42 protein-coding genes (1 of these 42 cut by a window edge) are annotated in these 57,671 nt (G+C 62.6%); 21 read left to right on the forward strand and 21 right to left on the reverse strand.

The window, feature by feature from the left end; genetic code table 11:
- Positions 1-82 precede the first annotated feature (82 nt).
- From ACYQ6J_RS17375 to ACYQ6J_RS17420, 10 genes are all read left to right on the forward strand, one after another.
- Positions 83-1,801 (forward strand): GspE/PulE family protein, encoded by a 1,719-nt coding sequence (locus ACYQ6J_RS17375; protein WP_460185462.1) that lies wholly within the window; start codon positions 83-85, stop codon positions 1,799-1,801.
- A 224-nt stretch (positions 1,802-2,025) separates the two neighbouring features.
- Positions 2,026-3,162, forward strand: coding sequence for a PilT/PilU family type 4a pilus ATPase (locus tag ACYQ6J_RS17380; RefSeq protein ID WP_460185463.1), 1,137 nt, complete (start codon positions 2,026-2,028; stop codon positions 3,160-3,162).
- A gap of 197 nt (positions 3,163-3,359) precedes the next feature.
- Positions 3,360-5,075 (forward strand): GspE/PulE family protein, encoded by a 1,716-nt coding sequence (locus ACYQ6J_RS17385; protein ID WP_460185464.1) that lies wholly within the window; start codon positions 3,360-3,362, stop codon positions 5,073-5,075.
- A 148-nt stretch (positions 5,076-5,223) separates the two neighbouring features.
- Positions 5,224-6,558: a type II secretion system F family protein gene (locus ACYQ6J_RS17390; RefSeq protein ID WP_460185465.1), complete on the forward strand. Its 1,335-nt coding sequence runs from the start codon at positions 5,224-5,226 to the stop codon at positions 6,556-6,558.
- A gap of 310 nt (positions 6,559-6,868) precedes the next feature.
- A complete protein-coding gene (locus ACYQ6J_RS17395) occupies positions 6,869-7,906 on the forward strand; it encodes a type II secretion system protein (protein WP_460185466.1) in 1,038 nt (345 codons plus the stop codon).
- Entirely contained in the window at positions 7,903-8,844 is a 942-nt protein-coding gene (locus ACYQ6J_RS17400; RefSeq protein ID WP_460185467.1) for a type II secretion system protein, read from the forward strand. Before ACYQ6J_RS17395 ends, ACYQ6J_RS17400 begins: the two co-directional genes overlap by 4 nt.
- Positions 8,841-10,037 (forward strand): pilus assembly FimT family protein, encoded by a 1,197-nt coding sequence (locus ACYQ6J_RS17405; RefSeq protein ID WP_460185468.1) that lies wholly within the window; start codon positions 8,841-8,843, stop codon positions 10,035-10,037. Before ACYQ6J_RS17400 ends, ACYQ6J_RS17405 begins: the two co-directional genes overlap by 4 nt.
- A gap of 1 nt (position 10,038) precedes the next feature.
- The gene (locus ACYQ6J_RS17410; RefSeq protein WP_460185469.1) at positions 10,039-11,265 is read left to right on the forward strand and encodes a type IV pilus modification PilV family protein; all 1,227 of its coding nucleotides are present in this window, start codon (positions 10,039-10,041) and stop codon (positions 11,263-11,265) included.
- A gap of 79 nt (positions 11,266-11,344) precedes the next feature.
- The gene (locus ACYQ6J_RS17415; protein ID WP_460185470.1) at positions 11,345-16,669 is read left to right on the forward strand and encodes a hypothetical protein; all 5,325 of its coding nucleotides are present in this window, start codon (positions 11,345-11,347) and stop codon (positions 16,667-16,669) included.
- Between the two features lie 215 nt (positions 16,670-16,884).
- Positions 16,885-18,825, forward strand: a complete 1,941-nt coding sequence (locus ACYQ6J_RS17420) for a metallophosphoesterase family protein (RefSeq protein ID WP_460185471.1) — start codon at positions 16,885-16,887, stop codon at positions 18,823-18,825.
- Positions 18,826-18,958: 133 nt separating this feature from the next.
- Here the strand turns inward: ACYQ6J_RS17420 and ACYQ6J_RS17425 are convergent, their stop codons facing one another.
- The 5 genes from ACYQ6J_RS17425 to rpmG form a co-directional block, all read right to left on the reverse strand.
- Positions 18,959-20,380, reverse strand: a complete 1,422-nt coding sequence (locus ACYQ6J_RS17425) for a sulfatase family protein (RefSeq protein WP_460185472.1) — start codon at positions 20,378-20,380, stop codon at positions 18,959-18,961.
- 44 nt (positions 20,381-20,424) lie between these two features.
- Positions 20,425-20,595: a hypothetical protein gene (locus tag ACYQ6J_RS17430; RefSeq protein ID WP_460185473.1), complete on the reverse strand. Its 171-nt coding sequence runs from the start codon at positions 20,593-20,595 to the stop codon at positions 20,425-20,427.
- Positions 20,596-20,691: 96 nt separating this feature from the next.
- Positions 20,692-22,152, reverse strand: a complete 1,461-nt coding sequence (locus ACYQ6J_RS17435) for a sulfatase (RefSeq protein WP_460185474.1) — start codon at positions 22,150-22,152, stop codon at positions 20,692-20,694.
- Positions 22,153-22,295: 143 nt separating this feature from the next.
- Positions 22,296-24,038 carry a single-stranded-DNA-specific exonuclease RecJ gene (recJ, locus tag ACYQ6J_RS17440; protein ID WP_460185475.1) on the reverse strand — a complete coding sequence of 581 codons (1,743 nt, stop codon included), beginning with the start codon at positions 24,036-24,038 and terminating at the stop codon, positions 22,296-22,298.
- Positions 24,039-24,096: 58 nt separating this feature from the next.
- Positions 24,097-24,267 (reverse strand): 50S ribosomal protein L33, encoded by a 171-nt coding sequence (rpmG, locus tag ACYQ6J_RS17445; protein ID WP_460185476.1) that lies wholly within the window; start codon positions 24,265-24,267, stop codon positions 24,097-24,099.
- A 418-nt stretch (positions 24,268-24,685) separates the two neighbouring features.
- Between rpmG and ACYQ6J_RS17450 the strand changes: the two genes are divergently transcribed.
- On the forward strand, positions 24,686-25,540 hold the full coding sequence (locus tag ACYQ6J_RS17450) for an alpha/beta hydrolase family protein (protein WP_460185477.1): 855 nt from the start codon (positions 24,686-24,688) through the stop codon (positions 25,538-25,540).
- Positions 25,541-25,571: 31 nt separating this feature from the next.
- On the forward strand, positions 25,572-26,378 hold the full coding sequence (locus ACYQ6J_RS17455; protein ID WP_460185478.1) for a CPBP family intramembrane glutamic endopeptidase: 807 nt from the start codon (positions 25,572-25,574) through the stop codon (positions 26,376-26,378).
- Here ACYQ6J_RS17455 and ACYQ6J_RS17460 read toward each other — a convergent pair.
- The 5 genes from ACYQ6J_RS17460 to ACYQ6J_RS17480 all read right to left on the reverse strand — a co-directional run bounded on the left by ACYQ6J_RS17460 (position 26,333) and on the right by ACYQ6J_RS17480 (position 34,048).
- On the reverse strand, positions 26,333-27,961 hold the full coding sequence (locus tag ACYQ6J_RS17460; RefSeq protein ID WP_460185479.1) for a GGDEF domain-containing protein: 1,629 nt from the start codon (positions 27,959-27,961) through the stop codon (positions 26,333-26,335). The genes ACYQ6J_RS17455 and ACYQ6J_RS17460 overlap by 46 nt on opposite strands.
- A gap of 204 nt (positions 27,962-28,165) precedes the next feature.
- Positions 28,166-31,246 carry a glycosyltransferase gene (locus tag ACYQ6J_RS17465; protein ID WP_460185480.1) on the reverse strand — a complete coding sequence of 1,027 codons (3,081 nt, stop codon included), beginning with the start codon at positions 31,244-31,246 and terminating at the stop codon, positions 28,166-28,168.
- Positions 31,247-31,265: 19 nt separating this feature from the next.
- On the reverse strand, positions 31,266-32,273 hold the full coding sequence (locus ACYQ6J_RS17470; RefSeq protein WP_460185481.1) for a polysaccharide deacetylase family protein: 1,008 nt from the start codon (positions 32,271-32,273) through the stop codon (positions 31,266-31,268).
- 57 nt (positions 32,274-32,330) lie between these two features.
- Positions 32,331-33,677, reverse strand: coding sequence for a GNAT family N-acetyltransferase (locus ACYQ6J_RS17475; RefSeq protein ID WP_460185482.1), 1,347 nt, complete (start codon positions 33,675-33,677; stop codon positions 32,331-32,333).
- Between the two features lie 98 nt (positions 33,678-33,775).
- Positions 33,776-34,048 (reverse strand): hypothetical protein, encoded by a 273-nt coding sequence (locus ACYQ6J_RS17480; RefSeq protein WP_460185483.1) that lies wholly within the window; start codon positions 34,046-34,048, stop codon positions 33,776-33,778.
- A gap of 100 nt (positions 34,049-34,148) precedes the next feature.
- Between ACYQ6J_RS17480 and ACYQ6J_RS17485 the strand changes: the two genes are divergently transcribed.
- Together ACYQ6J_RS17485 and ACYQ6J_RS17490 are read left to right on the forward strand one after the other, a co-directional pair.
- On the forward strand, positions 34,149-35,786 hold the full coding sequence (locus ACYQ6J_RS17485) for a GumC family protein (RefSeq protein ID WP_460185484.1): 1,638 nt from the start codon (positions 34,149-34,151) through the stop codon (positions 35,784-35,786).
- Between the two features lie 11 nt (positions 35,787-35,797).
- Positions 35,798-37,369, forward strand: coding sequence for an O-antigen ligase family protein (locus ACYQ6J_RS17490; protein WP_460185485.1), 1,572 nt, complete (start codon positions 35,798-35,800; stop codon positions 37,367-37,369).
- Here ACYQ6J_RS17490 and ACYQ6J_RS17495 read toward each other — a convergent pair.
- The 4 genes from ACYQ6J_RS17495 to ACYQ6J_RS17510 form a co-directional block, all read right to left on the reverse strand.
- The gene (locus ACYQ6J_RS17495; protein ID WP_460185486.1) at positions 37,281-37,907 is read right to left on the reverse strand and encodes a hypothetical protein; all 627 of its coding nucleotides are present in this window, start codon (positions 37,905-37,907) and stop codon (positions 37,281-37,283) included. The genes ACYQ6J_RS17490 and ACYQ6J_RS17495 overlap by 89 nt on opposite strands.
- An 83-nt stretch (positions 37,908-37,990) precedes the next feature.
- Entirely contained in the window at positions 37,991-40,051 is a 2,061-nt protein-coding gene (gene amrB / locus ACYQ6J_RS17500; protein WP_460185487.1) for an AmmeMemoRadiSam system protein B, read from the reverse strand.
- A gap of 144 nt (positions 40,052-40,195) precedes the next feature.
- Positions 40,196-41,323 (reverse strand): AmmeMemoRadiSam system radical SAM enzyme, encoded by a 1,128-nt coding sequence (amrS, locus tag ACYQ6J_RS17505; protein ID WP_460185488.1) that lies wholly within the window; start codon positions 41,321-41,323, stop codon positions 40,196-40,198.
- Positions 41,324-41,527: 204 nt separating this feature from the next.
- Positions 41,528-42,823 carry an MgtC/SapB family protein gene (locus ACYQ6J_RS17510; RefSeq protein ID WP_460185489.1) on the reverse strand — a complete coding sequence of 432 codons (1,296 nt, stop codon included), beginning with the start codon at positions 42,821-42,823 and terminating at the stop codon, positions 41,528-41,530.
- Positions 42,824-43,087: 264 nt separating this feature from the next.
- Here ACYQ6J_RS17510 and ACYQ6J_RS17515 point away from each other — a divergent pair, with 264 nt between their 5' ends.
- A complete protein-coding gene (locus ACYQ6J_RS17515; RefSeq protein ID WP_460185490.1) occupies positions 43,088-44,215 on the forward strand; it encodes a glycosyltransferase family 2 protein in 1,128 nt (375 codons plus the stop codon).
- 185 nt (positions 44,216-44,400) lie between these two features.
- On the opposite strand, the gene ACYQ6J_RS17520 is transcribed toward ACYQ6J_RS17515, so the two are convergent.
- The 3 genes from ACYQ6J_RS17520 to nrfH all read right to left on the reverse strand — a co-directional run bounded on the left by ACYQ6J_RS17520 (position 44,401) and on the right by nrfH (position 48,132).
- Positions 44,401-45,798, reverse strand: a complete 1,398-nt coding sequence (locus tag ACYQ6J_RS17520; RefSeq protein ID WP_460185491.1) for a DUF1598 domain-containing protein — start codon at positions 45,796-45,798, stop codon at positions 44,401-44,403.
- A gap of 354 nt (positions 45,799-46,152) precedes the next feature.
- Positions 46,153-47,652 carry an ammonia-forming cytochrome c nitrite reductase subunit c552 gene (locus tag ACYQ6J_RS17525; protein ID WP_460185492.1) on the reverse strand — a complete coding sequence of 500 codons (1,500 nt, stop codon included), beginning with the start codon at positions 47,650-47,652 and terminating at the stop codon, positions 46,153-46,155.
- A gap of 12 nt (positions 47,653-47,664) precedes the next feature.
- Positions 47,665-48,132 (reverse strand): cytochrome c nitrite reductase small subunit, encoded by a 468-nt coding sequence (gene nrfH, locus ACYQ6J_RS17530; RefSeq protein ID WP_460185493.1) that lies wholly within the window; start codon positions 48,130-48,132, stop codon positions 47,665-47,667.
- Between the two features lie 408 nt (positions 48,133-48,540).
- Here nrfH and ACYQ6J_RS17535 point away from each other — a divergent pair, with 408 nt between their 5' ends.
- Positions 48,541-50,031, forward strand: a complete 1,491-nt coding sequence (locus ACYQ6J_RS17535) for a sulfatase (protein WP_460185494.1) — start codon at positions 48,541-48,543, stop codon at positions 50,029-50,031.
- 92 nt (positions 50,032-50,123) lie between these two features.
- On the opposite strand, the gene ACYQ6J_RS17540 is transcribed toward ACYQ6J_RS17535, so the two are convergent.
- Together ACYQ6J_RS17540 and queC are read right to left on the reverse strand one after the other, a co-directional pair.
- Positions 50,124-50,879, reverse strand: a complete 756-nt coding sequence (locus ACYQ6J_RS17540) for a 7-carboxy-7-deazaguanine synthase QueE (RefSeq protein WP_460185495.1) — start codon at positions 50,877-50,879, stop codon at positions 50,124-50,126.
- A 109-nt stretch (positions 50,880-50,988) separates the two neighbouring features.
- Positions 50,989-51,726, reverse strand: a complete 738-nt coding sequence (gene queC / locus ACYQ6J_RS17545) for a 7-cyano-7-deazaguanine synthase QueC (protein ID WP_460185496.1) — start codon at positions 51,724-51,726, stop codon at positions 50,989-50,991.
- A 94-nt stretch (positions 51,727-51,820) separates the two neighbouring features.
- On the opposite strand from queC, the gene queF reads away from it, so the two are divergent.
- The 5 genes from queF (at position 51,821) to trpC (ending at position 56,399) form a co-directional block, all read left to right on the forward strand.
- The gene (queF, locus tag ACYQ6J_RS17550) at positions 51,821-52,198 is read left to right on the forward strand and encodes a preQ(1) synthase (protein ID WP_460185497.1); all 378 of its coding nucleotides are present in this window, start codon (positions 51,821-51,823) and stop codon (positions 52,196-52,198) included.
- A 209-nt stretch (positions 52,199-52,407) separates the two neighbouring features.
- Complete coding sequence (locus ACYQ6J_RS17555) at positions 52,408-53,871, forward strand: RtcB family protein (RefSeq protein ID WP_460185498.1); 1,464 nt, start codon at positions 52,408-52,410, stop codon at positions 53,869-53,871.
- Positions 53,872-54,258: 387 nt separating this feature from the next.
- Positions 54,259-54,741 (forward strand): YbhB/YbcL family Raf kinase inhibitor-like protein, encoded by a 483-nt coding sequence (locus ACYQ6J_RS17560; protein ID WP_460185499.1) that lies wholly within the window; start codon positions 54,259-54,261, stop codon positions 54,739-54,741.
- 13 nt (positions 54,742-54,754) lie between these two features.
- The gene (locus ACYQ6J_RS17565) at positions 54,755-55,546 is read left to right on the forward strand and encodes a DUF434 domain-containing protein (protein ID WP_460185500.1); all 792 of its coding nucleotides are present in this window, start codon (positions 54,755-54,757) and stop codon (positions 55,544-55,546) included.
- A gap of 43 nt (positions 55,547-55,589) precedes the next feature.
- The gene (trpC, locus tag ACYQ6J_RS17570; protein ID WP_460185501.1) at positions 55,590-56,399 is read left to right on the forward strand and encodes an indole-3-glycerol phosphate synthase TrpC; all 810 of its coding nucleotides are present in this window, start codon (positions 55,590-55,592) and stop codon (positions 56,397-56,399) included.
- 70 nt (positions 56,400-56,469) lie between these two features.
- Here the strand turns inward: trpC and ACYQ6J_RS17575 are convergent, their stop codons facing one another.
- Both ACYQ6J_RS17575 and ACYQ6J_RS17580 read right to left on the reverse strand, forming a co-directional pair.
- Positions 56,470-57,615, reverse strand: a complete 1,146-nt coding sequence (locus tag ACYQ6J_RS17575; RefSeq protein WP_460185502.1) for a glycosyltransferase family 2 protein — start codon at positions 57,613-57,615, stop codon at positions 56,470-56,472.
- On the reverse strand, positions 57,612-57,671 hold the final stretch of the coding sequence (locus tag ACYQ6J_RS17580; RefSeq protein ID WP_460185503.1) for a lysophospholipid acyltransferase family protein. The gene runs 723 nt beyond the window's last position; the window shows 60 of its 783 coding nt (coding positions 724-783); its start codon lies off the right edge, out of view; the stop codon is at positions 57,612-57,614. Before ACYQ6J_RS17580 ends, ACYQ6J_RS17575 begins: the two co-directional genes overlap by 4 nt.

Genomic DNA, 57,671 nt, shown 5'->3' on the forward strand with positions numbered 1-57,671 from the left:
GCGGGATTACGGTAAAAAAGGGTTGTTGTAGCTGAAGCTATTTTGCCGGATACTCTTCTCCTCAATCGCGGAGGATCGTGATATGGCGGCCAAGCGTCGGGCCCAGTATGCAAGTTTGCTCGTCGATAAGGGCGTGATCAGTCAAGATCAGTTGGCCGAGGCGGAGGAATTGGCAAGCCAGGCCAACATCAAGCTCCCGGAAGCCATCATTCGTTTGGGCTACGCCTCGGGCGAAGAGGTCATGAGCGTGTTGGCCGAACAACACGGCCTGCAATTCGTGGACCTCTCCCGCGTGGTCATCCCGCCGAACGTCGTGGAGTTGGTGCCGGAATCGGTGGCGCGCGAAAACGTCGTCTTGCCGGTCGCTGAGGAGGACGGTCAGCTTCGGGTGGCAGTCAGCGACCCGGATGACTTCCCCACGTTCGAAAAACTGCGGTTCATTTTGAACAAGCGGATCGAGATCTGCTTGGCCACGCGCGAATCGATCATGGAGGCCATCAACCGCTACTACGGTCAGACGAGCGGTGAAAGCAAGGACTCGATGATCAGTGAAGTGACCGATACGGCGATCGATTTTACCCAGGTGGAGGGGGATGCCGGAAGCCTTCAGGATGTGGACGAGTCCAGCGCCCCCGTGGTGCGTTTGGTGCACCTGATCATCAGCGAAGCGGTGCAACTTCGGGCGTCGGATATCCACATCGAGCCTTTCGAAGATCGGGTAAGGATTCGTTATCGGATAGACGGCTACCTCGTGGAGCGGGATAACGCCCCCCGGCGTCTGTTGGGGGCGATCCTCTCCCGTATCAAGATTCTTGCCCGAATGGATATCGCGGAACGTCGCCGCCCCCAGGATGGGCGAATCAAATTGACTCTGGGAGAGAAGCAGTTGGACCTCCGCGTCAGTGTGCTCCCCAGCAATTGGGGGCAAGCGGTGGTGATGCGGATTTTGGACAAGGACAACATCAAGGTCGGTTTGCGTCAGTTGGGTTTCTCGGAAGAGGATTACGTCAAGTTCCGGCAGCTTATCAAACGGCCGAACGGAATCATCTTGGTGACGGGTCCGACGGGTTCCGGCAAGACGACCACGCTCTACGCCGCCCTGAACGAGTTGAATACCCCCGATCGCAAGATCATTACGGCGGAAGACCCGGTGGAATACTACTTGCCGGGGATCAACCAAGTCGAGATTCGCCATGAGATTGGATTGGATTTCGCCCGGGTGATTCGCGCGATGTTGCGGCAGGCGCCAAACGTGATTCTTGTTGGGGAGATGCGGGACCTGGAGACCGCCCAGATGGGAATCCAGGCTTCTTTGACGGGACACCTTGTCTTTAGTACACTACATACGAACGATGCGCCCAGTTCCATTACGCGCCTGATCGACATGGGGGTTCCCTCCTACTTGGTGGCAAGCTCCGTCGTGGCGATCATGGCGCAGCGCTTGGTCCGCGTGGTTTGCACCCAGTGTCGCACCCCCTATCAGCCCAGCGACGCCGTCATGGAATTGGCCGGTGTTACCCCCGAGATGGCGGCGAACGCCACCTTCTTCCGCGGCAAGGGTTGTAGTCACTGCAACGGGTCCGGCTATCGCGGTCGGATGGGCCTTTTCGAACTGATGTTGATGTCAAGCAAAGTTCGGGAAATGACGTTCAAAAACCGGACGTCCACGGAAATTCGTCGCGTGGCCATCCAGGAAGGGATGCGGACGCTTTACATGGACGGGCTGAACAAGGTGTTGCGGGGAAGAACGACCCTCGAGGAACTCCTGGCCGTCGCGCGACCGGAAGAAGAGTTGCAATAGCTGGAAGGGCGCAGCGTGTGGTTGAGGGACTCCAGTCGACCGCGGGAACCGCATTGCGCATTTCGTGGCGGCGCCGGCCCGTGGCGAAGGCTTTTACTTGTCGTAAACGACGGGAGCGGAATAATCTTGCGGTTGCGGGGTGAGGCGGAGCGCCGGCCCGATACGGGTCGGGAAGAACGACGGTTGCGGCGCTGCGCAGGGGCGTCTAGGACGGTGATCGAGGCATGGCTCAACAACTTCTCATCGATAAGCTTCTCAACACGGTAGTTGCACGCAAGGCCAGCGACCTTCACATCGCGGTGGGGCAACCTCCGGTTTTGCGATTGGACGGTCGCATGGTTCGTTTGGAGACCAAGGTCCTCGAACCGGAGGATACGGTCTCGCTGATGAAGAGCATCACGCCTGAGCGGTGCCAGCGAGAATTGCAGGAGGTCGGCGGTTCCGACTTCGGTTTCGCGTTCGGCGACAAGGCCCGTTTCCGCGTCTCCATCTTCAAGCAGAAGGGATGCGTGGGGATGGTGCTGCGGCAGATTCCCAACAAGCTGATGAACTTCGAGGAGTTGGGTACGCCGCCGGTCTTGAAGGAAATCATTATGCGGCCGAGAGGCTTGATTCTGGTAACCGGCCCGACCGGTTCCGGAAAGTCCACGACCTTGGCCGCCGCCATCGACTATCTCAATGAGAACGTCGATCACCACATCATCACGATCGAGGACCCGATCGAGTTCTATCACACGCACAAACGCTGCACGGTGAACCAGCGCGAAGTGGGCGTGGACGTGCCGAGTTTCGCGGAGGCGATTCGGCGGGCCTTGCGTCAGGACCCCGACATCATCCTCGTCGGCGAAATGCGGGACTTGGAGACGATCGAGGCGGCCATTACGGCGGCCGAAACCGGGCACATCGTCTTCGGAACGTTGCACACCACCGGCGCTCAGGGGACGGTCAACCGTATCATCGACGTCTTCCCCACGAACCAACAGGAGCAGATTCGTACGCAGCTTTCGACCTCCATCATTGGGATCTTGTCGCAGCAACTTTTGCCCAAGATCGGCGGGGGCCGGGTGGCCGCCTACGAAATGCTGGTCGTCACACCGGCCATCGCCAACCTGATCCGTGAAAACAAGACGTTCCGCATCAATTCAGCCATTCAGACAGGGTACAAATTGGGCATGCAACTCCTCGACGATCATCTCTTCCGCCTGTGGCAGGAGGGGAAGATCGATAAGAAGGACGCGATATTGCGGGCCAACGGTCCGGACGAGTTGACGTCGCGGATCGCGCGGGCCGAACGGGGAATGTTGGAAGACGAAGAGGAAGCGAGAAAACGTTTGGAAAGGGAGGCCGCTCAGCAACGTTAAAGTTGCGGATCGGGCGAGGGTGAGGACGCGAATTCGATTGGGCATCATCGCAGAGCATCCGTCGCGTTCTTATTGGGCTCTTGTTCCGCAGACGGCGCGGGCGAGGGACCCTTTTCCCGCCGATGTAGCGAAAAACCGGACGGAGTCCGCCTCGGTTGCTCCGGGCTCCGTCTCTTGTTGGTGAAGGCGACTCGCGGATGGCCATTCGGCGTATCGGACAGATTCTGGTGGACTTGGGCTTCATCTCCGAGCAGCAACTCGAGTTGTTGCTGGAGGAACAGCAGCAACATAAAGGGGAGTTGCTGGGGCAAATCGCCATCCGCATGGGCCTGATCAACGACGATCAATTGGCCCAGGCCTTGGCCGAGCAATTCAACTTGCAAGTCATCCAACTCAACGATGTGGTGGTCCCGCCGGAGGTCCTCAACCGCATCACCGAGCCGATGGCTCAGCTCTACAAGATCATCCCGGTCTCGTTCCAGGATAATACCCTCACGATCGCCATGTGCGAGCCTCAGAAGCTCTCCGTGATCGATGAATTGCGGAGCTTCTTGGGCTACGACATTCGGCCCGTGGTGACGACGGAACGGCAGATCAATCGGGCTTTGGAACGCTACTATTCCGGGTCGGAGAGCGTGGAGAAGATCATCGAGGACCTGGAGCGGGACGAGGAATTGAGCAAGGCAGCCGAGTCGTTGGCCGGCGACGGCGTTGTGGACTTGGCGAGCGTGGAAGCCCTGGCCGAGAGCGCCCCCGTCCGCAAGTTGTTGAACATGGTCCTGCTGATGGCCATCAAGGATCACGCCAGCGACTTGCACTTCGAACCTTTCGAGAACGAATTTCGCATCCGCATCCGCGCGGACGGCGTGCTGTACGAGTTGGTCCCGCCGCCGCGGCACTTGGCCTTCGCCATCACGACCCGGATCAAGGTCATGTCCAACCTCGACATCGCCGAGCGGCGTTTGCCGCAGGACGGGCGGATTCGTCTATCCGTGGGCGGACACCCGGTGGACCTGCGGGTGAGCGTGTTGCCGACCATGTTCGGCGAAAGTTGCGTGTTGCGGGTGCTGGACCGGTCCGTGGTGGCCCTGGACCTGAACAACGTGGGCATGAACGCCACGACGTTGGCGCAATTCCGCGATGTCATCCACAGGCCGCACGGTATCGTCTTGGTGACGGGCCCCACCGGATCGGGGAAGACGACCACGCTGTACGGGGCATTGAACGAACTGAATTCCGTCGAGGATAAGATCATCACGACCGAGGACCCGGTGGAGTACTCCATCGACGGATTGGTCCAAATTCCGATCGATTCGGAAATCGGAAATACCTTCGCGAACTGTCTTCGCGCGATTTTGCGGCACGACCCGGATATCATTTTGGTGGGCGAGATCCGAGACTTGGAGACGGCGGAAATCGCGGTGCAAGCGGCGCTGACGGGTCACTTGGTGTTCAGCACGCTGCACACGAACGACGCGCCAAGTTCGATCGCGCGGTTACGGGATATGGGCGTGCAGCCATTCTTGATCACCGCGACGGTGGAGGCGATTTTGGCCCAACGGTTGGTCCGCAAGATCTGCCCCAATTGCAGGGAGCTGACGGTGCCCAGTACCGAGGCCCTGGCCGATCTCGAAATGACTCCGGAGGACGTGATCGGCAAGTCGTTCTATCGGGGGCGCGGTTGTACTACCTGCAATAACACGGGGTTCAAGGGGCGGATGGGCCTGTTCGAGTTCATGCCGATTACGGATGAGATTCGAGAGCTGATTCATAGCGGCGCTTCCACGGAGGAATTGCGGGACGCGGCCATGCGGGCTGGGATGAGGACGTTGCGTCAAGACGGCTTGGACAAAGTGTATGAAGGTATGACGACCATTGAAGAAGTGGTCCGCGAGACCACGATCGAGGCCTGATCGCGGATAGGCCGGCAATCGCGGGCAAGCCACGGCGGTCGGCCGATCGGCCGACGGGAAACATTAGCACGCGCGGGAAAACGGTGGATTCGTCGTCGAGCCTTGGCGACAGGGTGGGCGACGGGCGGTCGGGAGCGAGGAGCCAATCATGCCCAAGTTCCAATTCGAAGCCATGGACGCCACCGGACAGGAAATCCGGGACGTCATCGAGGCGGCTACGCAGGATGAAGCCGAAGCTACGATTCGGCAGATGGGCTATTACATCACAAAAATAGCCCCGAAGAAAGAAAAGAAGGCCGCCGACAAGAAGGCCGCCAGTCGCAAGACCTTCTCCGTGGGGAAAGTGAACGCTAAGGTCTTGACGACGTTCACGAAGCAACTCTCGGTGCTTCAGGACGCCGGTCTGCCGATCTTGCGGAGCTTGAAGATCTTGGAAGCTCAGGCCAAGCCCGCCCTGTTCGGCAGCCTGAAAAACGCGCTCATCGACGTCATCGACGAAATCGAGGGCGGGGCCACGTTGTCCGAGGCCATGGCCAAGTGCCCCAAAGCCTTCGACCGGTTGTACGTCAACATGGTGAAGGCGGGCGAGGCGGGCGGTGCCTTGGAAGTCATTCTTCGCCGCTTGGCCGAGTTCCAGGAACGCGCCTTGTGGTTGCGTCGGAAGGTCAAGGGGGCGTTGGTTTACCCGATCGCCGTCATCGTCTTCGCGGTCGCGATCTTGGTCTTCATCATGCTCAAGATCGTGCCCCAATTCCAAAAGATCTTCGACGAGTTCGAGACCGATCTGCCCGCCATGACGCAGATCCTGATCTCAGCCTCGAATATCCTGTTCAATTGGTGGTTCCTCCTGCCCGGCGTGCCCTTCGGGATTTGGCTGTTCGTCAAATTGACGTGCATGTTCCCATACGGGCGGTTCGGTTGGGACTTATTCAAGTTGCGATTGCCAATCTTCGGGCAATTGATCGAGAAGAACATCATCGCGCGGACCATGCGAACCTTGGGCACCTTGGTGGCCAGCGGCGTGCCGATCCTGGAAGCCCTGACCATCACGCGCGATACCTCGACCAACGCCGTCTTCGAGCGGTTGTATCAGCGGGTGCTGGATGCCATTCGCGACGGCGAGACCATCTCCAAGCCGCTCAAGGACTATGCCCGACCGGGGTTCCATCCCGTCACCGCATGGTGGTGGTTCTTCTTCGTGGGCGGTCCGATCGGATTACTGCTTTATTTGACGCGCTGGAATAATCCGGTGATGGAGGATATCGCCATCAATATGGTGGACGTCGGCGAGGAGACCGGTGAATTGGACACCATGTTGTACAAGATCGCCGACAATTACGACGAGGAGGTGGCGATCCTGACGGAAAGCTTGCTCAGTTTGTTCGAGCCGATCCTGATCATCGTTTTGGGATGCATGGTCGGTTTTATTGTGATTGCTCTGTTTCTCCCCCTCATCAGCCTGATCCAAAAGCTGTCAGGTTGAAGCGGAACGCGCGGATCGCGGCCGACTCGGGCAAGGGCGGCGGCGATCGCGGGGGAAGGAATCTCATCGCAAACGGGCCGCGGGCGGATCGCCGCGAACGAGGCGGCGAATCGCCGAACCATAAGGGCGAGGAAAACGACCGGCAAAGGACGGACGGATGCGCGAACGCTTGCCCCGTGAGGGACCTCCAAGCCGTCGGCCCGTGATCGTGTCCATGCGAAATCCATATCATGGCCGAGCGACCGCAGGGGCGCAGCGCCCCGCTCGCCGGTTCCAACAATCGGCCGCATACGGCCGGGAGGTTGTTTCCATGTCCCGTTGCGTGTCCTGTCGCCGCGATGGCCGCGTTGGGCGCGGCTCGATCCCGTTCGCCCGCTCGGGCTTCACCTTGGTCGAGATGCTGACGGTGATCGTGATCATCGGCATCTTGGCGGGGTTGATTTCGGCGGCGGCGATCTATGCCCGTGCTCGGGCGCGCGAAGCCGCGATCTACACCCAGATCAAGCAACTCGAAGCCTCGCTGATGCAGTACAAGAACGAGTACGGCGAGTTTCCGCCGGACTTCTGGGGATGGAACGGCGGCGAAGGCCCGGCCGCGCAAGCCAAGGCCGAGCAGGACCTGCGGCGACACCTTCGCAAACGGTGGCCCAAGTATGCGGCGGGAGCGGATCCGATCGTGCAGTTCGCGGCCGATTTGACGGCGGCGGGCTTGGACCCCACCAAGCTCGATCCCGCCTCCGCGCTGGTGTTCTGGTTGGGCGGCTTGCCCGAAGAAGCGCCGAGCGGCGTCTGGAAACCCGCCGGTTTCCACGCCGATGAGGAGCACCCGTTCCAATACGGTCAGCCGCGGACCGGGCCGATGTTCGAGTTCGATCCGAAGAAAATCACCAACGACGCGGTTGGGATCCTGCGTTACTACATGGAAGGACCGACGAGTTCGCCGGTGGTATATTTTCGTGCACAGCGGGACGCAAATAACGGGCGTTTCGAGTACGGCCTGATATCCGGGGGTGCATTCCAGCCGATGAAGTACGTGCACTTCAGCGACGCCGATCCGGACCCCAAGGCCAACCGCAGCAATATCGCGGTGCCGTACTTGGACGGCGATCCGCAGTTGGGCGCGCCCGCCGATCCCGCCCAAGCCGCGAGCAAACGCAATTGGCGCAATCCGGAGACGTTTCAGATTATCCATCCCGGGTTGGACGGCGTGTTCGGGAACGGTCGCGACTCCTCGGGCAACGTGGTGTCCTTCCGGTTCACGATCTCCGGACAAGGCTTTTCGGCGGACGGCGGCGACTTCGACAACATCACCAATTTCGCGCCGAAACTGGAGAGTGAGATTCAATGAGCGCGTCACCGCGGGAAAAGGTCGAAAAGGCGAGGCGCCGTCCCGCGCGAGCGGGATTCACGCTGGCCGAGCTATTGGTGACGATTACGATCATCGCCATCTTGGCGGGGTTGGTGTGGGCCGGGGTCGCCCGGGCCAGGGAAAGCGCCCGCATCGCCAAGACCAAATCCACCATCGCCAAGATCAACCAAATCATCATGGAGCGGTACGATTCGTACCGCACGCGCCGCGTCCCCATCAATACGCGCGGATTGCCTCCGCCGGCGGCGGCGGAGTTCCGCCTTTGGGCCATCCGCTGCTTGATGGCATGGGAAATGCCGGATCGCTTGAGCGACGTGGCCTATCCGCCGAATGAAAACGATCCGTTGACATACTCGATCACGGTCAACGGTCAGCCCGTCACCCGCGAAATCTATCGGACGCCTTTGGCAAGGGCCTATTTTCGGCAGTTTCAATTGCGAGGGCAACCCTCGGGCGATCAGTCGCCGGCCGAAATGCTGTACTTGGTGGTGACCTTGGGGACTCCCGGTTCGCGGGAGATGTTCAGCGATTCGGAGATCGGGGATACCGACGGCGACGGTTATCTGGAGTTCATCGACGGTTGGGGACGGCCGATCTATTTCATCCGCTGCGCTCCCGGGTTCACCGAATCGGACATCCAGTTGCATCCCCTGGCGCCCATCGAAGAGAAGAACCGTGATCACGATCCCTTCGATCCCATGCGCGTCGATCCGGGGGCTTGGCGGTTGGTGCCGCTAATCTACTCGGCAGGTCCGGACGGCGTTTTCGGCTTGGATTTGCAAGGCAATTTGGGCTACTTCGTGAATTGGAAGCAGTGGTACATGCATCCCGTCGGTGCGCCCGTGGACAGCAGCAACCCGGAGTTCATGCGGCACGAGGATAACATCCACAATCACGCCGTGGAGTCGCTGGAATGAAGCATCTCGCGACACAAGCAGGCCGGAACCTTCGCGGCGGCGGTCCCTCGCGCCGCGGTTTGACGCTGCTGGAACTTTTGGTGGTCGTCACCATCATGCTGATTCTTTTGGCCGTGATGGTGCCGCGACTGCGTCCCATGATGGAACAGCGGCGGATGCGCGAGGCCGCCCGAACCGTGAGCGTGTTTTTCGCCGCAGCGCGAAGTCGCGCCATGGAAACGGGAAGGCCCGTCGGCGTTTCCATTGAGCGATTGAAAATCCAACCGGACGCCGCCGTAAGTCTGCGGATGGTGGAGGAACCGCCGCTGTATGCCGGTGATGTGATCGGCGCGCGGGTTCGCGTGCGTCGCCTGGGCGCTACCAATCGTTTCCAAGTGCTTTTCGAGGCTCCGGGAGACGTGGCGGCGATGCTGACGCAGGTCGTGCCGGTGCATATCGGGGACCTCGTGCGGTTCGAGTATCAAGCGGTGCCGTATCGCGTCGTGGGATTGGATACGGATTTTGACGGCAACCCGGATGCCGATCCGGACGATACGCTCGGGGACCCCGCTTTTCCGGTGGGAGTGAACCCGGTCGCGATGCTCGTGGAATTGGACCCGGCGGAGGGCGTCGTACCGGCGTGGCCTTCCGCGGCGCCGAACGCGCCTTGGCCGCCTCAAGGCAACGGGGTAGGCTCCCGACGATTGGCCTTCCAGATCACGCGGCGTCCGGAACCGACGGCGGCAGCGCCGGTTCGGCTTCCCGGTCGGACGGTGATCGATTTGACGGCGTCCGGTACCGACAGCATGGCATTGACCGGTCCGCCGCTGGGATTCGTGCCCGTGGATAAGGACGCCGCCGCTCCCGGCGTGCAAGACCCCTCCTCTGTCATCGTGATGTTCAATCCCGACGGGCGAGTTTCCACGGTTTACTACCAGGACACGCCGCGCGCGGTCACCGAAGTCTTGTACTTTCTGGTCGGGCGATGGGAACGCATGCCCGCGGATTCGGGCGGAGCGCCGCTGGCCGAAGACGGACTCTATAACTGGCAGGATATCACAAACTTTTGGATCGTGATCAACCCGAACACCGGGCTGGTTTTGACCGCTCCCCTGCTGGGCGACACCGTCGCCGCGACCGGTGTGAAGACCCCATCCACGCTGGTCGTTGCGCGGGATGACGCTCGCAACATGCGGGGAATAGGAGGCCGTTGACGTGCGACGCCGTTGCTTCCACCGCCGTGAAATGTTCGGGCGAAACGGGCCGCGAGTCGCTCTCGCGACGCGGAGCGGCTTCAATCTGTTGGAAGTGCTGATCGCCATGTTCGTGCTGACGATCGGCATGCTGGGCGTGGCCGCTGCGGTCAGCATGGGCAACTTTCTCGCCGTTCGGACGCTGATCGCCGACCGTACCGCCGCCGTGGGACGCAACGCCTTGGCGGAAGTTCGCGTCCGCGAGGTGCTCAATGCACGAACTTGGGTCTTACCGGACGGTTCGCCGCTACTGCCGGTCAACAACCCCAACGCGGCCCTGTCCCCGGGCGAGGCCTACTGTATCGATCCCTTGTTTATCGCCTGGACCTTGCAGGCATCCGGGCCTCAACCGGACTTGGATCGTTTTCCGTATTACGATCCGACCACCGTGTTGACCATGAATCGCGTGACGTTGAATTGGGCGCCGCCCAATTCGGCGGACTATTATGGGCGATTGTTTCGGGCGGAAGACGACCTCTTGTTCGAAAACGGAGCGCTGTCGCGACCGAGGATGCTGTTTCGGGCGGCGGGTGTGAACGCGGTTGCCCTGCCGGCCATGGCCTGGGAAACGCCGCCGGGTCCGCCGGTCCGCCCCGATTTCCAGGGTATGTACTCGTGGATGGTGACCGTGGTCCCTACGGTGACGCCCGGCGTGTCTTCGGATAGCCAAAAGTACTCGGTGTCGGTCGTGGTTTTCCGTAATCGGGACATGACCTGGCGGGACGATCCCACCGCCGAGGCGCCGTCCGAGCGCGTGGCGGCCGTCAACTTCTTGGGGCAAGGCATCGGCGGCGGAGACGTGCGGCTTTCGTTCACACCGCAAGGCGGTCAAGACGGCTTTGCCGCGCTGGACGTGGCGGAAGGACAATGGTTGCTGCTGGCGGGAAGGTTGCCTTCCAATCCGCCGCGGAAGGTCTTCGCGTGGTACCGCGTGCTTTCACCCGGCGAGACATACGGCCCGGCGGATCACCCTCATCCTTTCGGCGGCGATCCCAATCGATACTACCGCGAACTGACCCTGGCGGGACCGGATTGGAATTTGAACTGGAACTCGACGAGCGGCATCGATTCCGACGGGGACGGCATCTTGCTCGAAGCTCAAGCCGTCATCCTCCCGAACGTCTACGGCGTCTATACCGAGACGGTGGAACCGGATCGCGCGGCTCCCTGGTCGTTCCGCACGCAGTGACGGGAAGTCGGGATGTATGAGGGAGAGTTTCGGAACGGGCCGGCAAGGGCATAACCGCATAATGAGGATGAAACTACCCATGGCGTGCCGAAAACCTCGTGCCTCACGACGCGGCGTCGTCCTTCTGTTGGTGCTGGCTCTGCTGGCGGTTTTCGGCGTGGTGGTCCTGGCCTTCGTGGTGGTCACCGGCTTCGCGCGTCGCGGGGCCGAAACCGCCAAGTTGCACCAAGTTCAGTACGACCCGCCGGAGAAAACCGTGTACCAGGCCCTCATGCAGGTGGTACGGGGAAGCAACAACCCCGCCTCCGTCATCTGGTGCCACAGCCTGCTGGAGGACGTTTACGGCGACTCGGTGTTGGAGGGCAATCTGACGTTCGCGTCGCCGCCCTCGGGCACGGGGCAGATTTGGGCGGTCAATCCGTTGGCGGCAAGCAATCCGCAGCGCTGGGTGGGCGGTTTGTTGACCCTGGTCAACACCCCCTTGGCCGGCGAAACCGGACGTATCGTGGATTACGACGGCGCGAGCGGGCAGTGGTTGGTGTTTTCGGAAACCATTTCACCCGCCGCGATCGCCAACGTCTTGTCGCAGGGGTACACGATTCGGGCCGTGGTCAATCGGGATCCGTTCGGCGGGACGGGCGTGGGTTATGACGGTTCCGATACCCTGGCCGCGGCCGACGGCAATGGACTGCCCTTCGCGTTGCTCCCCAATCCCTCTCAAGGCGAGTTTTTGAACTATTGGGCCGGAGCGGATCGCGTGCCCGGCACGGCGGACGATCGCCCGCTGTCGGCCAACGAGGACTACGACGCCCCGGATTATCAAAATATGTTCCTGGCGATGGTGGTTCAGGACCCGGCCAACGGAAACGTGTTGGTTCCCGAACCCTCGTACCACCGCGTCGCTTTGACCGCGTACTGGTTTCAGCAGGCCGTCAACGATCGGGTTCCGAACATCAATTGGGGGGCGATCAGCGACCCGCAAGACCGTTTTCGGGCGTTGCTGCGTCCCGAGGATCCCACGCTGGCGTTGCCGCCGCCGCTCCAGGTGCAAATCGCTCGCTTCAAGCGGAAGTTCATCCTCCGTCCGCAGCGAGTGTTTCATCCCGACTTCGACGGCAGCAATCCCGACTACCTCGACGGTCCCGTCGCGGACTCGGATAGCAACGGCGTTCCGGATCGCTTCGTCGGCGAATTGAGCGGTCCCTGGGATGTGGATAATGACGGCGACGGCGTGCCCGACAGCATTTGGGTGGACGTAGGTCTTCCGGTGCGTACGCTCCCGGACGGTCGGCGATACAAGCCGTTGGCGGCGATTCTCTGCACGGACTTGGACGGTCGACTCAATTTGAATGCGCACGGTTCGCTCGTGCAGACGGACGAGCGGTACTACCAACGGGATACGGCGAATCTGGACGGCGTGCCGCAGGGCGTGCCTTGGTTGTTGGGAACCGGCGGCGACACGAGCGGCGACGCACTGCCCGACGGCGACATCACCCTTCCACCGACGAATCTCCCCGCCGGTCAGTTGGCCAGGGCCGAGGCGCGATGGGTTCGCGGCTTGGGCTTCGGTCCGGCCGAGATCAATCTGGGACCGTTGTTCCAGGTCTTGACGGGAACCAGCGGCGCAAGCCCGGCCTGGCGCGACGCCTACGCGCGAATCCTGATCGGGCAGGACGTTCCGCCGCCGACGGGGCCTTGGGCGGGACGTTACGGCGAACGCTTGCTGTGGCTGGCGCCCCCGCCTCCCTATCCGGCGGCAGGGATCACCGGCCAAATCTCGCCGCTGCTGGTGAACAAATACTTCATGTACCCCAACGACTGGCGACAGACGCTTTGGGCGCCGTTCGGCCCGGGCACGGCGACGGCCTACGGCAGTCCGCCCGACATGATGGGCGCTTTGGAAGTGGGGCTCGACTTGCGCGGCCGACCCATCTACATGCAACCGCAAGCCCTGTGGACGATGGCCGGTTTGGCCAACCCCTACAAGGTGGACCTGACCGCCAAGCGGAATCGGCACCGGGTGACGGCGGGCCAATCGGACGCCGTGGATGCCCCGTTTACGCCGGCGGAACTGGAGGCCGTTTTGCGGCCCTTCGACGCCGACGGCAAGAATTTGGCCCCGCGCCTGCGGCAATTGGTGCCGGACATCATTCGAGCGAGGCACCTGGTCACGACCGAAAGCTGGGATGTTCCCGCGCCGGGATTGGCCGGCAGCAGACGCTCACGAACCGCGTGGGGAAGCCAACTTCCGGAACACATTACGCAGCGTTTCAACGTAGTGAATCCGCAAGAGTGGCACGTTTTGTTTCCGCCCGACCTCTTTGCCGGTTTGCGGCTGGACCTCAATCGTCCGTTGGGTGACGGTCAAGATAACAATGCGGACAACGTCGTGGATGACGTCTCGGAGGCCTTTCCGGAACCCGGCCAAGACGCCTGGGCCTATCAGACCCAAACCGGACCGGGCCCCGCCGTGCCCTTCGACTATGACGGCAACGGCCAGCCTGGCAGCCTCGAAGATCCGCGGCAGGCTTATGCTCGACATTTGTACGTCTTGATGATGGCGGTGGCGGACCTCGATTACCTGGATACGTTGACCGGTGGGAGCAGACTCCAAACGGCACGGATGATCGCCCAATGGGCCGTCAACGTGGTGGATTTCCGCGATCGCGATTCCATCATGACCCGGTTCGCGTTCGACGAGAATCCGTTCGACGGTTGGAATCCGCCCAATGATTCCCAACACGTCGTTTGGGGTTGTGAGCGTCCGGAGTTGCTGATTAGCGAGACGTTGGCCTTCCACGACCGGCGGACGGAAGATCTGCCGGCCTACGGCTATGCGTACAATCCGCCGCAACCGCAGGACGGGGAGGATCAGAAAGGCGATCAAGTCCGCGATTTGGACCAGCGATATCGCCCGCAAGGGTCGTTGTTCGTGGAGTTGTATAACCCTTGGTTCGAAAATGAACCGCCCGCATCCGAGTTGGATACGGCGACCACGAGTCCGGCCAATCCGCCGGGAGTGGACTTGACCCGGACGACTCCCAACGGCGAACCCGTTTGGCGATTGGTGATCGCGCCGTCGGAACCCGATCCGAACGCGCCGGGGTTGCCGCGAGATCCGGATGATCCCGACCCCGGCAAGAGACCGGAGATCGAGCGAGCGGCCTACTTTGTTCCGCGCCCCGCAGCCGGATTCCCCGAGGAGGCGACGATCAAGGTCAGCTATTACCCCGGGCCGAATTACGCATCGGGCATCGGAAAGATTCTGCCCGGTCGCTACGCCGTGGTGGCACCGGCGGGGCAACCCACCGGCGATCGAACCTTCATCGGCTTCCAATTGGATCAGCCCGACCCCAACACGGACCGCTTCATCCAGGTCCAGCCGAATGCCGTTACCGTATCCAATAACACTTCGGCGGGCGGCGATGCCGTTCCGCCGGGCGTCAACCCGCCGGTGGGAATCCGAATGGACCGAGGATACGTCTCTCCCACCGTCGCTCTGCCGCCCGGTGTTCCCAACGACAAGGAAATGCGACTAAGCGTCTCGGAACCGGTGACGGGCTACGACGCCATCGAGATCAGTCAAGTCGACGAAATCGGCAACACGATTCAGTACAATTCGGCCACCGGGCGATACGAAGATCCGCCGGGGACGGTCCAAGTGATCGACAAACCGCTGGATGCGCAACGCAACGACTTGGATTCGACCCTGGGGCAGACGTGGAACGACCTTTTGGGGCGGAACGGCACGACCGCCAATTTCCGCGTGGTGTATCTCCAGCGACTCGCCAACCCGCTGTTGCCGTACGACCCGGTTCTGAACCCGTATCGCACCATCGACGCTGCCACCGTGGATTTGACGGCTTTCAACGGACGCGACACGGCGGAGGATTTGTCGGAAGACGGTTCGCAGGTGTTGTCGGAAGCGGACGTCATGTTCCACACCCGGCAGCGGGGCGAGCGGAACGACGACGTTCCCGATCCGAACAACGGAAATACGATCGACGACGCCAACCAATTTCGTATCTTGTGGAAGCAGGAACCCGGCCCGAAGATCGTCACCGACGATCCGGCCACGGCGGTAACGGGGCGATTCAATCGTCGTTTGAAGCACACGCTGAGCTATTTGAACGAGCGTTTCGGGATTCCTCGGCCCGGTCCGGCGCCGTACAACGGCGATGCGGTCCGTCCGACTCCTTGGTTGACGTGGCTCAATCGCCCGTTCACCAACCCTCTGGAACTGCTGCTGGTACCGGCTTTGCCGTCGTCGCGACTGCTGGCCTACGATGCGACGAACTACTACAAATACTATCGGGTGCCGTTCGACGGTACGAATCCGGAGACGGATCTCAACCCTTACTCGCCGAATCCGACGGCCGTTCCCCCGGATGCCGCCGTTGATGACGACCCATACCCGCATCTTTTGAACTTCTTCTGGTCCGTGGGGGCGGGAACGGGCAGCGCCGCCGCTCCGGAATTCCACCGCGTACTCGATTTCGTGCGGGTGCCTTCGCCGTTCGTGAACACGGAATTTCAGATGAATCCGCAGGCGGTAGGCACCTTGCCGTCCCGATTCCGACCGCCGTACCATGTGATCCCGGCATACCGCGAACCGGGCAAGCTGAACATCAACACGGTGTATTCCCCCGAGATCTGGCGGTCGTTGCTCAATCATCCGGCGGGCGTCTTTACGCAACCGAACTGGGCTGACGCCAACGATCCGCTAACGGCCTTCTGGCTCCAGTTTTTGGATAGCCGACGAGGATACTTGGTGAACGGCACGGCCTGGCTCAGTCGAATGTTGGAACTCAACCCCGACTATCCGACGCGGTTGGGAAACCCGTTCCGCAATTTCGGCGGTTTCAGTAATGTCCCGCCCACCACGCCCGTCGGCGGCAACAATCCCTCGCTGCAAGACATGATCGAGCGGGAAGTCAACGCCACGTTGTTGCGTCCGCAAGTACGCTACGACAATAATCGGCCGGAATTCACCAAGACGCCGCTCTTCCAGTCGCCGCCCACGGATCCCGAGGACCCGTCCGTGAACCGTGAATCGGAGTACTGCGACATCAACCGCAACCCGTTCTTCCGGTATCGCGACCTGATGCGGTTGGGGAACCTGGCAACCACGCGCTCCAACGTGTACGCCGTCTGGGTGACGATCGGCTACTTCGAGGTCGAGCCGATTACACAGGCGACCGTGCCGCCGGGTCTCACTCCGCAAGAGATCGCCGAGATCTATCCCGACGGCTATCGCTTGGGTCAGGAACTGGGCAGCGACTCGGGCGAGATCAAACGGCATCGCGGATTCTTCATCGTGGATCGTTCGCTGCCGGTGGGCTTCAAGCGAGGCCGCGATCTCAACGTCGATAAGGCCATCCTCATCAAGCGGATCCTGGAATAGCGAAGACGAGATTCCGTCGTAATCGCACGGCGGGCCTCGCGAGGGATTCCTTGCGAGGTCCGCTCGCTTTCTCTGAGCCGATGCCCGGGGAATCGCCGACCCCACCGCCCGCATGCGGAGGCCTTTCGAGGCTTCACAGGCAGACGCTGCGCTGTTAGCATGGGTTGGCGACGTTTCGAAGATCGATTTGCGAGCTACCTTGGGGAGGAGGCATCATGATGCGACGCGCGATTGCGGTACTGATTGTTCTTGGTTCCAGTAGCTGGGCGTTTGGCGTCTCGACCGCGGAAGGCGAATCGCTTTTTCCGGGCGAACGGGGTAAGCGATTGGATCTGGCGTGCCGCGAGGACATTTGGGATCGGGAACCGCAAGGCTTTCTGCAACAGTTTGTTCGCGTGCCGCGCGATCAAGTGGTAGCCTTCGCGCTGTACACGCACGATCACGGCGTGCTGAAGATGTCCGCCCAACTCTTCCCGCTGCGACCTGACGAACCGCGCGAGGTGCGATTGGAGTTGCTCAAGGACGGCGAATGGCGGGAGGTCGCGAAGGCGCCCGTCATCTATCCCGGTTGGTCGGCACAATTTCGTTTGGAGCCTTGGGATTCCAGCGTTTCGGTGCCGTATCGCGTCCGGCACGGCGAGTCCGCCGTTTTCGAGGGGCTGATTCGCCGCGATCCCATCGACAAGAATGAAATCGTCGTGGCGTCGCTTTCGTGCACATCCAATCAGGACCGCGGCGATCGTGAGCCGATGGTCTCCAATCTGAAACGGCAGGATCCCGACCTGTTGTTTTTCGCGGGAGATCAAAGTTACGACCACACGGAGCACACGGCCTCGTGGCTGCTGTGGGGTACGCAGTTCCGCGAGATCATCCGAGATCGACCCGTGGTAACCATCCCGGACGATCACGACATCGGCCAAGGCAACCTTTGGGGCGAAGGGGGAATCGAGGCGGATTCGGCGGCGGGGGACTCGGGCGGCTACTTCTATCCGCCCGAATACATTCGCATGGTGGAACGCTGCCAGACTTGGCACCTCCCCGATCCCGCCGATCCTCGCCCTATTGCCCGGGGAATCGGCGTGTATTTCACGCGACTTCGAGTGGGCGGCGTCGATTTCGCGATCCTGGAGGATCGCAAGTTCAAGTCCGGTCCCAAGGGCAAGATTCCGCAAATGGGCCCTCGGCCCGACCACATCGTCGATCCTTCCTACGATCCGAAAGCGATCGACTTGCCGGGCTTGCAACTGCTGGGCGAGCGGCAACTGGCGTTCCTCGACGGTTGGTCCCAGGATTGGACGGGCGCCGAGATCAAGGCCGTGCTGTCGCAGACCGCTTTTTGCGGCGCCGTCCACTTGCACGGTTCACGCGATAACCGCTTGATTGCCGACTTGGACTGCAACGGATGGCCGCAGAGCGGAAGAAACGCCGCGCTGACGGCGATTCGCAGGGCTTCCGCCTGCCATTTGTGCGGCGATCAGCATCTATCGGTCGTGGTGCAGCACGGTATCGAGACTTTCCGCGACGGTCCTTTCGGTTTCACAAGCCCGGCTATCGTCAACAGCTATTACGCGCGATGGTGGGAGCCGGCCGATCACAAGCCGGGCGGCAATCCCATCCCCAATAGTCCGCTGCCGTACACGGGCGACTATTTGGACGGACTTGGCAACCACATCACGATGCTGGCCTACGCGAATCCCGAGTTCGACCGCATCCAAGACATGAAGGCCGAGCAACGCAATCCCCAGGCCAAGCTGGCCGACGGGTACGGCTTGATTCGTTTCAACAAACGCTCGCGGACGATTCGGTTCGAGTGTTGGCCCCGCTATGCCGACCTCTCGCAGGGCGACGCCGCACAGTTCGCCGGTTGGCCCATCACCATTCGCGTGGAGGACAACGACGGGCGGAAACCCTCCGGCTATCTGCCGCTGAAATTCGTCAATGTTTCCCGTCCCGTGGTACAAGTGGTGCGAGAGAGCGACGGAGAGGTCCTTTACACGCGGCGCGTGACGGAGAACCCGTACCGAGCGCCGGTGTTCGGCCAGGGGACGTTCACGGTGAAGGTCGGGCGGGATCGACCGGACGGCTGGATCGTGCGGGGCGTCGCCGCCGTCGATGCCGACACCGCGTCGGCAACCATCGAAGCGGCACTACCGTAACCCTGCTCCGCACGGTGCCATGATTCGGCCGTGACGATCGTCGCACCATCGGTTCGCGGCGCAGGCGGTCATCCCGCGGTATCGCACCGATCAATCGGAGATTGCACGCCGCGCGGCGGCGGATCGCCTTGGTTCAGCGTCCCGGCCAGGGATAGTCGTCCTTGCCTGCGCTTGCCTCGACCATCCCCGGCGGGAGCGTCTTTTGCCAGGCGATGGCCTTTTCCGCCAAACGCTCCACGACATCCGGGTGCCGGTCAGCGAGATTATCCCGTTCCCGTGGATCGCGAGGGATGTCGTATAGTTCCACCCGAGACCGATCGGGATTCAGCAGCAACTTCCAATCTCCTTCCCGAATCGCCAACATGGGCGAGCGATTCCAAGGATGATTGAAGATGCGGAATCGCCACTCCCAGAACAGCGGTTGGGAGCGCGTCGTTTCCTCGCCGCGCCAAGCTGTCGCCATGCTTTGCCCGCGAATCCCGTCGCGGATTTCCGGTGCGATCTCGGCTCCCGCCAATTCGCAGACGGTCGGCAGGAAATCCACGCCGCAAATCACGGAACGATCATCGACGCGTCCGGCGGGAACGGTGGGACCACGGACGATTAACGGTACGCGGATGCCGCCCTCGTACAGACTTCGCTTACGCCCGCGCAAGGGGCCTGCACTTCCGTAGGCCGACCAGGCGGCGTTGCTGATGTCGATGTCCTCCGGACCGTTATCGGACGAGAAGACGACGATCGTCCGATCCTCGAGTCCCAGTTCTTTTAGCTTTCGCATTAGACGCCCGACTTGGCGATCCATTTCGACCACCGTCGCGGCGTACACCATGAAGGGGCTGGCGAAACCCTCCGGCGTCGTCCGCCGAAAAGGAGCCATTTGCTCCGCGCTGGGCGCCAGCGGGGCATGCGGATCGTTGAACCAGATCTGGCAGTAAAAGGGTTCGGACTGATGGGCTTCGATCTCGGCCATGGCGGCGTCGATCAACTCTCGGCTTGCTTGGGGACGCTCTTCGATGCTCCAAAGATTACGGTCGCCTTCCCGGCAGTCGATCCACCTCGCCACGTCGAACCCGTAGAGGGAAAGACCCTCCGGTGCATCGATCGGTCGTCCCAAATGCCACTTGCCGACGTGGATGGTCTTATATCCTGCCTGCCGCAAGAGTCGCGGCAGCGTAGGCACCGCCGGGTCGAGATAGTCCGGCATGTCCCGACTCGCGTTTTGTTGAGGCGTAGCCAGGTGCCCGTGGATTCGCAACTCGGCCGGGTATTTACCGGTCATGAGAGCAGCGCGGGTAGGGGAGCACACCGATCCCGCCTGATAGTAATGCGTGAAAAGCGTCCCCTCCGCGGCCAATCGATCGAGATTGGGAGTCCGGAACTGCCGATTTCCGTAGCAGCTCAAATCACCCCAGCCCAGGTCATCGGCCAGGATGAACACGACGTTCAGTCGTGTGCCTGCCGCCTGAACGGATTCCACCGCCGGGGATGGAGTTGCGAAGGCCGCAAATCCGCCCAGCATAGAAAGCAGCATCACCGAGATCCATCGAGTTTTCATACCGATTGCCTCTCCCTTCTACCGAAGATTTGACAACGTTTGGTTTACGAAATCGCCGTCTCCCATTTTCCGCCCGTAAAGTCGGGAAATTCCACGGGCACGCCGCCTTGTGCCAAGGACATTTCGGAGAGCGGTATCACGGCGCTCCACGCGGCCGCCCCGATCGCCGCAGCGTTCGTCGATAAAAACCTGCGACGCGCGACTTGAGAATCCATGACTCACATCCTGGGTGGACTCCACTTATGAAGATCATCGAATGAAGCATTGCCGAAGGACGCCCGCCCGGCGCGGGCAAGACGACGGAAGCGGCCTCAAGGTTGCGCGTTCGGATCGTAGTCCGGATTGGCGGTGGGCAATTGGGCGCCCACTGCGGTCCGCCACGACTCCAGCTTGGATTTCAGTTCCCGGGCCTTCTCGGGCATGTTGTCGGCCAGGTTACTGCCTTCTTCGGGATCGTCTCGGAGATTGTACAATTCCACGTGTTCGTCCTCGAAGAATTGCACAAGCTTCCAATCGCCGTCGCGGACCGCGCTGTACGGCGTGGCGCCGCCGGGGTGATAGTGCGGGTAATGCCAGAACAGCGGCGACCGCCGCGGCGCCGCCGGATCCTGGAGCATCGGCACGATGCTTTCCCCGTCGCAGATATGGTCCGGCGCGTCCGGTACGCCGGTCATTTCCAGGATCGTGGGATAGAGATCGTTGCTGATGACGGGGGTGTCGCTCACGCTGCCGGGGCGAGTTACGCCCGGCCAGTGCACGATTAGCGGCACGCGGACGCCGCCCTCGTAGGCCGAGCCTTTGCCCGCTCGCAGGCCGATGTTGTGCGTAACCGGTTTTCGCTTGCAGGCGGGCAGCGTCAAACCGCCGTTATCCGACGTGAATATGACGATCGTTCGTTCCGCCAGCCCCAGGCGTTCCAAGGCATCCGTGACGCGGCCTACGGCCTCGTCCATGCTGTGAATCATGGCGGCGTAGACCGGGCACTGCTGACCGTCCAAATCGTCGCCGCGGGCAGTCGCCTCGTCCAGTTTTCGCTGATACCGGTCGATCAACTCCGGTTTGGCTTGCAACGGCGTATGAACCGCATAATGCGCGAAGTACATAAAAAACGGGCGATCGCGGTGGGCCTCGATCAGGCGAACCGCCTCCGCGGCCAAACGGTCGGTGAGATACTCCCCTTCTCGACCGCCCTCCAATGGAACGCGGCGTTCGCCCGTGCCGTAGGGAAAGAAATAGCTTCCGGGCTGCCCCATGAACGTCCCGCCGAGGTTGACGTCGAAGCCTTGGTGCTGCGGATAGTAGGGAGAGTCGCCCAAATGCCACTTGCCGATGTGGATCGTGGCGTAGCCCGCCGCTTGCAGACGCTCCGCGATCGTCGTCTCCTCCAGCGGCAGGTACATCGTCCAGTCGGGAATGCGGAGCTTGGCCTTGGGACGGACGTGGCCCTTGATCCAGTCGGTGACGTGCAGGCGGGCCGGGTATTTGCCGGTCATCAGCGCCGCCCGAGTGGGAGAGCAGACGGTGCAAGCCGAGTAACCGGCGGTAAAACGCATCCCCTGTTTTGCCAGGCGATCGATGTTCGGCGTCTCGTAGAACCGGCTGCCCGCGTAACTCACGTCCGTGGCGCCGAGGTCGTCGATGAGGATCAGAATGACGTTCAGGGGGCGCGACGGGGGCGAGGGTTCCGCGCCCGCGGATCGGGCTGAGTCGGCGACGACGCCGCAAACCATCGCGAAGACAACGATTGCGAACCGGGAACGGATGAGCGGCATAGCGCGATTCCTGGAAAAGGAGACAAAGGCGTTGACGCGGCGTGTCGCCGAGGCCGACCAAACGCGAAAGGCTTTGAGGCTCTTTCGCGAACGGGTCGTGACGACGCCGACAACTTCCCGAAAGCGTTTCCCAGAATAGTCGCTCAGCGTTGGTCGGGCAACCGCCAATCGACGATTTCGAGTTGAACGCTGACTCGCCCGTTGTATTCGTTGATCTTGGGACGAAACGCAACGTCCAACGAACGGCCCAGCACCAGATCTTCGATTCGCTCCGCCGCCCCGAAGGCCACGCCGCGCAACTTGGCGGCGTGTTGCCGCAAGGAGAGCGAAACGTGTCGGGCATCCTTGCCTACCACACGCTTCTCCTCCACCTCGACGTTTTCGCAGCACATAAGAGGCCGCGGATTGCCCATACCGAAAGGAGCCAACCGTTCCAGTTCCCGCACCACGTCCAGCGTGAAGACGCTGAGGGGGAATTCCGTATCGATTTGCAATTCGGGCGGGTGCCGCGAGACGTCGAAGTTCTCGCGGACGTACTCGCAGAATTCGTGCCGGAAGGCTTCGATCTGAGATTCGTCGATGGTCAGGCCTGCCGCCAATGCGTGACCGCCGTAGCGCCGCAGCCGATGGCCGCACGCCGAAAGGGCCTGGTAGAGATTCAAGCCGGGAACGCTTCGAGCGGACCCTACGCCCTCGCCCGCTCCCGTCTTGCTCAGGGCGATCAGCACGGTCGGGCGATGATACTTCTCGGTCAACCGACCGGCGACGATGCCGATCACCCCCTGGTGCCAGTCGGGATCCGCCAGGACGAAGGCCGGGGCTTGATCCGGATCGAATCGCTCCTTAAGCTGTTTGACCGCCTTGAGGTAGATGCTCTGTTCGATCGATTTTCGGCGGCGGTTCATCTCGTCGATGTACTGGGCGAGTTCCGCGCCTCGGTCCGGGCGATCGGTCAGCAGCAGTTCGACGGCTAAGGCGGCCTGTCCCAGCCGCCCCACGGCGTTCAGTCGCGGCGCGAGTTGGAAGGCCAACCATTCGCTATCGGTCTTGGAGTTGCCGGATTGCGAAAGTTCGATCAGGCGGCGGAGTCCGGGGGCGGTCGCTTGCGGCAGGCTTCGCGTGCAACCGTAATGCACCAAGATGCGGTTCTCGTCCACGAGGGGAACGACGTCGGCCACCGTGCCGATCGCCGCCCAACCGACCGCCTCCACTAAGAACTGCTTGAGGGCGGGGGAGGCTCGCTCGCCGTTGCCGGAGCGTTTGGCCAAGGCCCAGGCCAGCTTGAAGGCCGTTCCCGCTCCGCTCAGGGCGTCGAACGGGGCAGTACGGTCGCGCAGTCGCGGGTGGACGATCGCCGCGACCCGGGGCAAGGATTCCCCCGGTTGGTGGTGATCGGAGATGATCAACCGCAGTCCCAATTCTTCGGCCGCCGCCGCTTCCGCGATTCCCGAGATGCCGCAGTCCACGGTGACCACGGTTTGCACGCCGGATTGGGCCAAGTCCCGAAGCGTGTCCGCGTGCAGGCCGTAACCGTCGTCCAATCGACTGGGGATATGGTACCCGACATTCGCGCCGAGCAGTTTGAGACACTTGCAGAGAATTGCGGTCGCGGTGATGCCGTCGGCGTCGTAATCGCCGTAGACGACGATCCGCCGCCCCGCCGCGATGTCATCGCAAAGCATGGCCGCCGCTTCGTCACAGCCCGGAAGGGTCTCCGGCGGATGAAGGGCTTGCAATTGCGGATCGAGAAACCGCCGCGCAGAATCGGCGTCGTGCAGGCCGCGATTGACGAGAATCTGTGCCACGACCGCCGAGATTCCCAATTCCCGGGCGACCGCGGCAATCAACTCGCGCCGGTGAGGCGCAATCCGCCACAACCTCTTCATGCCTCGACGCCTCGTTCAACGGACCGTGACCGGATCACGCCGAGCCGATGGATCGAGCTTACTTCTTCTTTTCGACATGGACGGTGTGGCGTCGAAGCCGCGGACAATACTTCTTCAGTCGCAGCTTCTCGCCTCCCGGCTTGCGCCGAAGCGCATAATTCATGTCGCCGGTTTCCTCACAAACCAGGAAAACCGTCTCCGCTTTCTTCTTTTTGCCGCCTTTGGCCATGTTCGCGATCCTTGAAAACGTCCCGCCGGGTTGCAATACCGCTCGTTCCGGGAAAAGATCTATTGTATCCGACGGCGCGATCTTGCAAACGGGGAGCTTTTGCTGCCGGATTTCCTCGCGTTGCCGCCGGCAAGTCCGGAATGCGCCACCGTCCCGAAGCCGACGGCGGCACTTCCCCCGATCGTTAGGATGACATGAAGCCATGCGTTTTTGCCCGACTGTATCCGCCGTCTTGATGCTTGCACTTTCAACGATGATGCCACAATCCTTAATCGGTAGTCAAAGTGATGCACCTGTCTCGCTTAAAGATCGCTACTCCGGCAAAGAAGGTCCGTACGAGGTCCGTTCGCTCCTGATAAACTGGGAAGACAGAGCGAGATCGAGAATTATTCCGGTCAAGGTATATTTCCCGGATGACGTGGCGGGAAAACTCCCGGTCATCTTGTTTTCCCACGGATTGGGGGGATCTCGGCAAGGTTATGCCTTTCTCGGACGGAATTGGGCGAGCCACGGGTACGTCTCCGTCCACATTCAGCACTCCGGAAGCGATGATTCGGTTTGGCGGGGGAGTCCCGCGTCCGAGATCATGGATCGGCTCCGCGAAGCGTCTCGCAATCCCCGTGCTGCGCAGGATCGCTACCAAGACGTCAAATTCGCATTGGATCAGCTTACCGAGTTGCATCGATCTGCGAAGTTGGACGGCGAACCAAATCCTCTTGCCGGGCGGTTGGATCTCGATCGCATCGGCATGGCGGGGCACTCGTTCGGCGCCTTGACGACCTTGGCCGCGGTCGGCCAATTGGTGGGAATGCCTCGGGCCGATCATTCCGACCCGCGCATTCGGGCAGCCATTCCCATGAGTGCGCCGGTGCCCGCGTGGCGACTCAATCTCGATCAAGACTATGCCGCCATTCGCGTCCCCTTGATGCACATGACGGGGACGCTGGACGATAGTCCGATCGGCGGGACGCGGGCGGCGGATCGTCGCATTCCTTTTGACCGCATCGAGCACGCCGAGCAATTCCTCATCATCTTCCGCGGCGGCGATCATATGATCTTCGGCGGTCGCAGCGGCATGCTGGGACGACTTTCGGAACGCTCGAAGGACGCCGAATTCCATCGTTTGATCCTGGCGGCAAGTCTGGCGTTTTGGGACGCCTACTTGCGAGAAGACGCCGAGGCCCGTCGATGGTTGACCGAGGGCGGACTGAAGGATTGCCTGGGCGACCTCGCCACGCTGGAAAGAAAGTCGCCCGCTTTGCCTGCAAAGTAAGTGGGACGCGAAGCCTTGCTGCGAGACGGGATTGCTGGGCGGTTTGGGCGCCGGGCGGCTTTTTTCTCACCTCTTTGCCGCCCACAATGAACGCATGCGCCCGACGCCCCCGTTTCCCCCTCTCAACACCTTCGCGACCGCCCCGGCTCCCCTTCGAATCTTGATCGTGGGGGCGGGTTTCGAATTGGCTCTGGGACTGCTGGCGTGGTCCGTCGGGTTTCTCGTGGGAAGGGACCCTTTTTCCCGCTGGCGTTGGACTTGGCAGGGGCTTGCGTGGGGCGGCGCCGCCGTCGTTCCCATGTTGGCGATGGCGGGCATGGCGTTGCAGGCCCGGGGCAAACCCTGGCAGGAACTCCGCGACTTTTTGGACGACGTGATTGCCCCCCTGTTTCTCCGCTGTCGCGCGTGGCATCTCTTGGCCCTTTCCGTGGCGGCGGGTTGGGGCGAGGAATTGCTGTTTCGCGGCCTATTGCAGCAGGGGTTGACTCACGTTCTTACCGCTTGGGGTTTGCCCTCGACCGCGGCGAGTGCCGCCGCCCTGCTCGTTGCCGCTCTGCTCTTCGGCCTTGCCCATCCGCTGACTCGGCTATATGTCGTCGGGGCGACCGTGTTGGGGGCTTATTTGGGCCTCTGTTTCGAGTTGAGCGGAAATCTGCTTGTGCCTGCGGTCGCGCATGCGGGATACGATTTCCTCGTGCTGGCATTCTTGGTGCGTCGCGCGAGAGTCCGAGAGACTCTTCGGCAGGCGGCGGGGCTTCGCCCGAACGGAACGTCGTCGCACCCGATCGGCGGTCAGGACTCCGCGGCCACGGTCTCGACCTCCGGAGATTCCACGTGAACGGTCCGTTCGCGGACGTGGATGTTGGCAGGGACGACCGGCGTCGGCCCGCGTCCATAGTCGGAATAGGTGCGGTTTCCGCCCGCTTTTTTGGCTTCCGCCAAGGCCCCTCGTAGGCGTTCGAAGAACGTGTGCGAGGTATCGTCGCCGGTCAATTCGGTGACGGCGGCGGCGATCGTGAGCTGAACCGATTGTCCCTGGTATTCGAAGGTCGCCGTTTCCACCGATTGCCGGATCTTCTCCACCAGTTGAGTCCAGCCTCGGGCATCCATTTCGCTGCTCAGCAGCAGGAATCCGGCGACCCCGACTCGCGCAAAGACCACCTCTTGACGCGGAATCTCGCGAATGAAACCGGCGAGGCTCGCCGCGATCTCATCCACCGCCGGATGTCCGAGGCGGTCATTCCAATCGCGGATGCGGTCGGCATCCAAGTGGGCGGCAAGCAAGGGACGACGCTGTCGGCCGAACGCCTGCCACCACGGGGCAAGGTGCATTTGCAAACCCAACGGCGTCAAGTATTCCGTGCCTTCATCGGTGCGTGGACCGGGGACGGTGGCCAATGCCATGTCTTCGCACACGGCGCGTGCGGCGTAAGCCGCTTGCATACGATCCCGCAGTCGATACGACGCGCACAGCAGGCGATTTAGAAGGACTCGCAATTGGCGCCGCGTTGCCCCCGGCTCGCCGCGAGCGTCCAGCAGCGAAAGCTCTTTGGCCGCGGTCTGCATCTCGGCGACGGCGGCGTCCCAGTCGGCCCAAAGCTCCTCGTGAACCAGGGCGACGTCGGGCGGCGGAGAGTCCTCCCTCCGAAACTGCTCGCGGAGGGCGGACAATTCGTCTAAGTATTTTTGCCCCAGTTGCAGAATGCGATTCCAGTGATCGGCCACTTCGGCGGTGCTCGCCGTCTCCGCTCGTCGCAACTCCTCATCCAGATCGACCAGGCTGGTTTCCCAGGCTGCGTTGCGTCTCAGGGCCGTTGCCAGAAATTCGATATCCCGGCAGGTGGTCTCGGGCGATTCACTCTCTTGGTCGTTCACCGTCTGTGGGGCTTCGTCTTCGAGGTCGTCCATTGGTGGCGATTGCTCGGACGAAGACGCTTCCGTACCGCCGTCGGCCGAAGGCCCCTCCGGCGAAGCCTGCTCCAAGAACCCCGGCGGCACGGCGGTGGTCGCAATGTCCGCAGCGAACGCCGCCCAATTGTCCGCCGCAACCTCGCCTTCGGGCGGCGGTTCGTTTTCGATGTTGGGGTCGGTTTCCGTTCGCCCGGAATCGGAGGTCGAAGAATCCGAATCCGACAATCCCAGCGATTTTCGCAATTCTGCGAGGTCGGCGGGGGCTTCTTCGTCCGGGTCGTCGGTCGGATTGCCGGGCGAAGAGAAGGGCGTGGCTTCCGTTTCCGGAGGTGCCTCGCGTCGGTCTGCTTTGGCCCGGCTTGGTCCGCCGCGAGCGTTTTTGGTCTCCCGGGCTTGTTCCTCGGCCTCCGCCGCCTGCATAAGCTCAATTTGACGACGGAGGTACATCGCGGTGGCGACGCCCAACAGGAGGTTCAGCGTGGTTACCACGATGAAGAACAGCCACACCATGACCAACCTTCTTCCTGCCCGATTGGCCGGGTCGAAGCACCCCGGACCGTTATTTCAACAAGGTCGTATCCCGATCCCCTGATGATCGAGTCGCCCGCCGCTTTGGCCCTGCGCAAGTCTAGCTTATTCGCTACTCGGGGTTTCGCCGTCGCTTGCCTGTCACGGCCCAAAGCCAACGGTGAGCGTGTCCTCCGCGGATATTCTTCAGAGCGAGACGGGTATCACTTCGATGGAGGGGCGGTCGTCGCCCAACGGGAGAGTCGTCGTCGTTTCCGCTTTTGCACATGATTGCGATGCGGCTTGCGGAATCGGAGATGGACGCTCCGGAACGTTCCCGCCGCATTTCGCCGCGTAGATCCGCAAGATCAGGTCTTCGTACCCCCGCACCGTTCGCTCGATGGAGGCCCGCTGCGTCACCCGCTGATGGCCCGCCATTCCCATCACGCGAGCCAGGTGCGGGTTGCGAAGCAGTTCCAGGCAGCGATCGGCCAGCATCTCGGCGTCTCCCGGCGGCACCAAGAAACCGTGCACGCCGTCGACGACGTTTTCGGGTATGGAACCGACCTGTGTGGCGACTACGGGCTTGCCGCAGGCCATGGCCTCCAAGATCGAGAGCGGGTTCGCCTCCATGTGCGAACTCAGCACCGCCACGTCCGCACACGACAGGAGGTCGGGTACGTCGCTCCGCGTTCCCAAGAACCGAACGATGCCCGGCGGCAGCAACGTCGCACTCAATCTTTCCAAGGCTTCACGGCGGGGTCCGTCGCCGATGATCCAAAAGCGAGCGGCGCGATCCTGAGCGAAGACGCGGACGGCGGCGCGGAGGAATAGCTCGTGGTTCTTCTCGGGACGCAATGCCGCTACGATCGCCGCGACGTGATCGCCATCCTCGGCGCCCAGGGATCGACGCAATTGCCGATCGGGCGGCATCGGGCGGAATCGCAGGGTATCCACGCCGTTGGCGACGACTTCGACCCGGGACCGAGGACAACCTTCGTGTTCCGCCAGGTATTGCGCGTGACTTTCGGCGACCGCGATGAACGCGTCGGTAATGGGCGCCAACAGGCGATTCAAGAACTCGACGCGGTCGGGCAAGCCGGTGGAATGGAGCGCCGACGCGATGACGGGAACTCCCGCCAAATAGGCCGCCAACCGACCCCAGAACATCTTGTCCCCGCCCGTCCCCACGGTAATGACGGCGTCGATCCGGCGCTGCCGCATCAGCCGAGTCAATCGCGGCAGAACGCGAAAGTCGTACTTGTGGGCCAAGAGACCGGAGAAGGTCGGCACCTCTTGGCCAAGCACCTCCCCGAGCGGTCCCCGGTATTTCAGGCAACACAATTCCGGTGCGAACAACCGGCGGTCCAATCGCCGCACGATTTCCACCAGCAGGGTCTCGGCGCCTCCCACGGGCATGCACGTAATGACGAACATCACGCGGAGCGATCCGCGACTTCCCAGCGGTGCGTGGCCGCGACGAAGCCGAAACAGGCCTCGCGAGGCACGGGACGGTTCCGGATGGATGCCGGACATACTTTTCCTTTCGTGACAGGTGGGCGCCGTGCTTCCGGTACTCTCGACCGATTCGGGATGGGCTTGCGAACTCTGGGGCGAATCGGCCTCGACGCCTCGATCAAGTGTTGGGGCGGGCTTGCAGGCGTCGTCCCGATGGAAGGCGCCGTCCGCGGCCTTGGACTCCCCTGAATCTTCGCGACGATCCGAGCCGAGCATCGGTCGCCCGATGCCGAGACGCGCGAGGTAGTCGGCAATGATCCGCTTCTCCTCCGGGCTGAAGAGCGTGCGACCGCGCCATGCCCAGGCGACCGAAACGGCCAGCGCCGCCGACAACGGCAGCGGACCCGCCAAGGCGAATAGAGGCAGCGCGAAAACGAGGGCGATTCCGCGGTCGAACTGCCAGCCCAGACGTCGGCAAACGGCGGCCAGGAGCAAAAGTGCGGTCAGATTGGCCGCCGCGGTGGCGACCACGGCGCCGAACAAGCCGAAGGCCGGCAGCAAGACGGCGTTCAAGGCCACGTTGACGGCCAGTCCCGCCGCCAAAGCCGCGCCGGCGAGGGATGCCTTCTCCCAGCAGATCAAATAGTTCTGCAAAATGACGAACATCGCGTACCAGAGGCAATAGGTGATGGTAAGAGGCAGAATCTCGAGTCCCCCCGGATACTTGCCGGCGAAGAGGACTCCGAACACCCACGGCGCTACCGCCAGCAAAAGGGCCGAGCCTAGGCAGAGCAATCCTGCGAATAATTTCAGGAGCAATCGCAATTGCAAGCCCACGGCCTGGCGGTTGCCCGATTCCCACTCGCGACTCAAATGGGGGACTGCGATCGCGGCGGTCATGGCGGCCAGCGAGACCATCAAGGTGGGAACCAAGCGCGCGGCGTGATAGTCGCCCAAGCGGGCCAGCGCCGCCGCAGGGCCTTCCGGCAATAGGTGCAAAACCATGTAGCGGTCGGCGGTCTCGAATAGATTCGAGACGGTCGAGGCCGCCCAAATGGAGACGCTGAAGAGCAGAATCTTGGACCAAAACTCGCGATGTCCCAGCGGCGTCGCCGAGGTTGCGTCGGCGAAGGGGTTGCCCCGCAGTCCCCACAAGGTCGCCGCAGCGGCGGTGAGGGCGCAGGCCGCTCCGTAGGCGAGCATGACGCTAAGGGCCGTATTTTTCCAGGCCAAGAGCAGGCCCACGGCGATCCCCGCAAAAAGCAAACTGTTCGCCAGTTGCAAACCGGCGATCCAGGCGGTGCGTCGCAGGGCCGTCATCAGTTCGTACATGAAGTTGAACGCCGCGACGGCCAACAAGACTCCGGCCAAGAGACGGACGGTACCCGCCTGGGCGGGATCATTGAACAGCAGGCGGGCCAGCGGGTTGGCGGCCACGAATACGACCGCCGTTCCCAAAACGGCCAGGATCGCGTAAGCCGTCGCCGTTCGTCGAATGAAGGTCCGCAGGCGTCCTCGTTGGCGATAGTGCTCCACGTACCTCCCGAGAGAACCGGCCAGCGCCAGGACGATCAGGGGCCCCGCCGTCATCAGGAAGCCGAAGGAAGCGTCCCACAGTCCCAATTCTTCCGGGTCCAAGCGGCGACAAAACCACGCCGCCCGAACGAATCCCACCGCCCGCTGAAGCACGGCGGCGGCCATCACGATCATCACGCTGCCCGCCAAGGAATTCCAAACGCCGCGAAGCGCATCCGAAGATGCGGACGGCGAGTTTTCCGCGGCCTTTCGCGGCGCGGAATAAGGGGCGGCGGTGTGGTCGGCGGTGCTCATGGAAGGATTGAACACAAGGCTATGAGTGAACGGTGACGTCGCAGGAAGACGCCGAACCGTTGGCGGACGTCTCGAGACCGAAAGGTGACGCGGCGGGTTCCTCGAGCGGACAGGAGACGGGCAGCGCCGTCCGTTCGATCGCCGACGCATCCGTCACATTGGCGGGCGCTCCCGGATGTGGAGGTTCCAGCGCGTTTATCGGTGAGAACCGCTCGGACAATCTCATCAGACGCAGGTCCACCGTGACCCGATTGACCATGCGAACCCACGGGTCGTCGCCGTGAAAGCGGCGAAGCAGGAAGCCTTCGCACCTCGGCACGTTGTAACCGCCGTGGGCCGTACATACGGCGACATAGCCGCACCGCCGGGCGGCGGCGATCGCCGTCGGGGGAGAATTCTCGGGCCGTCCGAAGGGGAAAGCGAAACGCACCACGGGGGCCGCAGTGATGTCTTCCAAAGCACGCCGCGAATCGGTCAATTGCCGCTGCGTTTCGTCCGCGCTCAGGGCGCCGAAGTCGCAATGGCTCCATGCGTGGGAACCGATCTCCACGCCCGATGCAGCCAAGTCGCGAACCTGAGCGGGCGTGTGCGGCAGGGGAGCGACGCCGAAGAGGGCGTCATGCTCGAAGGCCTTACCGCGGAGCACGTTCTCCGCCGTGACGAAGTAGGTGCAGGGAACGGCGTGCTCGATAAGCAGCGGCAGGGCCTCTCGCAGGTTGTCTTCATAGCCGTCGTCGAACGTGACCGCCACGGCGGGCCGATTACCGAAATTGCCGGCGACAAGACGCGCCTGCGCCTCTTGGAGCGATATCAAATCGGCATGCTCCAAAAGCCAATTCATTTGACGACGAAAGGCTCGCGGATGCGTGGTCCAAGGCGTCGCGCGGTCTTCATGAACGCGGTGGTAGAACAAGATGGTAATCGGCGCCGTTCCGGAGAACGCCCACCGTCTCAGTCGCCGCTTGCGCATCGGAAGCGTGGCCCAATAGTAGGCCGCCAAAGCCAACATTCTCCACTGTTCTCGCATGGCTGGTGCTTTCGTGAGTACGCCTTTCCTTGGAGTTCGGACTTCGCGCGGCCCACGTCATTCCGGCGGAAGCGGAGTCCCGTCCGAGTCGCCCGGCGCCGAAGCGGCGCGCGGGGCGTCATCGCCGTCGGGCACTGGACTCGAGTCGCGCGAAGTCCGTCTTTCCGCGAGTTGCCGCGCGAATTTGCGTGCCGACTTGGCCCATTGCCACAAGCGGAGTCGCAATCGCGGAACGACACGGGGGGCGGCAATCCGCCACTCGCCCATCGGTCGCGGTTGTGCTCCCAAATACGCCTTGTACGGTTCGTCGCCGCGACAGAAATCGTAGTGTCGGCATCCCCGACGAATGGCGTCTTCGATACACAGCAGGTTTCCCAAGTTGCCCGGCGACAGGTGCTTCCACTGGGGATCCATGCCGGACTGGTAGGTGTAAAGCGTGCCGTCCGCAAGGAATTGATATTCCGCGACGATCGGGCGGCCTTCCCATTCCAGCCACACCATGTTCAGTCGGTCTTGGGCCAGGATGTCGCGGGCGAAACGTAGGTGAAATTTGCGAAAACGTTCGGACGCAAAACAACCGGGCTGTCCGCGACTATTCCACAGGGCCTGGTGCAATCGCTCGAAAACGGCGAATCCCTCGCGCAGCTCGTCTTGAGATGCGACGCGGTGCAATCTCAGGCGGGGATCGTGAAAATACTGCCGTTCAAGACGGCGAAACCGTCGCCGGGCATTGGCGGACAGGCCGGCCAGGTAGTCGGGCCAGTCTTGGGGAAGGTCAATCCGCCATCCGCTGGGTGCAGGCCGATGGTCCACCAGGCAGCCCGCCTGTCGCAAGGTTTCCACGAGGTATCGGACGGTCGGTTCCGAAACCTCCACGCCGGTCAGTTCCAGCACGTCCCATTGAGGACACGGCGAATCCGCGAGGCGGAAGCCCGATTCGCGAAATAGGCCGTCCTGCGAGGCCGCATGGTCCACCGGCAACCGCCTCCCGAGCAAATACTCGGCGAATCGCCGGGCGGTCGCGGCCTCGTCACCGGGTCGGCAGAGAAGCCCCAAGTAATCGCCGCATACTTCATGCTCTCCCAGAAAACGCACCAAACGCCCCCAAAGCGGATGGCGATGGAGGTACCAAGGCGCCAGGGCGCGGACTTGGTCGTGATCGTCCAGCCAAACCAGGATGCACAACTCCAGGGACCGACTGCGCGGCGATTCCCGCCCGTACACGTCCCACCAATGCAAGTTCCACGCTCGACTTCGAAAGGGATGATTTCCGGCAAGTGCGTCCCAAGCTGGGGCGAAGCGTTCGGCCTCGCCGCGCGATCGCACATGCACGATCCGGCCACGACCGCCTTGGGAAACGCCGGGCGGTGCCTCGATCTCGGGAGCCTCCAAGACGATGTTCATATTGCTTCCACCGATTGCCGCGGAAAACAAAAAAGGAAGGTGAGCCTGCGCGCGGCGACTTGATCGCGGCGCCTCGCGGATTCCTTGAAAATTTTGGGTTACGCGGTCGCTAATGCAAGTTTGAGATGAGAATATTGCGGACCGGAGCGGAGCGGTATTTCGCGCGCAGGATGCTTCGGCGTCAAAGTCGATGCGATCACTCCATCTAATCCATCCGCGGCCGCGCGGAAATCGTCGTACTTTGTCGCGTGTCGTGTCGTGAGTGAGCTAGGTTTTGGAAGACCGAGTCCGAGTTTTCGGCGGCGGATCGTGTTTCTCAAGGCGTGTTGTTTCAGGATTGCATGCATGGAATCATCGTCGATCACTTCCACGAGTTCCTTGTCGTCTGAGCGCGTCGATTGGGCCGCGGGATGCGGCGTCGGTGGACCCTCATCGGCTTCGCAAGGGCAACCGAATAGCGGATTTTGGCAATTGGCGCGTCGACGTCCCGCCTTATGGTTGGTTCCGGCGGCAATGGTGTGGGCGGCGACGGTGGTCTACGTCGTGGTCCGACCGACCGAGTGGGAGGCCGTGCAGACCGTCAACGTGCGAGCGCAGGAGGCCGCTTCGGAAGGGGACGCGCGGTGGTTGGACGGCGATCAGCGGAAGTCGCTTCAGGAAACGCTGCTGGAACTGTTCCGATCCCGGGCGGTCCTGGAGGCGACCTTGCGTGAAGTGGATCGCCCCGCCGGAGCGAAAACAGCGGACGCGGCGAAGGAAACCATCGATCCACGACGTATCGAGCGGTTGCGTCGCGTAATCAAGGTGACGCCGCCGGAAGGAGCCGACCTCGGTTCGTCCGACATCCTTTGTCTGCACGTGAGAGATAGCGACAAGACTCGCGCCGTGAAACTGGCCGAGGTCCTTTGTCGCCAAGCCGATTTGAAGTGGCGGTCATTACGGCGGGAAAGGTCGACCGCCGCCGCGGCGGAATGGGATGAAGCGGTCCGCGCAGCGGAATCCGAACTTCAGCGAGTCAACGACCGATTGGCCGCCGTGGAGACGGATTTGGGGGCGAGGTTACCGGAACTAAGGGCCTGGGCGACGGGTTCCGGCGGCGATACGCCCTTGACGAAGCGGCTTTCCGACTTGAATGCGGAGTTGCGAGCCGCGGAGACCGAACTTGCGGATACGGAGACCTTGCTGAGCGACGTTCGCTCCGCCGTGACGGATTCCTCGCGACTCTTGGACGCCGCCAACGCCTTGATCAAGCGAGAGCCGAGCATCGAACAGTGGAAGACAGCCTGGGTGGAGGCTCAAGTCCGATTGGCCGATGCCAGGGGGCGAATGACGGACCGGCACCCCGAGGTCGTCGCCGCCGCGTCGGCGGAGCGTGAAATTCACGGTCGATTGGTCGAGGAGCTTTCCGCCTTCGTCTCGATCTTGGAAGGCGAGCGAGACGATCTCCGTGCAAAACGGGACCTCTTGCAGGCCCGCATCGCGGGGGTCAACGAAGAGATTCGCGAATTGGCGGCGCAGCGCGTGGCCTACACGAATCTTTTGAGCGAGCGCGAGCAGCGGTTGGCCGTGTTGCAGAACGCGCGGCAACGAATGGAGCATGCCCGACTGGCGGCGGAGGCCGTCACATCGACGCAACTCTTGATCCCCATCGAGGGTGCCGAAACCGGCTTGGATCCGGTTGGTCCGGGGCGTGCCGCCATCCTGGCTGCCGGTTTGGTCGCGGGCCTAGTGTTCGGATTCGGCGTACTGGCATGGTGCGTCCCGAGTCCCGGCGCGGTGGAAGACGCGACTTGCCCGGCAACATTCGTGAAGCCGATCGCTTCGCAGTCCATGCCGTCCGTCGCAAAGCGGCGAAGCGCCGAGGCGACGGTGGAGGAAGCCGACTCGGTTTCACCGTGCATGACGCCCGTTGTTTCGGAAAGCGTGCCGTCGAAGACGCCCGTCGAGACGCATTCACAAACCCAGTCGGAACCTTCCGAGACCCGGCAGGCCGTGCTGGCGATTTGGACCGCTTCGGACGGTCCTCTTCCGACCGGCAAGGGCGACGGGACCGTCAGCTTCAGCGGGGCCTTGCTCAGCGCGGCGGCGGAGCAGTCCACGACTCGTTGAGTTCCGCCGTTATGAATGCCCTCCCTCATTTCGATCTCGTTTTCCTGGTCGGTTTGGCGGCGACGGCGATGGCCGTGTGGGGCGGACTCTTTGCGGCGCGAGTAGGGCCCGCCTGGACCGCCGCCGGCGTGATCGTCACGGCGATATTCTTCGGCTATCCCTTCGTCCACTGGGACGTCTCCCCGATCCCGGTCACGATCGACCGCCTGCTATGGGTCGTCATGGTAGTGCAGATGGTGTGGCGGCTTCGCCCCGGAAACCGCTCAGCGAATTCGTCGGCGTCGCGCGTGGAGGACGCGTTTCGCGAACGGACCGGAGCACTCGGCCTCGCGTCGAGCGACGATCGACGGGGCCAGGGCGTGAGCCTCGGCGAGAGCTTCCCGCGGTGGAGTGTTGGACGGTTTCACTTCCATGTGCCTGGCGCGGATTGGGTTCCCTACGTGTGGGTGGGTTACTTGGCTTTTTCCGCCGCGGTGACCGCTGCAACAGGCGGCGATGTGCAGGCCGCCATGTCGCGCTGGCTGTTCTACTACGCTTTGCCGCTGGGCGTGTATTCGGCCCTACGAACCGCCCAATTCAACGCGAAGCAGGTTCGCGGCGTCCTGGCCGCGTGCGTCGTGTTGGGATGCTATCTGACCCTGATCGCGTTGTTCGAAACGACGGGTGCGCGGAGTTGGGTGTTTCCGCGCTATATCGCCTCGCCGGACTACGCGGAATTCTTCGGGCGAGCACGCGGACCGCTCCTCAATCCGATCGGCAACGGCGTGTTGCTGCTCCTGGCGTGGTCCGCGGCCTGGGCGCTGTGGCCGGACGCTGCGCCGCGGGGACGCGTGGTCCTGATAGCCGCCGGGTGCTTCTTGGCAATCGGCTTGGCTTGCACCCTCACGCGAAGCGTCTGGATCGCGGCAGGCGCGGCGGCCTTGTGGTTACTGGCGGGTATGGTTCCGGCCCGGTTGCGGCGTCGCACCGCGGCGACGTTCGTCGCCCTGGCGATCGTCTCGGGCGTCCTGCTTTCCGGTCGCGTATTAGAATTGAAACGCGATCGCGACCTGAGCGCCTCCGCCGCCGCCGAATCCGTCCGACTTCGTCCGATCTTGGCCGCCGTTGCGTTTCGGATGGCGGGCGACCGACCTCTGTTCGGCTTCGGACTCGGGCAATACGATCGCGCAAAGCTGTTTTATTTGTCGGAGCGAGAGGGCCCATATCCCCTGGAGCGGGCGAGGCCGTACACGCAACACAACGTGTTTCTCTCACTGCTGGTAGAAACCGGGGGCGTGGGTTTGGCGGGATTCCTGCTCATGCTCGCTCTGTGGTTCCGCGATGCGTGGCGCACGGTTTTCGGGGGGCGGGCTGGTCACGAAAGCCGGTGCGCGGCCTTGCTTTTGGGTAGCGTAATGATTGCCTATGTCGTCAACGGTATGTTCCACGACATGTCGATCATTCCGCAGGTCCATCTCGTGCTGTTCGCCGCGGCGGGGTTTTCCCGCAGTGTCATCAGCGAAACAACTCTTCCCGAAAGATCACCAGCAGAATGCCGCCCGTTGCCGTTATCAGGAACAATACCAGCAGCAATGCCAGCGTAAGCGGACTTCTCCACGGATCGGAGCGGCGGCGATAGATGAAGCGCGCCGGTTGACGCCGACCATCGGCGGACGCAGCGTTTCGGTCCGAGAAACGCCACGACTCGGGCGAGTCTTCCAACTCGGCCGCGAAACGAACGGCGGTCGGAGCGGGAGGGATGGGGCGGATCCGCAAATCGGCGTTGTCGCCGGAATCGTGCTCGTCGGCTTCGGGGGACCAGGCCTCGGCCACGGGATACGGCAACTCTTTTCCCGCAGCTTGAAACTCCGCGAACAGACGCTGATCGTATTCCCGTTTGCGGACAGGATCGAGCAAGCAAACGCGTGCGGCGGCCAGTTCGTTGAGCAACTTTTGGCAGGCGACCGCGTAGGGACCCGCCTGAAAACGGCGAACGTGCCCCATCTGCCGATCGGCCGCGTTTTGGATCACCTCCCTGTCCGTTTCAAAGGGCGCGATTCCCAGCAGTCGATAGTGATGCGGCGGTTGTTCGTCCGGGGGGATGCCCAACCATTTTCGGTACGGATCGAAGGACTCGTTCATAGGCCCATTATGGCGTTGCGATGGTGCGATTTCCTAGCGGCGAGTTCGTGCCGGACCGCGACGCCGTTTCCGGTCGATCTCGTTCAATTCCATAAAAGCCCGGCGTAGCCGACCACCTCGCGCGTGTCGCCCGAGGCGTCGGCGCTGGTCGCATAACCGACCTGCTCGCAATGATTCAGTTTTCCCAAACGGCGGAGGGTTTCCATGACCAGCACGGTGGGGCGATAGCCGCACATCTTGATGCCGCGGCGACGGACCGTGTCCCACAATTGGCGAGCATCCAGATTGCGGACGGCCTCCAGGGCTTCGGCGTCCAATTTGCGGGTAGCGGCGTCGTCCGAGTAATGATGCATGTCCGTGGAGACGACCAGGAGCGGCAGTTCGGGCAGCGACTGCAAGAGCTTGGCCAAGGCGTCGGCGGCCCGGCACAGCATGTCGTAGTCGCCCTCGCGCATCACCAATCCGACCACTTGCGAGGCCGGGGCGAGCCGCGCCAGGATCGGGAGTTGCACCTCGATGCAGTGCTCGGCGGCATGGGCCACGGCGTCGGCTTCGAAGGGGGGGACGCATTCCGCGATCCGCCGGGCCAAGTCGGGATCGGAATGCATACTCAGTCCGGGCAGCGCCCATGTGCGATGCGGAGCCACCGCCCAGTCGGAGCCATGCGGTACGTGCTTCGGTCCGAAGATCAGCACCTTGGGCGGGATCTTGATTCGGGCGAGGACCCGAGCGGCGAGCTTGCCGGAGTAGATCCAGCCCGCGTGCGGCACGAGGGCGCCGGCCCAATGCTCGTTGCTGCGTTCCCGCGGCAGCATGGTGTCGAGCATGGTATAGAGTTCCTCGGGGTCGGCGGGATAGAATCGACCGGCGACGGCGGGACGTCGCACGGATGCCCCGGCGAGCGGCAATCGGGCGTTGCCCAGTTCGACGTGCGGTTCAGTGCTCAGGCAATCCAGACGCCAAACCTCGGCGTCCTCCACGGCGGCACATCGCAACCGCGCCAAAACCCGGCGGAGCACCTCCTCCTTGGCCACCTGGGGATCGTACACCACAGCCCAGCGATCCTGCCACACGGCGGCCAAGGCTTGCGTTCGCGGGTCGAAATCCTTCAGATCGCAGGCCGAACCGGCACCCAACATCCGGGGATTGCGGAGGACCGTCAATCCGACCCGAAGCGCGGCCAAGGATTGCGGGTCTTGGCGTACCGACTGAAGCCCGGAAAGGGCGCTCTGCACCAAATCGGCGAGGGTCGCTTGCAGGGGCATTTCCGCGGCGGGCAGAACGCGACCGGCCTCCAGCACGCGTTCCCCTTGATCGGCGGTCTTGATGGTAAGCACCACGCCTTGCACTTGCCCATCGTAAAGATTGGGGGCGTACCAAGTGGGAACCGCCCCGAAGGCCAAGGCCCCCAGGTTGTTCCGCGCCAAGGCGGCCAAGCGATCGACGTCCCCTCGCCCGGGACCGGATGCCGCCGCCGTTGCGGATGCTTCTGAGTCGTCGGTCAAGAATTCGCCGAGGTTTGCGGAGAGAGAGTAGCCCTCGAATCGTTTCAGATCGACGTTGTCTTCGAGCCAGGCGTTCCGCGGCAGTCCCGCCTTCACGCAGACCTGTTCCAGAAACGTCCGAGCGTCGAAACCGTGTTCCGTCGCCACGCCGGGCAGTAGAAGCCCGGAAGAGCCGCCGCGTGAAATCATCAGACCGTGCCGCCCGATTTCGACCGCCCCAGCGCGATCTTCCCCCTTCTCGCGTATCGTCTCCAATCCCCACAGCAGCCAGACCTCGATCGTAAGGCTCTGCAATTCGGCGGGCTGAATCGGCGGGAATCGCAAGTCGTGCTTGGCCGCGAGTTCCGCCGCGGAAGACAACGCCTTTGCCAGCGGGATGCCCTCGCCCAGGCGACCGCAGCACGCACGGAGTTTGCTTTGGCGTTTGAGGCTGACGAAGATGCCCCAGACCGGGAGCGAGGCGACGTCATCGGGCAGCGTTGGTGCTTCGCTTGCGGGCCGACCGTTGACGAAATCGGCGACCCACCGTGCCGCCGCCCGCAACACCGCCTCGCGTTGCGAAGCCGACAGTTGGGGCGGGTTCGGCACCACTTTGTCGTTACCGTTTTCCGTGCGACCGGTTTGGGTTTCGAAGTCCATCGCAAACCTCCTTGCTGGTTAGAGGAGACGGATTGTCGGTCCTGGGACGGCGTTGCGTCGAGCCTGCGCTTCGGACGTCCCGAACGCAGCGGATGAAACCGCCGTCTTCGTGCCGACCGCGGGCTTTCGGGCCCCGCGCCGCACTCACTCCTGTGCGAACAACGCGATCGGTACCGGTTGCCGGCGATTGCCCCACCGCCCGGGAAGTCCGGTCGGATCGAATCGCCCGTGAACCTCCGCCCCGCAGTGCAAGCAGCGATTGCCTTTCAAGAAGTATCGTCCGATCGTGTACCCTTCTCGCTCGATGACGCAGCGGCGGCAGGCCGCGCAATAGGTGCTTTGGCGAACCGGGTCGTAACAATTGCCCGTGTAAACATACTTCAATCCCGCGTCGCAGGCGATATCGTATGCCGCGTTCAACGTCTCGATCGGCGTTGGGCCGCGATCTCGAAGGCGGAAATCGGGATGAAAAGCCGTAAAATGAAGCGGCACGCTCGTGCCCAAGTTGTCCGCGATCCAGTCGCACATCCTCTTCAATTCGTCGCCCGATTCGTTCGCCCCGGGAATCAACAGCGTCGTGATCTCCACCCAGACGTCGGTCTCGCGGACAAGGTAGCGGAGCGTGTCGAGGACGGGCTGCAAATGCCCGCTGCAAAGATTGCGATAGAAATCCTCTGAAAACCCCTTCAAATCGACATTGGCGGCGTCCATGTGGCGGAAAAAGGCGGGCCTGGCGATCTCGCTGATGTAGCCCGACGTGACCGCCACGTTGCGGATTCCCAGTTCCCGGCAGGCCTTGGCGGTGTCGATGGCGTACTCGGCGAAGATGATCGGGTCGTTGTAGGTGTAGGCCACACTGTGACAGTCGAGGGATCGAGCGGCCCGCGCGATCGCCTCGGGAGAGGCTTGTTCGCTCAATTGCCGCACTTCGCGCGATTTGGAAATAGACCAGTTCTGGCAGAACTTGCAGCCCAGGTTGCACCCCGCCGTGCCGAAGGAGAGCACCGCCGTTCCCGGGAAAAAGTGATTGAGCGGCTTCTTTTCGATCGGGTCGATGCAGAAACCGGTGCTGCGACCGTAGGTGGTCAGCACGATTCGGCCGTTTTGATTTTGTCGCACGAAGCAGAAGCCTCGCTGTCCTTCGCCCAAGGAGCATTCCCGAGGGCACAGGTCGCAGATCAGCCGACCGTTTTCCTCGTGCCACCATCCGCCGGTTACGACCCCCTGATCGTCCGGTCGAGATTGGGGCGGATCGGTGATGCGTCGGTTCACGGCAAAACCTCCGCGGCTTGCTTTGCGAATGGGTACGGGCCGGACGACGACGCGACCGCAAGACGCCGGTCAGCATCATGTCTCGGTGGTCGCCCTTCCCGCCGATACCGCTATTTTCATTGTATGGCGATTTTCGGGGTCGGCCTACAATGCCGCCGGTTGTCCCGCCCAGGATTCTGCCCGCCGGCGTGGAGGACGGCGGTTTCAAAAGAGCAGGATCAGAAATATGCCCACGACCGTGGGTATGGCGAAAGCCTGGGCAACGTTGCGGCCCAACTCCCATCCGCCCAATATGCCCGCGAATGCCGTCTTCACAACCATGTTGGCGATCACGGCGACCACCAGGTACCGCCATCCGTTTTCGAGAATCGCCGTGTCGGTGGATGCCATGCGGGCGAGGGACAGCGTGACGGCGTCCATGTCGTGCAGGCCGGAGAGGAATGCCAAGGCGAATAGGCCGCGGTCTCCCAAACCGTCCTTGACGGCGGCCAGAAGAAACAAAACCACGGCATAAGCCGCCGCGAACAGGATGGCCGTCCGCATCTGCGTGGGGTTCTTGGCGTCGGCAATGAGAGGCGGCGACTGCCGGGCGCGGCGCCAATACACGAAGGCGGGCAGCAACGTTGCCGCGGCCATGATCAGCAGGGGCGCGACCGATTGAACGAAGAAATCCTGGTTCACCACCAACATTTCGACGAACACCCGGGCAAACATGACGGTCGATGCCAAGAGAATGATGACCGTGCCCGCCGAGAAGAGGTTGCGGTTTTCGTGAACCTGCCGCGCGGCGCTGATGGTGGCGGCGGTGCTGGAGACCGCCCCGCCCAACAATCCGCCGAGAAGCACTCCGGCGCTCTGTCCCAGGAACTTGTAGGCGATATAGCCGCCCAGGCTAAGAGCGACGATGAACACGACCATCAACCACACGTTGAACGGACGAATTACGCCGTAGGGATCGACCGGCGTGTTGGGCAGTACCGGCAGGATGATGCAGGAAATAAGCACGAACTGCATGATGGCCCGGAGATCATCGGCGCCCAATTGATCGGAGAGGCGGTGCATCTCGGGTTTGAATTGAAGGAGGACCGCGATGACTCCGCCGACCAATACTCCGATCTCCATCCTCGTCAAGACGAGCAACGCGCCCACGCCGTACATCAAAATCGCCGCCATACTGGTGGTGATGCCGGGATCGGGTTCCTTTTGATGGACTCGCAGCCATTGCGGGAAGAATAGCAGGCCCACCAAGGCCAAGAGGGCTGCGGCGGGCACCCAGACCCCGATGAGCTTTCCGATGATCGCGAAGACGCCGCCCGCCAAGGTGATCAAGGGAAACGTCCGCAGGCCGGGCATTCCCGCCTCCGTTCGCTCCCGTTGCAGACCGACGAGAAACCCCAACAGGATGCACATACCCAAACGCAGGAAAATACCGCTCATGTCCTCGCTTTCCGCGGAAAGCAGGGGGGCCAACCAGCGAGGGACGAACTCTTGCGCGGGCATGGGTTGGATTTCGCCTGTGGGGATGAACGGTCCGTAGCGTTGATGCCGATCTTACGGGCGCCGAGACGTCCTGCGACGTCTCGGCCGAATCACTATCCAAGTATAGCCCGCCCCGGCGCCGCCGACGCGATTCGCCCGTCCGTGCCGTCGCGACTCGTCCGCCCATTCGCAAGGTAGGATTGATTAGCAGAGTGTCCGATCAAGCGGGCGGACCGTCAGCCCGCGGAATCCCCGCCGCCCATTTTGTAACGGAAAGCGTCCGGCGTGACGAACGCACTCCACGATTCGACCTTGCTCGCCGATCCTAGGCCGGCGGACCGCGATCCGTGGGTCGTACTCATGCCGGTCTACAACGATCAGGGGGCCGCCGAAACGACGGTCGCCGCACTGAATGCCGTTCTGTACGAGGAAGCCGCGGCGGGGCGATTGGGCCGCGGCCTCATCCTCGTCTTGGTCGATGACGGATCCTCCCTCCCGCTGGACCCGCCCAATCCGCCCGATGCGACCATGATTGACGAGATTCGGGTGGTGAGGTTGCGTCGCAACCTGGGACATCAACGGGCCATTGCGATCGGGTTGGCTTACGTCGCGGAGAATCTTCCGTGTCACGGCGTGGTGGTCATGGACTGCGACGGCGAGGACAACCCCGCCGACGTGCCCCGGCTCATCCGTCGCGCCGAAGACGAGGGGATGGCGAAGATCGTCTTCGCGCGGCGGCGGCGACGTTCCGAGGGACCGATCTTTCGCCTGGGGTACTTCGCATACCGGGCGCTGTATCGGGTGTTGACGGGGCGGTCCTGGCGGGTGGGCAATTTCAGCGCCATCCCGCGGCGGCATCTGCAAAGCCTGACGGCAGCGTGGGAAATCTGGAATCACTACGCGGCGGCGGTCTTCAAGACGCGCCTGCCCTGCTGCGAGGTCCCTGCCGACCGCGTCCGGCGTTCGTTCGGTCGCTCGGGAATGGGGCTGACGGGATGGATTCAGCACGGCCTGTCCGCACTGTCGGTCCACGCCGAGACCGTCGGCATCCGGTTGCTGTTGGCTTGCTCGGTTTGCACCGCGGCGGCCTTCGTCGCCTTGATCCTGGTGGTCGCCGTGCGGTTGTTCACGCCTTGGGCGATTCCCGGTTGGGCTACCTCGGCAGCAGGTTTGGCCTGCGTACTGATCGTTCAGGGGTTCCTCCTGTCTCTGCTGTTTTGCTTCATGACGTTGGCGGGACGGCAAGGCACCACGTTCCTTCCCGTTCGCGACTATCGCTGGTTCATCGGGGAAGTCGTGAGACGCGAACGCCGCCGCGACTCCATGCCGTCCGTTTCCCCAACTGGGATGTGGGGGATCGAGGAATCCGCGAATATGCCGTCTTCGGATACGATGTCTTCCTTTTCCGGATAGGTGCGCCCGGTGCGCGGACGCCGTGCACCGACGGGAACGACGCGGTTTGTGCGCCACGTGACGCATCGCATCCCCGGGCGGGTTGCGCCATCGCAAAAAGAAACCGCCGACGCAATGCCGGCGGTTGATGCACAAACGTTTGCTAAGAATCCCGTGCGAAACGTTGTCCCGCGGTCGGGATATGATCAATCCCACCACCAGGTATCGGCGGGCAAGGAAACTTTGACTTCCTCGTGCAGTTTGCGAACCTCGTTGCCTTCGTCGGGCAACAAGTTTTCGGCCTGCAAAGCCTCTTCGGCCTCGATTTGCACGCCGCCGCCGATCGGCGTCATGATCCGACTGCCTTTGATGATGGCGTTGACCGCCGATTCCACCTGCTTCGGCGCCGGATACGTGCGAACCGGGAACTTCGATTCATCGCCCAGGAACTCCATCTTCCAGTTCGCCTGGGTGTAGAAGTCCTGCTTTTGGATGTAGGCGGCAACCACGGCCAGGTCGATGACGTTACGCAGTTCGGCGTAGACCGGCGATCGTGCGGCCAGTTCGGGGTACTTCTTGGTGAAGCTGGTGGTGAAGGCCCGACTGGCGGCGTTCGAGGTCGCGGCTTGCGCTCGGGCGCCGCCGGACATGACGACTTCATCTTCGCCGACCAATTTCACGCCGTCGCCGACCAACTCCAAACCCATGCCGTCTTCGGTGACCCGAAGACATTGGTAATCCGGTACGAAGTACCAGCGGAACAAGGCATTGGCGGCTACGGCCGACGAAGCGGCCTTTTCCACGAAGCTGGTCAACCGGACGGGCGGCTTTTCCAGTCCGATGCCGATCAGCTTCATGCGGTAGTCGGCTTCCACGAGGATACGGGCGAAATGCGTGTCCGCCGGGATTCCCTCGATCGTAATCTCTTGCAATCCCAGGCTGTTCTTGACGCCGGTGCTCATGTATCGGGCGGTTTGGAACTCTTGGCCGCGGGGGAAGGTTCCGCCCATCCGCCGCAGGAATTCCTGCATCTTGGCCAGACCCTCTTGCGTGGGATCGATGGAGCATCCGATCACGGCGGGGCCTTCCCGACCGGACGGATAGGCCCGCAAAGCGGTCACCACGTCCTGCAACTGAATGACGGGCTTACCGCTGGTAATGCCGACGACGCGCCCGGTCGGATCGGGAACCCAGCCTTCGGCCGGTCCGGCCAGCACAATGTCGCCGCTCTCGGGATAGACGAAGACGTAGCGGACCCGCAGTAGGCCTGCCATGTAGCGCATCTCGTCCGAAACGACGCCGTTGGCGGCGATGATGGCCCGCTCCAACCGCGGCAGCGACACCTTGCGAAGGCGACTAAACCGAATGATATCCGGAGGCAATGCCTGACGAGCCGCCGCGACGCGATCTCGCATCACCGTGCCCAAAGGATCGGCGGCGGTCAGCAAACGCAGGACGCCGTCCGGGCTGACAAGCACGCCGGCGGGGGCGTTGGCGGGAACATTATTATCCTCCGCCCGAAGGGGAGAAACGAACGTCACCGCCCATAAAACGGCAGGCAGAAACCAGCCCAGCCATCGACGCAAGGAACCAGATTGATACATGAGGAGCCTCTCCATCGGAACGTCTCGGGACCGTTCTTGCTCGACCGACTCGAAGGCGTTCGCCAGCCCGTCGAGACGATGCAGTCGCTTTACGTCATTGCCTTCCAACCGAACCCACACTCACCGAAATCTTGCCGCAAACGCCTTGCCGTGACGACCGGCGGTGCCGTTGCGAACACGGGCGCCGCCCCGTATTCGGCGGCATTCGCCTGCTTGACGGTTTGCAGCTTTGCGGCATGACGGCACAATTCGATCTTAATTGGGCAAACTAGGCAAAGCAAGCAAGTGCCGCGAGTTTTGCGGAAAAGCGTAGGGTTGGGAAAAACGGCTTGGCGGCGTCGCCGGACCGCCCAGTCACGGCGCCGGGGCGTCGTCGGTCGCTCCGCCCTGATTGTCGGCGGTCTTTACTACGCGGGGCAGAGAGACTTGCCCCTGCCGAGCCAGGTCGATGGCCTCGGCCAAGATGCGTGCGGCCTCTTGCGGGGCGTGGAAGCCCATCGAATTCTCCGCGGCCACGTAATCCAATCGCCATTGGGACCGCCGATGCAGTTGCCTCGCCGCGTCGAGGGTCGCTGTGTCCGCGCCCGACTGTTCCGCCGTCGAGATGGCCTCGATCAGGTCCATGACGGCGACTTCGGCACGATCCATGAGCGACTTGGTTCGCGTCTGGATGGCCTCCGCTCGCGCCAAGATTTCCTCCTCGGGATAGCGGTGACAAGTCTGGCACGCCCGGGAGATGTTCAACAGCGGACTGCGGACGTGATGGTCGCTGATCTTGACGGCGCCCACACGGACGTACGGCATGTGGCAATCGGCGCAAGAGACGCCGCTGCGGGCGTGAATGCCTTGGCTCCACATCTCGAATTCGGGGTGCTGGGCCTTCAGCATGGGCGCTTGCGAAACGCCGTGCTTCCAGTCGGTAAACTCCACTTCGTCGTAATAGGCCTCTTCTTGGTCCATCTTCAGCCCGTGGTGCCAAGGATACGTCAGCAACTTTTCCGGACCCTTGAAATAGTACTCCACATGGCACTGCCCGCAGACCATGGAACGCAACTCTTGTCGCGAAGCGTCGCGGTTGGGGTCGTAGGGCTTGTCGCGGGAACCTCGACGCCAGCGTGCGATGCTGGGAAGGTGCGGGACGTCATCGTCCGATTCGGCCAATCGCTGAATGCCGTTAAGGAATCCCGGTCGCGTTACCCGCAATTGCATGGTCGCCGGATCGTGGCAATCCAGGCAGGTCACGGGGTGGTCGATGAGCTTGCGGCCCTGATCGTCCGTCAGGTTGCGGGCTTCGTTCCACGGCATGCCGCAGACGACCTCAAAGCCCTTCATGATCTGCTCTTGGCGGCGGTCGTCGGGCACGCCGGCGCGGCGCCCCATTTCCCGGTAGGCGGGCAGTACGGCGGCGTGGCAGTGCAGGCAGGCGCCGGGTTGCTTGAATTGCGTTACGCGCTCCGTCTGCTCTTGATCCTGCAACATATAGGCGTGTCCGCGCTCCTCGCGATAATCGATGCTGAAGGCGTATCCCTTGAAGAGGACGCGCCAGCGAGGGTCTTCGTCCAGCTTTTGGAAGGCTTCGCTGCCGCCGTACCGAGTCCGCTCCGTGTCCACGGTCCGTTTGTAGCTGTCATACTGCCGCGGGAAATTCTTTCCCCACTCGGCGGGGTCGACCGTGTCTTCCGTCAGCTTGACCACCTCGAATACGGTTTGCAGCGATTCCTGCTTGCGGAGCGAGATGTTTTGCCACAACGCCATAATGCCCACGGTGACGCCGGCGGTGACGAGCATCACGAGGACATACAGCGCTATGGCGACTCGATGAAACGGTGAAGACGACTTTTCGCGGTTACTCATGAACTAGGTTCCCTATTTGGTCGGGCCGTGACCCACGTCGGCGTGGCAATGGACGCAACTCAATGAGTGTTCTTCGTCATCCAGCGCTACGATCCAGTGGACCATCTCTTGGTGACACTCGATGCAGTTCCGGCGAAGCATTTCCGAGTTGCTCGGGCGGATGCGAATCGGTTCGTGGAAGTCCTGCAAAGTAAAGGCCTTGGAATGGCGGTAGCCGTTTTCGGCCTTGGCCAGATACTTGGGAATCAAAGAGTGGGGCACGTGGCAGTCGTTGCAGGTCGCCACGGCGTGATGTCCGGCCTTTTGCCAACCGTCGTAGTGCTCGCGCATGATGTGACAGTTCACGCAGGCGCGGGGATCGTTGCTCAAATACGACAGCCCGTTGGCGTAATATGCCGTGTAGGCTCCCGATCCGAGAAGGATCCCCACCAAAACCGCGAGGAAGATGAGGGGCCATGACGGCGCGATCGAGGTTTTCATGCCGGATTCGCAAGATTAGTCGGTGGCAAATGGAACGTCACGGCCCGACCGGGCCATTCCGCTCTAATAAAGATACGTCATGGATTAAGGCGATTCAACCATTCCGGTGCGCCAAAGAAGGACGGCGGGGATGGCGGAGACTCATGACGGCGAAGTGCGACGGGGGAAGACGCCGACGGACGCCGCTGGGGGCCGACATTTTCACGGTCAACCGGTGCATTCGATCGAGGGGTTGCTCCTTTTCGGGCGGCTTGGAAAATGCCGATGGAGCGGTTGATAGAAAGTGCCGATACGCCGGGTTATGATGTTGTTGCGGTTCGGCATGGGGTCGGCCGCGGGAGGCGGCTCCGCCGCTTGGTAACTTCTCACTTCGCGCCGAATCGCGGCTTGATTGAGGGAGGCGAAGACATGCGGGTGGATACCTTGTTCGCGTGGGTGGGGGTGCTTTGTGCGAGTGCGATCGCAGCGGCGGACATGCCCGACACATCCAAGATGAACGTTCTGTTCATCAACATCGAGGATTGCAACGCGGCGGCGTTGGGGTGCTACGGCAATCCCGTTTGTCGCACACCGCACCTCAGTCGCCTGGCCGAGACCGGCATTCGCTTCGATCGCGCCTATGTTCAAGCGGTCTGCTGCAACCCTTCGCGGACGTCCTTCTTAACGGGGTTGCGACCGTTGACTACGGGCGTAACCTCCAACGGTCACGTCATGGACGAGGTCATGCCGCCGGATGTGGTGACGCTGCCCGAGATGCTGAAGGCCCGGGGAATCTACACTGCGGTGGTGGGCAAGTTCTTTCACCGCTTGGATTACGCGGACAAGCAAATCGCGACCTTCGACCGGATCGAGCATTATCAGCGACCGGCGGGTTGGAAGGGACCGGAGCAGAAACTGAAATTCCCCCCGGTACCTCGACCGGCGGACTGGGAACCGGCGCCGAAGGATCAAAACAGTCGCGAATACGCCGAGTGGCGACGGCGACACTCCGACCGCTACGGCGACTCGGGGCTGACCCGGGAACAGGAGGGCGATTATCGCATGGCGGCCACCGCCGCGGCTTTGCTCGAAGAATTCGCCGGGAGTGATCGGCAATTCTTTCTGGCGCTTTCGCAGTCGCGTCCGCATACGCCGCTGATCGCGCCCAGGGAGTATGTGGCTCTGTACGATCCGGCCTCGCTGCCGGACTTTCCGGCGCCGCCCGCCTCGCTGGTGCATTTCCCCTATCCCAAACGAGCGGTCGGGGGGAATCCCGACATCTTTACCCAGCGTCAACCGACGCTCCAGGAGGCTAAAGCGGCCTTGGCCGCCTATTACGCCTGCTTGACCTTCGTGGACGATAACATCGGCATGGTTCTGGATACGTTAGAGAAGACCGGCTTGGCCGACCGTACGATCGTGATCTTTCTCGGCGATCACGGCTTTCACTTGGGCGATCACGGCTTTTGGTCGAAATACTCGATGCTGGAGGCGACCCACCGCGCGCCGTTGATCGTTCGGGTTCCCGGCGCGGCGGGCAACGGCAAGGTCTGCGACGAAATCGTGGAATTCGTGGATCTGGTGCCGACCTTGGGGGAATTGCTCAAGCTGGACGTACCGAAGAGCGTCGAGGCGACGAGCTTCGTGCCGCTGCTGGAGGATCCGGGGCGACCGTGGAAGAAGGCGGCCTTCATCGTGGAGGACGACGGCGACGCCTTCGGTCAAGCGGTGCGGACCAAGCGCTATCGCTACATGGAGTTCAGCAAGAAGGCCCCCATTCCCGCCGCCTTATACGATCTGGAAAAGGATCCCTGGGAAACCGTGAACGTCGTGGACGATCCCGCCTACGCCGATGTTCGCCGCGAGATGGCGGAGTTGCTGCACGCCGGTTGGAAGGCGGCCTTGCCGCCGACGCGGTGAACGAGCAGAGTACAAAGGAGACCGCCTACGCCTTCGGATCAAGCCGGAGGTCGGGGCTTCGGTCGCAGGTCCCCGGTGCCAAGGCCCGCCGCTCAGGTGCCGCGGCGACAGCCGAACCATTCGATCTGCTTGCGCGGGCAGAAGACCAGGCCGCGGCTTGAGCAGTACGGTTCCAGCCACCGCCCTTTTTGCTCCAATTCCGCGGCGTCGGTCCCCTGTGGCATCAAAAGGACGCGGTCCTTGCGAACCCCGGGAAACTCCCGCAAATAGGCCGATACTTCGTCGCAGTCCTCGGGGCGGTCCACGACGAACTTGAGTTGGTAGTCGTGTTCCGCCATGAGTCGGCGAACGATCTCCGGTTGGAAGCGGCGGCTGTCGTGGGTGACCGCCCAACGGGGATGTTGCGCGGCGTCGGGCGTGGAGTTGCTCAGCTTGGGACTGATGGAGAGAAGGTCGCACGGGAGGGATAGGTACCGCGTGCCTGCCGTCTCGATCGTGATGTGGTAACCCCGCCCAGCCAATACCTCGCAAAAACGAGGCAAGCCGGGAAACAACATGGGCTCCCCACCGGTGATGACCACGTGCCGGGCCGAGTAGTGCTCGAGGCGGGATATCACTTCACCCAGTGTCAACGGTTCGCCTTCAGGACGCCACGAGGCGTACGGCGTATCGCAGAACCGGCAGCGGAGGTTGCAACCGCTGAAACGGATAAAGATGCTCAGCGTACCCGTCAACAGCCCTTCCCCTTGCAAAGATTGAAATATCTCCGCCACCCGAAACGACGGGCCGACCGCTTCACGGGCGTTCGGGGCGGCCATGACGGTCGGGCTGGGTTCGCCTCGGTTCACGACTTCGACTCCTCAATGGCTGAAAGGGCTGGGTAACTGTGGGATTCAACAGATTCAATTGTATGCTTCCGCTTGGGCGCGGGGTCCCGCGCGTCGGGCCGAGAGGGTCTCAACCTTCGCCCGTGTCCCCGTCGTCGGCGTACGATATCGGATCTTGTGCGCCCGCCTGAGCGAAACCGCGGCGGCGAAGTTGGCAAGCGTCGCATCGGCCGCAACTCCTTCCGTCGGGCAAGGGGTCGTAGCAACTGTGCGTCAAGCCGAAGTCGACGCCCAACTCGAGCCCGCGGCGGATGATCTCGGCCTTGGTCATTTGGATGAGCGGGGCGTGGAAACGGAAGGTCGCCGTCCCCTCCACGCCCGCCTTCGTCGCAAGATTGGCCAACCGCTCGAAAGCCTGCAAAAACTCCGGACGACAGTCGGGATAGCCGCTGTAGTCCACGGCATTGATCCCCAAATAGATATCGCTCGCTCCCTCGGTTTCGGCGTAGGCGAGGGCCAGCGCCAACAGGATGGTGTTTCGGGCCGGGACATACGTGACCGGAATGCCTTGGGGCACGGTCTCGGCGATGCGGTCCTTGGGAACGGCCCAATGGTCCGTCAGGGCGCTGCCGCCGAAGAGGGTCAAATCGACGTGCAGGAACACGTGCCGCTTGACGCCGAGGGACTCGGCGACCCGTCGGGCGGCATCCAACTCGAATCGGTGCCGTTGCCCGTAGTCCACGGTCAACGCATATAGGTCGAAACCGGCCCGGCGGGCCTCGGCCCCCGCCGTCGCGGAATCCAAACCGCCGGACAACAACACTACGGCTTTGTCGGCCATGGGAACACGATTAACCGGATGGGGCATGCGAATGCCGGGAGACGCCGCCCGGCGAATCGGCCGAACTTGCTTCGCGCCTTTGTCTCATCATGCCACAATGGTAGTGTTCGAGAAAGGAGTATTGCCCGTGAGTGAAAATCTGCGAGCCATCCTCGAAACCTTCGAAAACCGGTATCCCGACCGCGAGTACACCATTGAAATCGTTTGCCCGGAATTCACGTCGGTTTGTCCCAAGACGGGGCAACCGGACTTCGGGACGATGACGATTTTTTATGTTCCAAGTCAACTTTGCGTCGAGCTGAAAAGTCTAAAGTTGTATCTCCAAGCCTACCGGAACGTAGGCATCTTTTACGAGCACGTGACGAATCGCATTTTGGACGATCTGGTAGGGGTGTTACATCCCCGCTGGATGAGGGTAATCGCCGATTTTCGACCCCGCGGAGGCATCACGACGAAAGTCACCGCCGAATATCGCGCGGAAACTCCCCCCGCCGAATAGAATTCCGTTGCGGAGAGCATTATCGCCGACCAAATTGTCGCGCGGATCGGTTGGGCATTGCCGGATTCGAAGCTGTGCGGAATCGGATGCGTCCCCGCCGTTGGGCGAACGAGCCGAGGGCGCGGTGCAACGTTGGGGATGAGGGCGACGCGATTCTGCTTGCCGCCCGTTGCCGGTATCAGGGAACGAATTGCCGGGGAAACTGTCGGATGGGTAAAGAGGGATTCAAGGGACCGCTTCAGCGAGTGGATGAAACGACCTGGCGCATTCCGCGAAGCTACAAGCCGGGGATGCGTGTGGAGGGGCGTATCTTCGCCGATGAACGCTTGCTCGACACGATCCGCGCCGATCAGGCGCCGGAGCAGGTTGCCAACGTGGCCTATCTGCCGGGGATTCAAAGCGCCAGCCTGGCCATGCCGGACATTCATTGGGGATACGGCTTCTGCATCGGCGGCGTGGCGGCGACCGATCCCGCCGAAGGCGGCGTGATCTCGCCCGGCGGCGTCGGGTACGACATCAACTGCGGCGTGCGGTTGATGCGAAGCCATATTCGGGCCGAGGAAATTCGCTCTCGATTGCCCGAACTGATCAACGTCCTCTTCCGGCGGGTCCCGGCGGGGGTGGGCAAAGGTGGGCCGTATCTCTTCGCCGGGAACGAAATGGACGCCCTCCTGGCCGACGGCGTTAAGCATTTGGCGCGGCGGGGCTTGGCAACCGAAAGCGACGTCGCCTTGACCGAGGCCGAGGGGGCGCTCGCCGAGGCCGATCCCGATTGCGTCAGCCCCACGGCCAAAGAGCGGGGCGGGGATCAGTGCGGCACGTTGGGGGCCGGCAATCACTTCTTGGAAGTACAGGTGGTGGATGAGATTCTGGACCGCCGGGCCGCCGAGGCCTTCGGACTGGAGGAGGGCGCGGTTTGCGTCATGATCCACTCGGGATCGCGCGGGCTGGGGTATCAGGTCTGCGACGACGCTCTGAAGGCCATGCGAAAGTGCCCCAACCAATACGGCATCGAACTGCCCGACCGGCAACTCGTTTGTGCGCCCGTGAACAGCCCGGAAGGGCGACGATACTTGGCCGGCATGCGCGCGGCGGCCAATTTCGCCTGGGCCAACCGGCAACTCTTGATGTGGCAAACGCGCGAGGCCTTTCAAGAGTTCTTCGGCAGGCCTTGGGAGGAGTTGGGGTTGGGTTTGGTGTACGACGTCGCTCACAACATCGCCAAACTGGAACGGCATTCCGTCGACGGCAAAGAGAAACTGCTGTGCGTGCATCGCAAGGGCGCCACGCGGGCTTTTCCCGCCGGACACCCCGAGGTCCCCGAGCGCTACCGGCATGTGGGCCAACCGGTCATCATTCCGGGAGACATGGGTCGCGAGAGCTGGGTCCTGGTCGGCCTGCCCGGCGCCATGGAGAAGACCTTCGGCACGACTTGCCACGGGGCGGGTCGCGTCTTGAGTCGCACGGCGGCGACGGCACGGGCAAGGGGACGGCGAATCGATCGTGAACTCGCCGAAAAGGGCATCGTCGCCAAAGCTCATAGTCGGGAAGGCCTCGCGGAGGAGCACCCCGAGGCGTATAAAGATGTCAGCGTGGTGGTGGACGTAGTGGATCGTGCGGGCTTGGCCAAGAAGGTCGCCCGACTGCGTCCGCTCGGCGTCGTCAAAGGATGACGGCCGATCTTGCGACCGGGAGAGGGCTGGGGAGGAATGGCGATGCGGCGACGTTCGGCGTTCGGCCTCGCGGGACCGGCGATCGGGACGGTCTTGTCGGTTATGCTTCTTGCGTGCGGTTGCGGCAAGACATCGCCCAACGGTGAGTCGGGCCGATCTTTTCAAATCGTCGACGACGTGCCCGCGTGCTGCCAAGGTGCCGCGACCGACTCGACGACCGAAAGTGACGCGGTAAATGCCGACGAAGCCGGTCGTCCCAACGAGTCGCAGGCGGCGGAGGGGCGGGGCGAAACCGGGAGAGATTCCGGGGCAAAGGCGGAGGCCGGCGAAACGGCGACTCCAACGTCGCCCGACGCGCGCGCCTCGAATGTGGAAGGAGGTGAATCCATGTCCTTCACGCTAACCAGTTCGGCTTTTGAAAGCGGAAAACCCATTCCGAAGAAGTACACGGGCGAGGGCGCCGACGTCTCGCCGCCCTTGGAATGGAAGGGCGTGCCGGAAGGTACGCGGGAACTGGCCTTGATTTGCGAAGACCCCGACGCTCCCACCAAGGAGCCTTGGGTCCACTGGGTGATCTACAAGATTCCTCCCGAAACGACCTCCTTGCCCGAGAACGTGGCCAAGACGTCGCGACTCTCGCAACCGCCGGGTGCGTTGCAGGGCAAGAACTCGTGGCCCAGCGGACAAACGATCGGCTATCGCGGCCCGATGCCGCCGCCCGGCCACGGACGGCACCATTACTACTTCCGCCTGTACGCCCTGGATGCCAAGCTGGTCATCGAACCGGGAGTCACGAAGTCGGTCCTGTGGATGAACATCAAGGACCACATCGTGGGTCAGGCCGAGTTGATGGGGACCTATGAGCGCTAGCGGAACCTCGGTCGTGCCCGATTCACGCCGCCATCGCGGACCGCACCCGGAGGATGATCGGCTGTTCGCCGCCGATCAGCTTCCGCGACTGGCAAGCGCCTTTGCGGACCTGTGCTGGTTGCTGGATCGCGGCTATGCCGTGCCCTCTTCGCTGAAGCTGGTGGGCGATCGTTACGGCTTGACCTCGCGACAGAGAATCGCCCTTGAGCGCTGCGCTTGCACCGAAGCGGAGGCGTTGCACCGCCAATCGCGACGAGTCGCCCTCTCAGACCTGACGCAAGGCACGTTGGCCGTGGATGGGTACAACGTCCTGACCACGGTGGAGGCTGCGTTCGGCGGCGGCGTTTTGCTGCTCGCTCGCGACGGCGCCCTCCGCGACATGGCGAGCATGCACGGATCGTACCGCAAGGTGGCTGAGACCATGACCGCCCTGGACGCGATCGGTCGCACGCTGGAAGCGCATGCGGTTCGCTCGTGCCTGTGGTATTTAGATCGACCGGTTTCCAACAGCGGGCGACTGAAGCGACTGATCGAAGAGACGTCCGCCGCCCGAGGGTGGCACTGGACGGTGGAGTTGGCGTTCAATCCCGACGTGATTTTGGTGCAAGAAGCGGCAGCGGCGGCCTCGGCCGACAGTGCAGTGCTGGATCGCTGCGCGGGCTGGGTGAATTTGGCGCGCCAGGTCGTGGAGTCCTGCGTCCCCGACGCATGGATTCTCGACTTTTCCCGCCCGCCGTCGGCGCACGCGTCGCGGACGCCGGTAGAGGATTCCTCACAAGAATCGCGTGAAATAAACGGTTGGTGAGCATGCATCCGCGGCGTTCGCCGTAGTTACCGTGGGCCGAATCATGAGCAACATTCTGGATCGTATCGTCGCCGGCAAGCGGGAAGAGATCGAGCAAGCCAAGGTCCGCGTGCCGGAAGCGGAACTGCTCCGCCGGATCGAAGATGCCCCGCCGCCGCGCGACTTTTTGGGGGCGATTCGCGGAAGCAAGTCGATCGCGCTGATCGCCGAGGTCAAAAAGGCCAGCCCTTCCAAGGGATTGATTCGGGAGGATTTTCGGCCCGTCGAAATCGCCCAAACCTACGAGCGTCACGGCGCCGCCTGCATTAGTGTGTTGACCGACGAGCCGAATTTTCAGGGACATCTCGACTTTTTAGGCAGCGTCCGCCAAGCCGTCTCGATTCCCGTGCTGCGCAAGGACTTCATCCTGGATCCGTACCAGGTCTTAGAGGCCCGAGCGCACGGTGCCGACGCGGTGCTGCTGATTGCCGAATGCTTGGATGACGCTGCGCTGCCTGCGCTTTACGAGGCGATCGTGCATTGGCAGATGACGCCGCTGGTGGAACTTTACGAGGCGAGCAATCTGCCGCGCGTCCTCGCCCTGGGCGCTCCCTTGATCGGCGTGAACAACCGTAACCTGCGGACCTTCGAGGTGGACCTGGAGCACACCATCCGCCTGCGTGCGGAGATTCCGGCGGATCGCTGCGTCGTCGGGGAGAGCGGGATTCAGACGCACGGCGACCTCCGCCGATTGGCCGCTTGCGGCGTTCAGGCCGTGCTGGTGGGTGAAAGCTTGATGCGCGAACCGGACATCGGCGCCGCCGTGGACCGCCTACTGGGGCGAGAAACGATCCAGCCCCAGACGCCGAGTTAATACGCATCGAGTAACACGGCGAGCCTCCCGCTTGGGCTGAGTAAGAGGATCGTTTTCGCTTGGCCCGGGGTCAGTGGGAAACGTAGCCGCGGCCCTTCCAACCGGCCTTGTAGCCGAGTCGGGCGCGGGACCATGCCCACCACTGGATGGCCAGAAACACGGCGATGCCCAGCGGGTGCAACAGCGTTCCCCGCCAGGGGTGCCGGAATCGCAGCGCCAAGGCGATTCGGGGAAGGTAGCTTGCCGCAAGGGCGGCAATGGCCCATAGCCCCGCCGGTTGCATCCAGCCCCGCGGCCATTCCAGTAGAACCAGGATCGGCGGCAGCACGTGCCCCAACCCCAGCAGCAAAGTGGCGGGCAAGATCATGGCCGGGGTAGCCAGTCCCTCCGTTGCGTTTTTGGCAAAGCCCCGTAGGACTTCGCCCCAACCGTGATACATGCGGCAGGCGGCGATGTCGGAGGCGTCGAAGACGTCGGTCATCATTCCCGCGCGGCGATACGCCCGGGGCAATTGCAAACCGTCGTGCAGGGATGCGCGAATGGCCGCGTGACCGCCGGCACGTTGGTAATCGTCTTTGCGGGTGGCGAAAAGTTGACCGCAACCCGATCCGTAGGCGGGGTGTGAGCTTGCCCGCATCCGACCCAGCGGCAAAAACCCCAACAGCACGAAGTGAATCAAGGGGACGATCAGTTCCTCCGCCAAACTGCCCGTCTCTTGGTGGGGAAAACCGCTCACCAATTGCGCGTCGGACCTGTTCAGGAAGGCGACGATTCGCCGCAGCGCATCGGGAGCGAGTCGGACGTCGGCGTCGAGAAAGACGAGGATTTCGCGATCGGCCAATTCGGCGAGGACGAGGCAGGCGTGTTGTTTGCCGCACCAGCCTTCGGGAAGCGGCGGAGCGGATGCCAACCGCACGCGTCGATCCCGCTCGGCGAACTCTTGTACGACGGCGGCGGTCGCGTCTTCCGAGGCGTCGTCGAGGACGATGAGTTCGAAGTCGACGCCGCGATTGGCCAAAACATGTTCCAGGGTCGCGCGGATGTTGTCGGCTTCGTTGCGCGCCGGGATCAGCACCGACACGCTCGGCGGCGGAGCATCCGGTCCATCCGGGATGTCGGCGGGAGCAAGGCGGAAGCGTCGCCAATTCGCCGCAATCATCAGGCCCGGGAGCATCGCCGCCGCGAGGCAGAGGATGGCCGTCGTTTCCGCCGTCATAGGGGCCTCCCATGATGCGGTTCGAATCGTGTACCGCTCACGGCGGCGCGGAGGCG

The organism is Thermopirellula anaerolimosa, from assembly GCF_054657335.1.

Excerpts from the sequence above, each read along its gene's own strand:
- ACYQ6J_RS17375 (WP_460185462.1), top strand. The coding sequence starts at position 83 with ATGGCGGCCAAGCGTCGGGCCCAGTATGCAAGTTTGCTCGTCGATAAG.
- ACYQ6J_RS17380 (WP_460185463.1), top strand. The coding sequence starts at position 2,026 with ATGGCTCAACAACTTCTCATCGATAAGCTTCTCAACACGGTAGTTGCA.
- ACYQ6J_RS17385 (WP_460185464.1), top strand. The coding sequence starts at position 3,360 with ATGGCCATTCGGCGTATCGGACAGATTCTGGTGGACTTGGGCTTCATC.
- ACYQ6J_RS17390 (WP_460185465.1), top strand. The coding sequence starts at position 5,224 with ATGCCCAAGTTCCAATTCGAAGCCATGGACGCCACCGGACAGGAAATC.
- ACYQ6J_RS17395 (WP_460185466.1), top strand. The coding sequence starts at position 6,869 with ATGTCCCGTTGCGTGTCCTGTCGCCGCGATGGCCGCGTTGGGCGCGGC.
- ACYQ6J_RS17400 (WP_460185467.1), top strand. The coding sequence starts at position 7,903 with ATGAGCGCGTCACCGCGGGAAAAGGTCGAAAAGGCGAGGCGCCGTCCC.
- ACYQ6J_RS17405 (WP_460185468.1), top strand. The coding sequence starts at position 8,841 with ATGAAGCATCTCGCGACACAAGCAGGCCGGAACCTTCGCGGCGGCGGT.
- ACYQ6J_RS17415 (WP_460185470.1), top strand. The coding sequence starts at position 11,345 with ATGGCGTGCCGAAAACCTCGTGCCTCACGACGCGGCGTCGTCCTTCTG.
- ACYQ6J_RS17420 (WP_460185471.1), top strand. The coding sequence starts at position 16,885 with ATGATGCGACGCGCGATTGCGGTACTGATTGTTCTTGGTTCCAGTAGC.
- ACYQ6J_RS17425 (WP_460185472.1), bottom strand. The coding sequence starts at position 20,380 with ATGAAAACTCGATGGATCTCGGTGATGCTGCTTTCTATGCTGGGCGGA.
- ACYQ6J_RS17430 (WP_460185473.1), bottom strand. The coding sequence starts at position 20,595 with ATGGATTCTCAAGTCGCGCGTCGCAGGTTTTTATCGACGAACGCTGCG.
- ACYQ6J_RS17435 (WP_460185474.1), bottom strand. The coding sequence starts at position 22,152 with ATGCCGCTCATCCGTTCCCGGTTCGCAATCGTTGTCTTCGCGATGGTT.
- recJ (WP_460185475.1), bottom strand. The coding sequence starts at position 24,038 with ATGAAGAGGTTGTGGCGGATTGCGCCTCACCGGCGCGAGTTGATTGCC.
- rpmG (WP_460185476.1), bottom strand. The coding sequence starts at position 24,267 with ATGGCCAAAGGCGGCAAAAAGAAGAAAGCGGAGACGGTTTTCCTGGTT.
- ACYQ6J_RS17460 (WP_460185479.1), bottom strand. The coding sequence starts at position 27,961 with ATGGTGTGGCTGTTCTTCATCGTGGTAACCACGCTGAACCTCCTGTTG.
- ACYQ6J_RS17465 (WP_460185480.1), bottom strand. The coding sequence starts at position 31,246 with ATGAGCACCGCCGACCACACCGCCGCCCCTTATTCCGCGCCGCGAAAG.
- ACYQ6J_RS17470 (WP_460185481.1), bottom strand. The coding sequence starts at position 32,273 with ATGCGAGAACAGTGGAGAATGTTGGCTTTGGCGGCCTACTATTGGGCC.
- ACYQ6J_RS17475 (WP_460185482.1), bottom strand. The coding sequence starts at position 33,677 with ATGAACATCGTCTTGGAGGCTCCCGAGATCGAGGCACCGCCCGGCGTT.
- ACYQ6J_RS17490 (WP_460185485.1), top strand. The coding sequence starts at position 35,798 with ATGAATGCCCTCCCTCATTTCGATCTCGTTTTCCTGGTCGGTTTGGCG.
- ACYQ6J_RS17495 (WP_460185486.1), bottom strand. The coding sequence starts at position 37,907 with ATGAACGAGTCCTTCGATCCGTACCGAAAATGGTTGGGCATCCCCCCG.
- amrB (WP_460185487.1), bottom strand. The coding sequence starts at position 40,051 with ATGGACTTCGAAACCCAAACCGGTCGCACGGAAAACGGTAACGACAAA.
- ACYQ6J_RS17510 (WP_460185489.1), bottom strand. The coding sequence starts at position 42,823 with ATGCCCGCGCAAGAGTTCGTCCCTCGCTGGTTGGCCCCCCTGCTTTCC.
- ACYQ6J_RS17520 (WP_460185491.1), bottom strand. The coding sequence starts at position 45,798 with ATGTATCAATCTGGTTCCTTGCGTCGATGGCTGGGCTGGTTTCTGCCT.
- ACYQ6J_RS17525 (WP_460185492.1), bottom strand. The coding sequence starts at position 47,652 with ATGAGTAACCGCGAAAAGTCGTCTTCACCGTTTCATCGAGTCGCCATA.
- nrfH (WP_460185493.1), bottom strand. The coding sequence starts at position 48,132 with ATGAAAACCTCGATCGCGCCGTCATGGCCCCTCATCTTCCTCGCGGTT.
- ACYQ6J_RS17535 (WP_460185494.1), top strand. The coding sequence starts at position 48,541 with ATGCGGGTGGATACCTTGTTCGCGTGGGTGGGGGTGCTTTGTGCGAGT.
- queC (WP_460185496.1), bottom strand. The coding sequence starts at position 51,726 with ATGCCCCATCCGGTTAATCGTGTTCCCATGGCCGACAAAGCCGTAGTG.
- ACYQ6J_RS17555 (WP_460185498.1), top strand. The coding sequence starts at position 52,408 with ATGGGTAAAGAGGGATTCAAGGGACCGCTTCAGCGAGTGGATGAAACG.
- ACYQ6J_RS17560 (WP_460185499.1), top strand. The coding sequence starts at position 54,259 with ATGTCCTTCACGCTAACCAGTTCGGCTTTTGAAAGCGGAAAACCCATT.
- trpC (WP_460185501.1), top strand. The coding sequence starts at position 55,590 with ATGAGCAACATTCTGGATCGTATCGTCGCCGGCAAGCGGGAAGAGATC.
- ACYQ6J_RS17575 (WP_460185502.1), bottom strand. The coding sequence starts at position 57,615 with ATGACGGCGGAAACGACGGCCATCCTCTGCCTCGCGGCGGCGATGCTC.